General features: G+C 69.3%; 37 protein-coding genes. 6 read left to right on the top strand and 31 right to left on the bottom strand.

Annotation, left to right across the window (positions count from 1 at the left end; all coding sequences use genetic code 11):
• The 10 genes from WBL06_RS06430 to WBL06_RS06475 form a co-directional block, all read right to left on the bottom strand.
• A partial coding sequence (locus WBL06_RS06430; RefSeq protein ID WP_424455152.1) for an FtsK/SpoIIIE domain-containing protein occupies positions 1-2,091 on the bottom strand: 2,091 nt, incomplete at its 3' end.
• A 90-nt stretch (positions 2,092-2,181) separates the two neighbouring features.
• On the bottom strand, positions 2,182-2,991 hold the full coding sequence (locus WBL06_RS06435; protein WP_424455153.1) for a zinc-ribbon domain-containing protein: 810 nt from the start codon (positions 2,989-2,991) through the stop codon (positions 2,182-2,184).
• Positions 2,988-5,297 carry a transglutaminase-like domain-containing protein gene (locus WBL06_RS06440; RefSeq protein ID WP_424455154.1) on the bottom strand — a complete coding sequence of 770 codons (2,310 nt, stop codon included), beginning with the start codon at positions 5,295-5,297 and terminating at the stop codon, positions 2,988-2,990. Before WBL06_RS06440 ends, WBL06_RS06435 begins: the two co-directional genes overlap by 4 nt.
• Positions 5,294-6,655, bottom strand: a complete 1,362-nt coding sequence (locus WBL06_RS06445; RefSeq protein WP_424455155.1) for a DUF58 domain-containing protein — start codon at positions 6,653-6,655, stop codon at positions 5,294-5,296. The genes WBL06_RS06440 and WBL06_RS06445 overlap by 4 nt, the downstream gene beginning before the upstream one ends.
• A complete protein-coding gene (locus WBL06_RS06450) occupies positions 6,652-7,623 on the bottom strand; it encodes an AAA family ATPase (protein ID WP_424455156.1) in 972 nt (323 codons plus the stop codon). The genes WBL06_RS06445 and WBL06_RS06450 overlap by 4 nt, the downstream gene beginning before the upstream one ends.
• 36 nt (positions 7,624-7,659) lie before the next feature.
• Positions 7,660-13,572 carry an Ig-like domain-containing protein gene (locus WBL06_RS06455; protein ID WP_424455157.1) on the bottom strand — a complete coding sequence of 1,971 codons (5,913 nt, stop codon included), beginning with the start codon at positions 13,570-13,572 and terminating at the stop codon, positions 7,660-7,662.
• A 3-nt stretch (positions 13,573-13,575) separates the two neighbouring features.
• Positions 13,576-15,006, bottom strand: coding sequence for a serine/threonine-protein kinase (locus tag WBL06_RS06460; RefSeq protein WP_424455158.1), 1,431 nt, complete (start codon positions 15,004-15,006; stop codon positions 13,576-13,578).
• A 64-nt stretch (positions 15,007-15,070) separates the two neighbouring features.
• Positions 15,071-15,919 (bottom strand): PP2C family protein-serine/threonine phosphatase, encoded by an 849-nt coding sequence (locus WBL06_RS06465; RefSeq protein ID WP_424455159.1) that lies wholly within the window; start codon positions 15,917-15,919, stop codon positions 15,071-15,073.
• Positions 15,916-16,494: a hypothetical protein gene (locus tag WBL06_RS06470; protein WP_424455160.1), complete on the bottom strand. Its 579-nt coding sequence runs from the start codon at positions 16,492-16,494 to the stop codon at positions 15,916-15,918. The genes WBL06_RS06465 and WBL06_RS06470 overlap by 4 nt, the downstream gene beginning before the upstream one ends.
• A 161-nt stretch (positions 16,495-16,655) precedes the next feature.
• Entirely contained in the window at positions 16,656-18,092 is a 1,437-nt protein-coding gene (locus tag WBL06_RS06475; protein WP_424455161.1) for an aminobutyraldehyde dehydrogenase, read from the bottom strand.
• 114 nt (positions 18,093-18,206) lie between these two features.
• On the opposite strand from WBL06_RS06475, the gene WBL06_RS06480 reads away from it, so the two are divergent.
• The 3 genes from WBL06_RS06480 to WBL06_RS06490 are packed head-to-tail and all read left to right on the top strand — an operon-like array spanning position 18,207 to position 21,490.
• The gene (locus WBL06_RS06480; protein WP_424455162.1) at positions 18,207-18,671 is read left to right on the top strand and encodes an Lrp/AsnC family transcriptional regulator; all 465 of its coding nucleotides are present in this window, start codon (positions 18,207-18,209) and stop codon (positions 18,669-18,671) included.
• Positions 18,668-20,071, top strand: a complete 1,404-nt coding sequence (locus WBL06_RS06485; RefSeq protein WP_424455163.1) for an aspartate aminotransferase family protein — start codon at positions 18,668-18,670, stop codon at positions 20,069-20,071. The genes WBL06_RS06480 and WBL06_RS06485 overlap by 4 nt, the downstream gene beginning before the upstream one ends.
• A 54-nt stretch (positions 20,072-20,125) precedes the next feature.
• Complete coding sequence (locus tag WBL06_RS06490) at positions 20,126-21,490, top strand: NAD(P)/FAD-dependent oxidoreductase (protein ID WP_424455164.1); 1,365 nt, start codon at positions 20,126-20,128, stop codon at positions 21,488-21,490.
• A gap of 171 nt (positions 21,491-21,661) precedes the next feature.
• Here the strand turns inward: WBL06_RS06490 and WBL06_RS06495 are convergent, their stop codons facing one another.
• Entirely contained in the window at positions 21,662-22,618 is a 957-nt protein-coding gene (locus tag WBL06_RS06495) for an aldo/keto reductase (RefSeq protein WP_424455165.1), read from the bottom strand.
• Between the two features lie 105 nt (positions 22,619-22,723).
• Here WBL06_RS06495 and WBL06_RS06500 point away from each other — a divergent pair, with 105 nt between their 5' ends.
• Complete coding sequence (locus tag WBL06_RS06500; RefSeq protein WP_424455166.1) at positions 22,724-23,314, top strand: methylated-DNA--[protein]-cysteine S-methyltransferase; 591 nt, start codon at positions 22,724-22,726, stop codon at positions 23,312-23,314.
• Complete coding sequence (locus WBL06_RS06505) at positions 23,311-23,895, top strand: DNA-3-methyladenine glycosylase I (protein ID WP_424455167.1); 585 nt, start codon at positions 23,311-23,313, stop codon at positions 23,893-23,895. The genes WBL06_RS06500 and WBL06_RS06505 overlap by 4 nt, the downstream gene beginning before the upstream one ends.
• Here WBL06_RS06505 and WBL06_RS06510 read toward each other — a convergent pair.
• The 13 genes from WBL06_RS06510 to WBL06_RS06570 form a co-directional block, all read right to left on the bottom strand.
• Entirely contained in the window at positions 23,892-24,635 is a 744-nt protein-coding gene (locus WBL06_RS06510; protein ID WP_424455168.1) for a YaaA family protein, read from the bottom strand. The two genes, WBL06_RS06505 and WBL06_RS06510, sit on opposite strands and share 4 nt — an antisense overlap.
• A 12-nt stretch (positions 24,636-24,647) precedes the next feature.
• Positions 24,648-25,157 (bottom strand): AAA family ATPase, encoded by a 510-nt coding sequence (locus WBL06_RS06515; RefSeq protein WP_424455169.1) that lies wholly within the window; start codon positions 25,155-25,157, stop codon positions 24,648-24,650.
• 53 nt (positions 25,158-25,210) lie between these two features.
• A complete protein-coding gene (locus WBL06_RS06520; RefSeq protein WP_424455170.1) occupies positions 25,211-25,483 on the bottom strand; it encodes a F0F1 ATP synthase subunit epsilon in 273 nt (90 codons plus the stop codon).
• 2 nt (positions 25,484-25,485) lie between these two features.
• Entirely contained in the window at positions 25,486-26,988 is a 1,503-nt protein-coding gene (gene atpD / locus WBL06_RS06525; protein ID WP_424455171.1) for a F0F1 ATP synthase subunit beta, read from the bottom strand.
• A gap of 28 nt (positions 26,989-27,016) precedes the next feature.
• Positions 27,017-27,913, bottom strand: coding sequence for a F0F1 ATP synthase subunit gamma (locus WBL06_RS06530; protein ID WP_424455172.1), 897 nt, complete (start codon positions 27,911-27,913; stop codon positions 27,017-27,019).
• 18 nt (positions 27,914-27,931) lie between these two features.
• Positions 27,932-29,569 carry a F0F1 ATP synthase subunit alpha gene (atpA, locus tag WBL06_RS06535; protein ID WP_424455173.1) on the bottom strand — a complete coding sequence of 546 codons (1,638 nt, stop codon included), beginning with the start codon at positions 29,567-29,569 and terminating at the stop codon, positions 27,932-27,934.
• A gap of 34 nt (positions 29,570-29,603) precedes the next feature.
• Complete coding sequence (locus tag WBL06_RS06540; RefSeq protein WP_424455174.1) at positions 29,604-30,392, bottom strand: F0F1 ATP synthase subunit delta; 789 nt, start codon at positions 30,390-30,392, stop codon at positions 29,604-29,606.
• Positions 30,392-30,961, bottom strand: a complete 570-nt coding sequence (locus WBL06_RS06545) for a F0F1 ATP synthase subunit B (protein WP_424455175.1) — start codon at positions 30,959-30,961, stop codon at positions 30,392-30,394. Before WBL06_RS06545 ends, WBL06_RS06540 begins: the two co-directional genes overlap by 1 nt.
• A gap of 30 nt (positions 30,962-30,991) precedes the next feature.
• Complete coding sequence (gene atpE, locus WBL06_RS06550) at positions 30,992-31,222, bottom strand: F0F1 ATP synthase subunit C (RefSeq protein ID WP_424455176.1); 231 nt, start codon at positions 31,220-31,222, stop codon at positions 30,992-30,994.
• A gap of 42 nt (positions 31,223-31,264) precedes the next feature.
• A complete protein-coding gene (atpB, locus tag WBL06_RS06555; RefSeq protein WP_424455177.1) occupies positions 31,265-32,059 on the bottom strand; it encodes a F0F1 ATP synthase subunit A in 795 nt (264 codons plus the stop codon).
• A gap of 99 nt (positions 32,060-32,158) precedes the next feature.
• Positions 32,159-32,614, bottom strand: a complete 456-nt coding sequence (locus WBL06_RS06560) for a hypothetical protein (RefSeq protein ID WP_424455178.1) — start codon at positions 32,612-32,614, stop codon at positions 32,159-32,161.
• A complete protein-coding gene (locus WBL06_RS06565; RefSeq protein ID WP_424455179.1) occupies positions 32,611-33,897 on the bottom strand; it encodes an MraY family glycosyltransferase in 1,287 nt (428 codons plus the stop codon). Before WBL06_RS06565 ends, WBL06_RS06560 begins: the two co-directional genes overlap by 4 nt.
• Entirely contained in the window at positions 33,888-34,565 is a 678-nt protein-coding gene (locus WBL06_RS06570) for an L-threonylcarbamoyladenylate synthase (protein WP_424455180.1), read from the bottom strand. Before WBL06_RS06570 ends, WBL06_RS06565 begins: the two co-directional genes overlap by 10 nt.
• 71 nt (positions 34,566-34,636) lie before the next feature.
• On the opposite strand from WBL06_RS06570, the gene WBL06_RS06575 reads away from it, so the two are divergent.
• Positions 34,637-35,266 carry an HAD-IA family hydrolase gene (locus WBL06_RS06575; protein ID WP_424455181.1) on the top strand — a complete coding sequence of 210 codons (630 nt, stop codon included), beginning with the start codon at positions 34,637-34,639 and terminating at the stop codon, positions 35,264-35,266.
• A gap of 98 nt (positions 35,267-35,364) precedes the next feature.
• Here WBL06_RS06575 and prmC read toward each other — a convergent pair whose 3' ends face one another.
• From prmC to lysA, 7 genes are all read right to left on the bottom strand, one after another.
• Positions 35,365-36,204: a peptide chain release factor N(5)-glutamine methyltransferase gene (gene prmC, locus WBL06_RS06580; protein WP_424455188.1), complete on the bottom strand. Its 840-nt coding sequence runs from the start codon at positions 36,202-36,204 to the stop codon at positions 35,365-35,367.
• A gap of 25 nt (positions 36,205-36,229) precedes the next feature.
• Positions 36,230-37,312: a peptide chain release factor 1 gene (gene prfA, locus WBL06_RS06585; protein ID WP_424455182.1), complete on the bottom strand. Its 1,083-nt coding sequence runs from the start codon at positions 37,310-37,312 to the stop codon at positions 36,230-36,232.
• 20 nt (positions 37,313-37,332) lie between these two features.
• Positions 37,333-39,150: a transcription termination factor Rho gene (rho, locus tag WBL06_RS06590; RefSeq protein WP_424455183.1), complete on the bottom strand. Its 1,818-nt coding sequence runs from the start codon at positions 39,148-39,150 to the stop codon at positions 37,333-37,335.
• Positions 39,151-39,301: 151 nt separating this feature from the next.
• Positions 39,302-40,246: a homoserine kinase gene (gene thrB / locus WBL06_RS06595; protein WP_424455184.1), complete on the bottom strand. Its 945-nt coding sequence runs from the start codon at positions 40,244-40,246 to the stop codon at positions 39,302-39,304.
• An 11-nt stretch (positions 40,247-40,257) separates the two neighbouring features.
• Positions 40,258-41,337: a threonine synthase gene (gene thrC, locus WBL06_RS06600; RefSeq protein ID WP_424455185.1), complete on the bottom strand. Its 1,080-nt coding sequence runs from the start codon at positions 41,335-41,337 to the stop codon at positions 40,258-40,260.
• A gap of 4 nt (positions 41,338-41,341) precedes the next feature.
• A complete protein-coding gene (locus WBL06_RS06605) occupies positions 41,342-42,661 on the bottom strand; it encodes a homoserine dehydrogenase (RefSeq protein ID WP_424455186.1) in 1,320 nt (439 codons plus the stop codon).
• A partial coding sequence (gene lysA, locus WBL06_RS06610) for a diaminopimelate decarboxylase (RefSeq protein WP_424455187.1) occupies positions 42,658-43,972 on the bottom strand: 1,315 nt, incomplete at its 5' end. The genes lysA and WBL06_RS06605, both read right to left, overlap by 4 nt.

Consider the following 43,972-nt stretch of genomic DNA (forward strand, 5'->3'; position numbering starts at 1 on the left):
CACCGGGCCCGCGAGGCGGCGGGCCGCGGCGACGACGCGGGTGCCACGGGCCGCCCCGTCGCGCAGGAGGCGTGCGACGAGATCGGCGAGCTCGGGCGCATGCTCGGCCGGGCATCGGGCCAACACCAGATCGAGATCGTCGATGAGCAGCACCTCGCAGTCGTCGAGGGCGTTCGGGTCGGTGAGAACGCCCCACAACTGGACTGGATCACCCGGCGCCCAGCGCGCGCCAACGCCGGCGCCTGCCGCGATCGCCGCGAGGGCCGTCGTCGTGCCCGCACCCGACGCGCCGAGCACGAGCACGTGTCCGTGGCGGGCCTCGAGCGCGGCGACCGGTTGCCGCTGCTCGGCGGGCAGATCGCGGAGACCGAAGGGGATGCCGTCGGCGGCCGGGAGCGCGTCGTGTCGGATCAGGGCCGGCAGCGGGTCGCACCACGGTCGCACCGCGGAACCGCCGGGCGACTCTCGGGAGACCCGTTCCACGTCGGAACTGCTCGCCAGGGCCAGCTGCACGGTGCGACGGTGTCCGGCGCCGTCGACGACGACGGCGCGCCCGCGCGGGTGAGCCGGGAGTCGAGCTGCGGCGTCATCGCCGATCAGCCCCAGGCTGTCGGCGCGGTCCGCGACCCGCAAGGCGATGCGCAGCCCGACGTTGGCGAGCACCGCGTCACGCACCACCCCGGACGGTCGTTGCGTGCACAGCACGAGGTGCACGCCCAGCGAACGCCCGCGTGCCGCGAGGTCGGCGAAGAGCGTGTGCAACTCGGGGCTCTCGGTCACGAGCGCCGCGAACTCGTCGACGATCACCACGAGACGGGCGAGACCGCCGACGGGCAACTCGTCGATGGCCCTGGCCCCCGCCTGCGCGAGCACACGCTCCCGCCGACGTATCTCGGCCCTGATCGATTCGATCGCCCGCCGGGCGAGGGTCGCATCGAGATCGCTCACCGTTCCGAGAACGTGCGGAAGCCCGGCGAGGGGCCCGAACGCGGCCCCGCCTTTGAAATCGACCAGCACGAACGACACCTCACTCGGCGATCGGCCCGACGCCATCCCCAGCACCCAGGTCACCAGGAGTTCGCTCTTGCCCGATCCGGTCGTGCCCGCCACGACGGCGTGGGGCCCGTCGGCGACGAGGTCGATCGCGGCGACACCGTCGGACGTGACGCCGAGCGGCGCGGTGAGACCCGGCCGACCTCCGGCGAGCGCCAACAGGTCGCCGAGAGCGACGTGGTCGGGAATGCCGGCCGTCGCGGGGCGAATCCCCGCGGCTCGCGCCGCATCCGAGAGGCGGGCGGCGGCGAGTCGCGCCGCGGCGCGGGTGCTCGCGTCGCAGTCACGAGCGTCGACGCGCGTGACGCCCGAGACCGAGCCACCACCCACCGCGATCACGACGTGCCGGTCACCGCTCGTGAAGCGGTAGCGGTCGTCGGTCCCCTCGACGGCGTCGTGCGGCAGCTCCCTCGCCCACTCCTCCCCCCGGGGAAAGTCGCAGGTCGTCGACTCCGGCGTCAGGCGCGCGGCGACCCGCAGAGCCAGGTTTCGGGCGACGGCGGCGGCGAGAACCGGCGGACCGACGACCTCGAACCCCGCGGCGACGGCACGCACCAGCGGAGACCGGGGAAGCGTCGCGGCAGATGCGCGCAAGGACGCGAGCTCGGGGGGGTCCGCGACGGCCCCGCCGCCGGTGATCTCGACCCCGCTCGGCGCCGTGCCGCGTTCGACCGCGATGGCGACCTGTTGGTCGGTGGAGCCCCACGCCGGTTCGAGAGAGGCGAGGGCGTTCAGCCGGCGGCGCTCCGTCTCCTGCGCCACGGCCACGCGCTGTACCGCATCCGCCAGTTGGTCGGCGAAGCGGGTCGCCGCGGCGCGACTCGCCCGTCGGCGTTGCCGTCGCCCATCGACCAGGGATGCCAGGGCGAACACCGGTCCGAAGACGGCCATCAGCAGCATGAACGGCGAACCGGTGACCGCGAACAGCACGCCCGCGACGACAAGGGGCGCGGTCGCTGCCACGAGCGGAAATCCGGGCTTCGGCGGCGGCGTCTCGACGGCGGGACCCGGGATACGGACGATGGGGGGCTCGAGCACGCCCCCAGCCTCGGCCAGCTGTCGATGTCGCCGCGCGCTCACAGCGTGTTCCCCGAAAACGGCGGCGCCGCGCGAGCGGTGGAGGACCCGCTAACTCACGACGAAGAACTGCTCGCCGATGTCGACGCGGGTGCCGCGGGCGACGAAGTACCGTCGGCCCGGCTCACACCGCTTGGGTTCGGCGTCGGGTTGCCGCACCGTCGACCCATTGGTGGAATAGCGATCGCTCACCCAGAACCGGCCGGCCTCCTGGCCGAACTCGAGGTGGGTCTTCGACACCGACTTGCCGGCGTCGAAGATGCTCACGAGCTGGTCGACGAACTCGCCCGGCTGCGCGGCGGGGTTGCGCCCGACGAGGCCGGCGCCCGACACGGTGACGCTCTCTCCGGTGCTGAACTGCAGCACGAACCGTTCGTCGGCGCGCGCACCGGCGACGATGCGGGTGGCCTCGAGGTCGACGACGGGCAGCCGCGCATTCTGGCCCCACGGGAACGGATCGGGCACCTGCCGCAGGATCTTCGGGGATGCCGGCGCGGGCTCCGGCTCTGGCTCTGGCGCTGCGTCGAGGGGCAACGCGTCGAGGGGCTCGATCTCGGTTGTGTCGCGTGGGTCGCCCACGGCATCGGTCGGAGCGGAGAGATACGACGAGGTCAACACGAACCCGCACTCACCGCAGAACACGTCGTCGTCCTCGATCGGGGCGTCGCACTGCGGGCAGGTGTACTCGCTGTCGACCGGCGGGATCGGTCGAGCCGGAGGCTCGGGGTCCGGCTCGGACGAGAAGAGGATCTCCGACGGCGCGGGATGCGCTTTCGGGGGTGCGGCGTCGACCACGCGGCCGCACTCGCCGCAGAACGCGGCCCCCGGAGGGAGCGCCGTGCCGCAGAACCGACAGTTCACCGCTTCATCCCCTCCCGCCGGAACAGGCTCCGAACACTATAGGCACCGAGCGATCGGAGCGAGACGAGGGCCCGGATCCGCTGCCAGCGGGTCAACCCGAGCTCGAGCGATGCCCGAAGGTCCGAAACCGCATCCCACACCCGGTCGGCGTCGGCCGGATCGGCCCGTTCGGGCGCGAACACCGCCCGGTCGGCCACGGCCGCGAGCACCCGGGAGGGCAACCCCCCGGCCACCGCGGCCAGTTCCGATCGGGTCGCCGCGGGGGGTGCCGTGTAGCCGTGGTCGAGCACGGCATCCGTGAACTCGTCCCACCCGCCGCTGATGCGCTGCACGACGTCAGGGGTCGTGCGCCGCAACCGACGGCGACGCACCTTCGCGGCGACGATCAGCAGGAAAGGGGCGAGGAGCACGCCGACGACCAGGAGTGCGATTCCGAGCGCCTGGGCGAACGCGAGCAGGGCGGCGAGGAGCGGATCGAGCTGGTCGGGATCGTCCTGCGTACTGTCGGGGGCCGTCTGTTCCCCCTGCGGGTCGGGGCGGTCGGGCGGTGGCGGCACGATCGAGGGCGGTCGGGCGACCGGGTTCTCCTCCTCGGGCTCCTCCTCCGGGATCGGCCGCTCCTCGGGGACGGGATCGATCGTGACCCAGCCGCGCTCGGCAGTATCGATCTCGATCCAGGCCGTGACGTCGTCGCCTCGAATCACGCCGGCTTCGGGCACGAACCCGAATACGACGCGTGCCGGAAACCCGAGCTGCCGGGCCATGAGCGCTGCGGCGACCGCGTACTGCTCCGCATCCCCGATCATGCGCGACTCGGTCACCAGCTGCGCGATCCGGTCGGCGCCGTGGCCCGAGCGGCTCGGCGGTTCGTCGTCGGCGAGGCCGTGGCTGATGTAGCCGTCGGTCTGCACTGCGTCGAGCATCGCGACGAGACGCTCGCCGGGATCGGTGAGGGTGCGCACCCGTTCTTCGAGGTAGAGCGCGAGTTCTTCCGGAATCTCACCGATTCGGGGCACCCGGGCGTCGCCCGGTGAGAGGTCGCTCCACTCGTCGGCGGCCGGCTGATCGGGCAGGACGGCGTCGATCCGATAGCCGTCGCCGGTCTCCAGACCTCCCAGCACCGCAGCGGAACCGGTGGTCGCGTTGAAGTAGAAGGCGTCAGTCAGCGCGGCCGCTCGTGGTCCGGTGAAGTCGATCGATTCGAACGCCCCGGCCCCGGGCACCCACACCCCGCGGTAACCGGCGACCTCGACGACGAACGACACGCGTTCTCCCGTCACGTCGCCCTGGTCGACCGACTGGGGGATGCGCACGAAGGTTCCGGAGGCGGCATCCGCCGCCACGCTTCCCACCGCGTAGACCACCCCGTCGTAGCTGTCGAGGGTCGCCAGCCGCACCCGCGACCCGTCGGGAAGTCCCGAGACCCGCAGCAGGATCTCATCCGCCCGATCGTCGCGCAGGTAGCGACGGAAGCCGGCCAGCGGGCTGGGATAGTCGCGCGGGTCGAAGGGCTGCTCGACAGCCGTACGCAGCACGTCACGCGACCCCGTCACGGGCACGAGGTTCGTCGCGCCGACCGACGCCGCGGACGCCACCGCCAAGATGAGACCACCCGCGATGACCGTGCGCAGGCCGAGCGCCGCACCGCCGGCCGTCTCGAGCGGGCGCCCCTCGGCATCCGGTGTCGCGCGCGCCAGGGTGCGGATCGCCGCACGCCGTCGACGCCACCGGTGCCAGACCAGGAAGACCAGCGCGGTGACGAGCATTCCGATCGCGAGGGGCACCGGCCAGGGCACCTCGTCGGGGCCGAAGGCGATCGCGATCAGGAACGCGACGACGGGCGGAATCACGGCGAGCTCCGGATAGCGAGCACGCGCCGCGATCGTGACCGACGTGAGCGCCGCGGCGAACAGCAGGAGGTAGGCGGGAACCAGCAGCGCCTGGTAGTCCCCGACCGGCAGGGTGATGGTCAACAACTGCTTCCAGCCATACGCCACGCCGGAGAGCAGGTCGAGGATGCCGCCCCAGCTCGGCAGCACCCCGGCGATCGCGCGACCGGGCACGGCGAGCGGCACACCCGCGAGCAGGAACACCGCGAAGGCCACGAGGAGCACGGCGAACGACGGCCACCGGAAGCGGGCGCCGAGGAGCGCCACCGCGGTCGCCGCGACAACCGCACCGGCGGCGACGACGAGGTACCAGGGGTCGCGATAGACCGGCCAGAACGCCGCTGCGGCGACACCCGTCATCACCCACACGAGCGCGACGTCGACCGTGATCGACGCGGCGCTGCGAGCCGGCCTCATGCGACCGCCACCGATCGGGCGAGCGCGATCCGCAGATCTTCCAGATAGCCGATCGTCAAAACGCTGAGGTCGGCAACCCGCCGGAAGCCGGGAATCGCGTCCGGGTCGCAGACGATCGCGACGACGGCGACGTCGACCGGGAACGCCCGGGATGCCGCGCGCAGCTCACCGGCCGTGACGAGCGACCCGCAGACGAGGAACGCCACCGAGATGCCGATGTTTTTCTCGGCAGCGATGCGTCCGACATCCCGGATTCCCAGGGCGGCCGATTCCGCCTGGACGACCGCGAGGTCGTCGAGCAGCCGCGTCGGCACGTGGGTGGCGAGGGGACGCACCGCGTAGGTCTTCCGTTTGGCGAACTCCGGCGTCACGGTGCTCACCACGACCGACACCGTGCGCCCGTCGCGGATGGCCCGCACCCCGAGCGACCCCGCGACGCTCACCGCGAGCTCGAACTCGTCTTCGGTCGCATAGTCGGAGGTCGCGAGCGACAGGGCGACGACCAAGTGACTCCGTCGCGTCTGCTCGAACTGGCGCACCATGTAGGTGCCGGTCTTCGCCGACGACTTCCAGTGGATGTAGCGGCGTTCGTCGCCCGGCTGGTATTCCCGCAGGGCGTGGAAGGCCACGTCGCTCGAAGTGAGGTCGCGGGTGGGGGTGCCCTCGAGGTCACGGATGAGGCCGGTGCTCGTCGACGGGATGCCGATGGTGCGCGGATGCACGATGAGGTCGTCGGCCTGCGTCCAGATCAACTCGCGGCGCACCAGCCCGATCGGGTCGGCGCGCACCGTGCGAACCGGGCCGACCGGGATGACGCCACGTCGCAACGTCGGGATGGCGAACGCGTTGGTGAACGACGCCCCCGGTTTGAGGCTCGGCATGGCGAGTTCTGCCAGCCCGACGCCCACCGGGATCTCGACGGTCACCCCGAGCACGCGTCGCCCAGTCGGGTTGCGCAGAGTCACGGCGCCGCGGGCAGGTTCGCCGACGACCACTCGGCGATGCGGCAGGTCGAGCCCCACCTCGAAGGGCGAGCGGCCGATGAGGTAGAGCACGGCGATGACGGCGAGTACCGCTCCCGCCCACGCGACGACCACGAGTTCGACCCAGCCGAGACCGTACCCGGTTGCGAACGCCACTGGAACCAGCGCCAGCAGCACCCAGCCCAGCGGGGTGACGACGGTCGCGACCCGGGTACCGACCCGACCCATCGCCGATCCGGTGAGCGTGACGATGCGAACCGCCGCGACGACGAGATCGGCGAGGGCACCCGTGCGGGCACCGACGATCCGGGTGCGGGCGTTCGTCAGCCCGGCGGGACCGCCCGGAGGGTGCGACGCGGAGCGGGGACTGCTCACACGGCCTGCCGGTCGCTCGGCGGCGGGGTCTCGAGAAGCAACTGACCGATGATCCCCGAGGTCGTGACGCCGTCGAACTCCGCCTCGGGGTCGAGCAGAAGACGATGGGCCAGCACGGGCTCCGCCAGCGACTTCACGTCGTCGGGGATCACGTAGTGACGACCACTCGCGGCGGCGAGGGTCTTGGCGCTGCGGATGAGGGCGAGTGCGCCGCGCACGCTCGCCCCGAGGCGAACCTCCGTCGCCGACCGGGTCGCCTCGACCAGCCGTGACACGTAGTCGTTGACGCTCGGGTCGACGTGCACGTGACGCGCCTGTTGCGCCATCTCGAGCACGGCATCCGCCGTTACGATCGGCTGAAGCACGAGATCGTGAGCCTTGACGTCGGAGCCCTCGAGGATGCGCAGCGTGGAGGCGTGGTCGGGGTACCCGATGGACGCCTTCAGCAGGAAGCGGTCGAGCTGGGCCTCGGGCAACCGATAAGTGCCCGCCTGCTCGATCGGGTTCTGCGTCGCGATGACCATGAACGGACTCCCGGCCTCATGGGTCTCGCCGTCGACCGTGACGTGGCCTTCCTCCATGACTTCCAGCAGCGCGGCCTGGGTCTTCGGGGAAGCGCGGTTGATCTCATCCGCCAGAACGACGTTCGCGAACACCGGCCCACGGTGGAACTCGAAGGTCTGCGTCTTCTGGTCGTACACACTGACCCCGGTGATATCACCGGGCAGCAGGTCGGGCGTGAACTGGATGCGGCTGCTCGTCCCCGCCACGCTCTGCGCGATCGCTCGAGCCATCGACGTCTTGCCGGTGCCCGGGTAGTCCTCGAGCAGCAGGTGACCTTCACTGAACAGCGCGACGAGCCCGAGACGGATGACGAACGTCTTGCCCAGGAGCACCTGTTCGACGTTGGCCACGATGCGGCCGAAGGTCTCCTGGAACGCGGAGGCCTGCTCGGGGGTCATGCTCATGGTGGTCCTTCCGGGGCTGCGCTAGTCGTCGGGGGGTCAGTAGTCGAAGGATGAGTAGTTTCGAACATAGGTCGCGCCGCCGTTCGCGGTGATCTGCACACGCAGATCACGTTTGGGCATTCCGGTCTCGCAGGTGCCGACCTCCGGCATGGGGAGCCAGCCGGCCGCGTCATCCGTGTTGTCGCAGCGGTAGGCGACCGCCTCGTACCCGGGTCCGGGAATGGACGTCCAGGTCCAGGCCCCACCGAACAGGTCCGCATCGAACTCGAGGTCGCCGGGCGTCGCGTTGTGCACCGGCATCCCGAGCGCGAAGTCCGGCGACCAGGCCGTGCTGCACAGGGTGGCTTCGGGGTAGGCCCGGCACGCCTTGACCTGCACGGTCACCGAGTTGCCGTACTGGGTTCCGCCGGCGGTCAAGAAGGTGCCGACCGGCACGACGCCGCTCTCGCTCCCCTCGGCACCGGCGGTGAAGCGGTACATGAACAGGTCGGCGTCGGTGGAGCCGCTCGCGATCTCGTAGCCGGTCAGGCGAGCGTCGTAGAACTCGCCCCCGTCGCCGTTCTCGACGATCTGCGCCGTGATCGACGTCACCTGTCCGGGCGCGGAGCGCGGGGTCACCTGCACGGGAGGGGCCGCCGTGCACCCTTGCCCGTTGTACGCGAAAACCCAGATTGTGTAGGTCTGGTTGGCGGCGAGGCCGGAGAAACCGGTACTCGTCGTGCCGGCGACCAGATGCTGGCTACCGTCCGGCGGAGAGACGCTGGGCGAGCCGTTCTCGACGCCTGACACCGTACAGGTCGGCGCGGCATCGCCGGCCTTGATGAGCGCGTAGTACTTCACGATCGGCGCGCCGTTCGGGCCGAAGACTCCAGCCCACGAGGCGCTCGCCGTCGAGCCGTCGGTGAGCGACGCCGAGGCCGACACTCCCGGGCCGACCAGGGTCGGCGGGCCGGCCGGGACGCCGACGCCGGTCGCCTGGTTCCACGTCGCCAGCGAGTTCGGCGCGCTGTTTCGCGCGCTGACCGAGTAGCCGACGGCGGTGCCGTTGCCGATCGACCCCGACGTCACATTGGTGGAGTAGAACGTTCCGACCGGATCGCCCGGGTTGACGGCGACGACGCGGACGGCGTCTCCCACCGTCACGACGTACTCCTCGATCGCGCTTCCCCCGGCGTCGGCCGGCTTCTTCCAGATCACCCGCAGCCCCTGGTCGAGCGGGGTGTAGTCCAGCCCGTTCGGGGGCGGCGGGATGATGTCCGACCAGATCGTGCCGGCGAGTGAAGCGGGCGCCGACGGCCCGATCGCGTTGACCGCGACGACCGAGAGCCGAACCGCATGCGCGGGCCCGTTGCCCGGGGTGGTCAGCGCACAGTTGACGCTCGACGTGCACGTGGTCACCGACAAGACGTCGCCGCTCGCAACCGAGGTCATCGTCACCTCGTAGCTCTCGATCGGCGAGTTGTTGAACGGGCCGGGCGACCATGCCGCCTTGAGCAACCGGTCGCCGAACTCGGTGACGGTGACGCCGGTGACCGGATCGGGAACGTCTTGCACCGAGATCGTGACGGTGCCCCACACGTAACGGTCGGGATCCTCGGTGGCATCCGCCACCTGGTACTGCAGGCTCGTATCTGCCGGCACCGCGGCGGCGCTCACCGTGACGGTCAGTCGGGAACGGTCGGCGCTCGGCACGATGCTCACCCCCTCCGGGAGCGAGGCGCCGTCGAGGCCGCGGATGTCGACGACCTCCAGCGGCACGGCCGGGAACGGGTTGTTGGCTTCGTCATTGGTGAGCACGTCGATCGTCGTCGAGCTGCCGCGGGGCGTCACCGCGGTGTCGGCGACCGGCTTCGCCAGAGGAAGGGTCGACGGCACGACGTTGAGCACGATCCGGCCCGCGCGCCCCTCGTTGAGATCGTCGCGCACCGTCAGCGTCACACTCGTCGTCGTGCCCTTGGCCACGTTCGGCGCCGCGCGCAGCAGCAGACGCTGATCGTTGAGCTCGACACTGAAGCCCTCAGGGAGCGGCCCGACCACCGAATAGGCCAGCTCGTCGATGTCGTCGTACGGGTAGTTGGTCAGCCGCACGAGGTCAAGCTCCTTCTCCTGCCCGGGCTCGAAATCGATGACTCCCCCGATGAAGACGGGTGGCTGATTGTCCCGAGACTCGACCTCGATCGGCAGCGTCAGGATCGCGCGCCGGCCGTCGGGGTCGTCGGCGCTCGCACCGTCGGTGACTTCGAAGGTGATCGACGCCGGACCGAAGTAGAGATCGGCCGAGGTGTAGACGAGGGTGTCGTCATCCACGACCAGATCGTCGCCGTTCGAGTGGGTCGCCCGCACCGTGCTCGAGTCGGTGAGCCGCACTCCCTGCCCGCCCAACGTGATCACGTAGTCGTTGAGATCGATCGTCAGGGTGTCTTCGCTCGCCACCGAGAGCAGGGGCGCGGTGCGGTCGAGCTGCGGCAGCGCGTCGGAGTAGCCGGGCACCCAGACGAAGGCGAACGAGCGGATCGAGTCGTCGTCGGGATGCGAGATCGAGAACGGGATGATCTGGCTGGCGTCGCCGATCCGCACCCGGATGCGCTTGTCGGAGAGCAGTTCGGCGGTCGTCGCGAATCCGGGTAGCAGCGCCAGGCCGAGGTCTGCGACGTCGCCGTCGGCGAAGAACACATTGTCGAGCACGTCGACATCGACGATCGTGCGATCCACGACGTCGCTTGCGGTGAGAACAGTGTCTTGCGCGATCGGGTACGACAGCGGCGCATCGGGGTCGACGGTGACGGTGACGAAGGTCTCGGACGTGCCACCGTACTCGTTCTGGATCGTGTATCGAACGGCGTACCGCCCGGGCTCGCTCGGCGGCGTGATGTCGACGATCGTGTCGTCGACGATCGTGGCCGTCGTGCCATCGTCGGTGTTCGGCGTCACGGCGACGACCCGCAACGGGCTGCCGTCGGGATCCGAGTCATTCGCGAGCACCTGCACACTCACCGTGCGGTCGGGTCGCACCGCGACGATGTCTTCGTTCGCAACGGGGTTGCGTGCCCCGTCGAGGCGGGGGCTGATCCCCACCCGCACTGTTCCCTCGGCGCGCGCGCCGAGCCCGTCCACGAGTGCATAGGTGAACTCGTCGGTGCCCGAGGAGTACTCCCCCGCCTCGAACTCGATGTACGTCGGCCCCGTGCTCAGTACGGCACCTTTCTCAGGGTTGCTGGTGATGCCGATGAGCTGCACCGAGTCGCCGTCGGGATCGACCCCGGTGAGCGGGATCTGGATGCGGACGGTCTCGCCCGCGAGCACGCGGGCCGTCACGCGGGCCGGCACGGGCGGACTGTTCGTCGCCTCATTCTCTTCGCGGACGGAGATCGTCACCCGGGCCTCTGCGCGTTGACCCTCGGATTCGACGCTGTACACCGCGACGTAGTCGCCCGCGGTCTGCGGCGCGAGGTAGCGCAGCCGATCGCCCGACGCGAACAGCAGACCCGCGCCGTCGGGCACGTCCTCGGCCAGTTCCGGCACCAGGGTCAGCGGCTTGCCCTCCGGCTGCTCGTCGTTGTCGAGCACCCGGATATCGACGACGTCACCGACCCGCACGGTCGCCGTGTCGTCGACCGCGATGGGCGGCTGCACCTGCGCCGGTTCCGGGATCTCGACGACGTTGATCGTTCCTTCGGCGTCGGCGAGGCCGTTGCTGATGCGGTAGTTGACGGTGACGCTGCGGCCCTCGAGCGGCGCGGTGAGCGTGATGCGCACCTGGCGCTGGTCGAGCACCTCGGCGCGCACGCCCTGGGCCGCGGCCGGGTTGGTGACGCCCGTGACGACGAGCACGCCGCCCGCCGGATCGATGTCGGTGGTCGTCGGGTCGACGATGTCGCTGGACAGGGTGGTGATGAAGACGGTGCGCGGCACCGTGATCGGGCGCGTGTTGGCATCCGGCGGCGCCGCCACGTCGATGCGTACCAAGCCGGTTTCCGTCTGGTCGCCGTCGGTGACCGTGAACTCGACGTAGTGGGTGCGCACCTCGTCGCTGACGAACGTGAAGGTGCCGGCTTCGAAACTGGGTTCGATGCGCGACCCGGCGCGCTCCGGAACCGCGTTGAGGCGCACCGGGCCGTTGCCGCCGCGCACGTGGGGCATCGGGCGGATGGTGATCTCCTGCCCAGCGGTCGCCAGCGCGACCCACGGCTCCACGACGATCGGCAGCTGCCCGACGGGGCTCACATGCACCGTGACGTTTCCCGTGGACTGCGCGACTCCGTCGGTGACGACAAGAGTGACCGACTTGAGGTCTCCCCCTTCGCCGGAGTCGGAGAAGACCACGACGCCGCCGGGCGTGTGGCTCACCTGGTCGGGGGCGGGGGTCGTCGCCGACACCAGATAGAACGGATCCCCGTCAGGGTCGACCCAGTCGCCCAGCACGTTCGTGCTGACCCGGCCGCCGGCGGCGACATCGGCACGCGTCGACCGCATCTGCTGCGGCGGGGAGTTCTCGTCGTCGGACCGGATGGCGACCGTGACCATCGCCGTCGCGGTGCCACCGCGGCCGTCGGTGATCGCATAGCGGAACGACACGGTGCCCGAGGCACCCGGCTCGAGCGTGAGCTGGAGCTGCTGATTGCGCGTCACCAGGTCGACGCGGCCCACCGTCTCGGGGATCGGGTCGACGTGCGCGATCACGAGCACGTCGCCGTTCGGGTCGTAGTCGTTGAGCAGCACCGGCAGCACGGTCGCCCGTCCCGGGCGCGCCCCGAACTCGTCGTCGACCGCGACGGGAGGCTGCTGCTCCTCGTCGACGGTCGGCGGGATGTTCTCGTCGTTCTCCTCCGGCTGCACCTCGGGGTCTTCGACGAGAAGGTCGTCCCAGTTGTCGATCAACTGGGCTTCGTCCTGGATCGCCCACGTCGCCCCGCGTCGGCGGTCGTTGAGCACGACGGAGTCGATGTTCGCGGCGAAGTCGAGCTCGCCCGTCGCCACTCCGGCGAGTTCGAACCGCGTCCCGTCGCCGGAGTCGCCGCAGTAGCGCCAGGCGGCCCCCGCCGCCCACGCGGCATACTCGCAGCCGGCGCGGGTGAAGGGCGCGGCCGGCGCGCCCGACTCGCCGGTGACGAGGGGAACGGGGTCAGCGCCGCTGAGGGGCACACCCAGCACGCCGGTCTCGGTGCCGACGAGCACCCGGGCTCCGGCGTCGGCCGGCTCCTGGGCCGCGAGTTCCTCGCCCGGCTCGACCACACCGGCGAGGTCGACGATTCCGCTCTCGAGGGCGAGACGCCGGCCGTCGACATCCAGCACCGCCCAGTCGCCGCCGACGGAGGTGAGTTGCACGTCGTCGATGTCGCCGAGACCGGTCGACCAGCGCTCCTCGACGACGTCGGTGCGAGTCGCGTCGACCCGGAACACCTCGGCGACCTCGGCCGAGTAGGCGAACAGCGTTCCGTTGGGCGCCACGCTCACCACAGAGTCGAGTCCGAGGATCAGCGACGAGGGCTGCGCAGCATCGAACTCGCCGAGTTCACCGAAGGGCACGATCCAGAGTTCGCCCGTGCCTGCCGCGTGGATGACGACCCGGTCGCCGGCGAGGAAGACCCGCGGGTCGTCGGGCGGCAGCGCGATCGCCTCGCCGAGGGTGGATTCCGCCGGGTCGACGACTTGCACGGTGGCGTTGGCATGATCGACGACGAGCACGACCGTGCCTTGCTGCACGACTTCGAGATCGACGCTGCCCGCCCTTAGCACGGTGTTGAGCTCGAGCACCTCGGGATTGGCCCGACCGACCGTCTGCAGCGTGCCGTTCGCAACCCAGACGGCCCCGTCGCCGAGGTCGAGCTTCTGTGCGGTGTACCCGGTCGACGTGATCGCCAGCCCTGCGACGAGCGCGGCGACGACGGTGCCCGACGTCGCGGTGGCGACGAGCGAACGGTGGCCGGCCACCCAGGTGCGGATGCTCATGCGTCACTCATCCGGAACGTCGACGCACTTCGCCGCACTCTGCGCGCCGGTCTTGCCTTGGCGGTTGACGGTGACGGCGAGGCACACGGTCTCGCCGGGCGCGGTGTCGACCACGAAGCGCGGCTGCGACTGCGTGGCGGTGCGGATCCCCCTCACCTCGATCTCGTAGAGGTCGCCCTCTGCGATGCCCGGGTCGGGCCAGGCGAACTCGACGCTGCCGTCGCTCCGCGCGGCCGTGATGTCGCTGACGACCGGGATGCCCTCGTCGGCGGAGGCGCGCAACAGGACGACGAGTGCGGTGGCCCCGAGCCCGATCACGAGCACCGCGGAGGCGATGAGCAGCCAGGTGATGGCCTGAAGTCCGCGTGGCGGCGCGGAGGGCCGACTGTGTGAGAACCGTCGCGGCAGCGGCGTCGCCTCGCGCACGGTGCCGACCGGCTGGTAATCATCGAGTCCGGAAGGGCGACGTCGCCGACGTCGCGACGTCGGCGAGTTGCGGGCCCCGGCAACGGGTCGCAACAGCGTGCGGTCTTTCAAGTCGGCGACCGTGCCGAGGGCCCACTCGTCCATCGCGATCTCGAGCGCGGTCTGCGGCACCCCGAGTTCGGCCTCGATGGCTTGCAGTTCTCGCACGAACTCGATGACGCTCGCCGGTCGCGCCTCGGGACGTCGCGACATCGCCCGCTTCAGGAGGGCTTCGAGGCTGGCCGGCACGTCGCTGCGTCCGATCGGTTGCGGCTTGGCGCGGGCGATGCGTGACATGAGGTCACTGCTGCTGTTGGACCCTTCCGGATCCTCGAACGGCGACCGCCCGGCCAGCAGCGAGTAGACGGTCGCGGCGAGCGCCCATACCTCGCTGGCGACGGTGCCGGCGGTCTCGTCGAGCAGCACCTCGGGTGCCGACCAGGGGATGGAGAGCCCGACGGAGTCTTCTTCGCGCTGGGTGGTGAGGGTCGAGGCGATGCCGAAGTCGGAGAGCACCGGGTGCCCGTACGCGGTCGTCAAGATGTTGGACGGCTTGATGTCACGGTGCAGCACGCCCGCGCGGTGCGCCGTTTCGATCGCGCTGCCGATCTTGACCGCCGTGCGCAGCACCTCGGGAACGGGAAGGCGTTCGCGCCGGTATCGCTCGGAGAGACTCGAGGAGCAGAGCTCCATCACCAGGTAGGGGCGGCCGTCGCTCGACACGCTGGCCTCGTAGACGGTGAGGATCGACGGATGCGCCGAGAGCTGTGCCATGAGGTTCGCTTCGGCCTGGAACATCTGGCGCACCTGATCGTTGACCACTTCGCTCAACATGACCTTGACGGCGACCTGCCGACGCGGCATGTTCTGTTCGTAGAGGAAGACGTCGGCGAATCCGCCCGATCCGAGGATGTGCACGTAGGAGAATCCGGGCAGCACGGGAGGCTGGGACGGCAGACGCCTGGCCATGAAGACCCCCCTCCATGCCTCGGGTTGCCCCATTCTAGGCAGACCGCGCCTGAGGATCCGTCGATCAGGACGCGGTTCCCCCGGAATGGGGGAGGGTGCCCGCGGACTCACGACCGGGCCGTGGGACCGGAGCCGCGACGTCGATCACGACGACCGTGACGTTGTCGCGCCCTCCCGCGGCGAGGGCGGCATCCATGAGATCGTCGGCCGTCTCCGCCGCCGAGCCGCCATCGGTGAGGTATCGGCGGATCCGCCGGTCGTCGACTTCTTTCGTGAGTCCGTCGGAACACAGCAGCAGACGCATCCCCGGTCGCATCGGCAGCATCCACAGATCAGGTCGCGGGCTTTCGCGGAATCCGACGGCGCGCGTGATGACATTGCTCTCGGGATGGTCTTCGGCTTGGAGTTCGTCGATCAGTCCGGCATCCACCATCTCCTGCACCACCGAGTGGTCACGGGTGATCCGCGCGAACTCGTCGTCGACGAGCAGGTAGACCCGGCTGTCGCCGATGTTGAAGACGGCGAAGTGCGGCTCGCCGTCGACCATCGCCAGAATCACGCCGGTGACCGTCGTGCCGGCGCCGATCGGAATGTGAGCTGCGATCTCGTCGATGTCGTCGGCGGCGGCGGTCAGGGCGCCGTCGAGACGCGCGATGTCGAGGTAGCCGTGATCGGCGTTCGCGGCGAGCGCGGCGAGCCGTTCGATGACGGCGGCGCTCGCGCGGTCGCCGGCGGCGTGACCACCCATGCCGTCGGCGACGGCGAAGACGGGAGGTCCGACGAGCACGCTGTCTTCGTTCACCTGGCGCTTGCGACCGACGTCGCTGCGGCCGGCCCAGTCGAGCACGAACCCGCGGCGCTTTCCGGGCACGGTGAGCCGGTATCCGGAACGGTCCCGGCCGACACTGCTCACGGCTTGCCCGTCTTTCGTGGCGGCAGGATGTCGAGCACCGCACCGTCGCCCAGGTCGATGCGGGTGCCCGGCACGACGACCGCCGATTCCCCGCGGATGAGCGTTCGGGGCGCGGCGCCCGGGAGCTGCACGACGGTGCCGTTGGTGGAGCGCATGTCGCTGGCGACCACCGCTCCCCCGACCACTTTCAGCTCCAGATGGGTGGCTGACAATTCCCTGCCGGGCGACGGCAGCGTCACCAGCCGCGGCTGAGGTCCGGCATGGATGCGTGGGGCGCTCGGCGCGCGTCCCACATATAGGGTCACGTCGAGCGCCACTTCTGTGCCATCGGCGAAGACCACCCGATGCGGCGGGGGCGGTTCCGGGGCCGACGCCGGGGGCACGACGGTGGAGACGGGCGATTCGACGATGACGGGAAGCGGTCGCGAGACAGGAACCGGCGGCTCGACCAGAGCGGGTGGCCCCTCCGGCACCGCCACCGAGCCTCGCGCGACGGTGTCGTCGAGATCTACCCCGGGCGGCACCACCGGGGGTCGCGGCACCGCGCGAACGGTGTCGTCGAGATCGGGCTCCACTCCCCTATCCTCCACCCCGACACCGACGCATCGAGCCCCGCATCGCCGCACATGAGCAGTCACCCCGCGCGTGGCGGGCGATCGTGTCGTCGAGTCGATCGGGGTAGGGGTCCCCGCTCTCTCGGCTCGACGGCACGATCGCCCGTCGCGCGCGCCCCGAGTTACGAGCCGATGTACGACATGACGTGCTTGATGCGCGTGTAGTCCTCGAACCCGTACATCGACAGATCCTTGCCGTAGCCGGAGTGCTTGAAGCCGCCGTGCGGCATCTCGGCGACAAGGGGAATGTGGGTGTTGATCCACACGCAGCCGAAGTCGAGATGCTTGGCAAACCGCATGGCGCGGCCGTGGTCGGCGGTCCAGACACTCGACGAGAGCCCGTACTGCACACCGTTGGCCCAAGTGATCGCTTCGGCTTCGTCGCTGAAGGTCTGCATCGTGATGACGGGGCCGAAGAACTCGGTCTGGATGGCGTCGTCACTCTGCGTGAGGTGGTCGACGATGGTGGGCTCGATGAAGTAGCCCTTGCCCTCCTTGCGGGTGCCGCCGGTGACGATGGAGGCGTGCTTCGGCAGCTCGCCGATCATGCCCATCACCCGGTCGAGCTGATTCTGGTTGTTGACGGGCCCGTAGAAGGTGTCGGGGTCTTTCGGGTCGCCGGTGGTGACGTTGTCTGCGACGTAGTCGGTCAGCGCCGCGAGGAAGGTGTCGTGAGCGTGTGTGTGCACGAGCACCCGGGTCGCGGCGGTGCAGTCCTGGCCGGCGTTGAAGTAGCCGGCGATCGCGATGCCTTCGGCCGCCTTGGCCATATCGGCATCCGGGAAGACGACGACGGGTGCTTTGCCGCCGAGTTCGAGGTGCACCCGCTTGAGGTCGGCGGAGGCCGCTTGGGCGACCTCCATGCCGGCGCGCACCGAGCCGGTGATCGACACCATCTGCGGGGTCTTGTGATCGACCATCAGACCGCCGGTGGTGCGGTCGCCGGTGATGACGTTGAACACTCCTTTCGGCAGGAATTCGGCGGCGATCTCGGCGAGCAGCAGCGTCGACTGCGGGGTGGTGTCGGAGGGTTTGAGCACGCTCGTGTTTCCGGCGGCGATCGCGGGCGCGAACTTCCAGACGGCCATGTTGAGCGGGTAATTCCACGGCGTGACCTGGCCGATGACGCCGATCGGCTCCCGCCGGATCGAAGACGTGTGGTCTTTCATGTACTCGGCGGTCGCGCGGCCCTCGAGGTTGCGGGCGGCGCCGGCGAAGAAGCGGATCTGGTCGACGGAGAGCATGATCTCGTCGTCGACGAGGGCCGTGCGTGGCTTGCCGGTGTCTTGGGATTCGAGGTCGGCGAAGTCGTCGGCTCGCTGCTCCATCGCGTCGGCGATGCGGAAGAGGGCGATCTGCCGTTCGGCCGGAGTTGACTCCCCCCACACTTCGAATGCGGCGGCCGCGGCCGCGTAGGCGGCATCCACATCGGCCTTTCCTGATACCGGAGAGGTTGCGTATGAGTCTTCGGTCGCCGGGTCGACGACGGCGAATGAGTCGTCGCCTTTCGCGTCGACGTACTCACCGTTGATGAAGTTGCGCAGGGTGCGATCAGCCATGCGCCCACCCTACTTCGCGTCCGATTCTGTCAAAACTGGCGATTTCGTCACTCCAGAGCCCGCCAGGTTGCGGATTCGCTTGCGGGGGCATCCCGCGGCTGTCAAGATCGACCCATGGCGCGCTCGAAGGCGGTAGCGCTCGATGAGGTGTCGAAGGGCATCATCGAGCAGCTCCAGGAGGACGGCCGACGCTCCTATGCCGAGATCGGCAAGGCCGTCGGGCTGTCGGAGGCGGCCGTGCGTCAGCGGGTGCAGAAGCTGACGGATGCAGGCGTCATGCAAGTCGTCGCGGTGACCGACCCGATGCAGCTCGGCTTCTACCGCCAGGCGATGATCGGCATCCGGGTGACCGGCGACACGACCCGGGTCGCCGAGGCGCTCGGCGCCATCCCCGCCGTCGACTACGTCGTGCTCACGGCAGGAAGTTTCGACATTCTCGCCGAGGTGGTCTGCGAGAGCGATGAGGACCTCATCGAACTGCTCAACCACCGCATCCGAGCCATCCAGGGCGTCGCCTCGACCGAGACGTTCGTCTATCTGAAACTGCAGAAGCAGTTCTATAACTGGGGTACCCGATGACCACACCGACGACCGTTCCCGCCGCCCTCGACGAGGCGGATCTTCAGCAGAAAGCGAAGGACCACCTGTGGATGCACTTCAGCCGGCAGTCGGCGGCTGAGGCGAATGGGGTGCCGATCATCGTCAAGGGTGATGGGCATCACATCTGGGACTCCACGGGCAAGAAGTACTTCGACGGGCTCTCCGGGTTGTTCGTGGTGAATGCGGGGCATGGCCGGAAGCGGTTGGCTGCGGCTGCCGCGAAGCAGGCGGAGGAGCTGGCGTTCTTCCCGATCTGGTCGTACGCGCACCCGAACGCGATCGAACTCGCCGACCGGCTGGCCGACTATGCGCCGGGCGATCTGAATCGGGTGTTCTTCTCCACCGGCGGCGGCGAGGCGGTCGAGACCGCGTTCAAGCTGGCGAAGTACTACTGGAAGTTGCAGGGTCGCCCGACGAAGCACAAGGTCATCTCGCGGGCGATCGCCTATCACGGCACCCCGCAGGGGGCTCTGGCGATCACCGGCATCCCGGCGATGAAGGAGATGTTCGAGCCCGTCACCCCCGGCGGGTTCCGCGTGCCGAACACGAACTTCTACCGCGCCGACGAGATGGGCTTCACCGGTGCGACCGAGCAGGAGTTCGGGATGTGGGCGGCGAACCGCATCGAGGAGATGATCCTGTTCGAAGGGCCCGAGACGGTCGCCGCCGTGTTCCTGGAACCGGTGCAGAACTCGGGAGGCTGCTTCCCGCCTCCGCCCGGGTATTTCCAGCGGGTGCGCGAGATCTGCGACCAATACGACGTGCTGCTCGTCTCCGACGAGGTCATCTGCGCATTCGGCCGCATCGGGCACATGTTCGCCTGCGATGCCTACGGCTACGTGCCCGACATGATCACCTGTGCCAAAGGCCTCACCTCGGGCTACTCGCCGCTGGGTGCGACCATCGTGTCCGACAAAGTGTACGAGCCCTTCCGGCACGGCACGACCGCGTTCTACCACGGCTACACCTTCGGCGGTCACCCGGTCTCGGCCGCGGTCGCGCTGGAGAACCTCGACATCTTCGAAGAAGAAGGCCTCAACGAACGGGTCCGCACCCTCTCTCCGGTGTTCCGCTCGACGCTCGAGCGGCTCAAGGATCTGCCGATCGTGGGCGACGTCCGCGGTGACGGGTACTTCTTCGGCATCGAACTCGTGAAGGACAAGACCACGAAAGAGACTTTCGACGACGCCGAGTCGGAGCGGCTGCTGCGCGGCTTCCTGTCGAAGGCCCTCTTCGACGCCGGCCTCTACTGTCGCGCCGACGACCGCGGCGACCCCGTCATCCAACTCGCCCCGCCGCTGACGATCGGCGAACCGGAGTTCGACGAGATCGAATCCATCCTCCGCAGCGTGCTCACCGAAGCGTGGACGCGACTCTGAATTCTCGCCATAGAGCCCTCTATGACGCAAATGACCCCCGCGCGCGGGGTTCCCGTGGGCGATAGAACCCTCTATGCCGGGTTGAGCTTCTGGCACGGGACGGCGGGCGATCTGACGCCGCGGGCCGGGCTCGACGCCGACACCGAAGCGGATGTGGCGATCATCGGCGGCGGACTCACCGGGTTGTGGACCGCGTGGTACCTGCACGAGCGCGATCCCGCGTTGCGGATCGTGGTGCTCGAGAAGGAGATCGCCGGGTTCGGAGCGTCCGGGCGCAACGGCGGGTGGTGCAGCGCCCTGTTCCCGCGATCGACCGGGTCGCTCGAACGCGCCCACGGCCGGGCCGCGGCCCTCGACATGCGCCGGGCGATGATCGGCACCGTCGCCGAAGTGGGCCGGGTCACTGCCGCACTCGGCATCGACTGCGACTTCGCGTCCGGGGGAACGATCGCCTACGCCCGATCCGAGGTGCAGAAGCGGGCTGCGCTCGCCGAGATCGCCGAGGCCGAGCGGTACGGCGTCGACGAGATCGAATGGCTGGATGCCGGCGAGGTACACGCGGCCGGCGCGCTCGGGGCGAGCCTCGACCGCCACTGCGCCCGCCTGCACCCCGCGAAGCTCGTTCGAGGTCTCGCCGCGGCGCTCGAGGCGCGGGGCGTGCGCATCCTCGAGCAGACCGAGGTGACCGCGGTGTCGACCGGGCGGGTGCAGGCGACACGGGGGGTGGTGTCGGCCGAGAGGATCGTCGTGGCGACCGAGGGGTACACCGCCACGTTCCCCGCGACGCGCCGCCGCATCCTGCCCCTGTACTCGCTGATGATCGCCACCGAACCGCTGCCGCCCGAGTTCTGGGACGAGGTCGGGATCGCCCACGGGCAGACCTTCACCGACTACCGGCACCTGCTCGTCTACGGCCAGCGCACCGCCGACAACCGGTTCGCGTTCGGCGGACGTGGCGCGCGGTACCACTGGGGCAGCGCGATCCGGCCCGCCTATGACCGGGTGCCGCGCGTGTTCGAGCACCTGAGGCGCACCCTCGTCGACCTGTTCCCGTCGACTGCCGACGCCGCCGTGACCCACCGCTGGGGCGGGCCACTCGGCGTACCGCGCGACTGGCACGCCGCGGTGACCTACGACCCCGCCACCCGGATCGGACGGGCCGGCGGGTACGTGGGCGACGGCGTGTCGACGACCAACCTCGCCGGTCGCACCCTCGCCGATCTGATCACCGGCACCGACACCGACCTCGCGCGCCTGGCCTGGGTGAACCACCGGTCGCCCGACTGGGAGCCCGAACCGCTGCGCTTCCTCGGCGCGAACGCCGGGATGCTGGCGATGTCGGCCGCCGACGTCGAGGAGCGCATCACGGGGCGGCGCTCGGTGATCGCCCGCGTCATGGGCCCACTCGTCGGACACTGAGCGTGTCAACCCCGCACCCCCGAGAACCTGCGCCACGTAACGTCGACGCCGACACGGTGGCCCGGACTCCCCCGAACGTCGTGTTCGGGCCGTTCTGGACGGCGCTCCACGCCGGTGTTCTTCGGCTTCTCCCCGGTGATCGGTGCCGCCGTGCTCAACCCCTGACCGGGGCTATCCGGCGAAGAACGCGTCGATCTCCGCGAGGTCGGTGGATGTCGGCCGCCAGCCGTTGCCCGCGGCGGCGTTCGCGCGGATCTGCTCCGGCTTCGTCGCGCCCGCGATGACGCTCGCCAGCGCCGGTCGGGCGAGGAACCACCCGAAGGCCGCCTCGAGGATGCCGATCCCCCGTTTCGCCGCGAAGGCCTGGAACGCTTCGATGGCATCCCAGGGCGCGTTCTCGTGCACCTCGGGACGTTGGCGGCCGATTCGGGTGTCGGCGGGCAGCTCCGAGCGGGAGAACTTGCCGGTGAATAGGCCGTTGGCGAGCGGGAAGAACGGCAGGAATCCGAGCCCGAGTCGCTCGACCGTCGGCAGCACGTCGTTCTCGGCGTCGCGGGCGAGCAAGTTGTAGTGGTTCTGCGCGGAGATGAACCGCGCGGTGCCGAGGCGGGTCGCTTCGGCATCCGCCTCATCGAGCTGGGCGGCGTCGAAGTTCGAGTTGCCGATCGCGCGCACCTTGCCCTCGCGCACGAGTTCGTCGAGCGCGCCGAGGGTCTCGGCGATCGGCACGCTCGGGTCAGGGGTGTGCTGTTGGTAGAGGTCGATCGCCTGAATGCCGAGGCGTTGCAGCGACCCCTCGACCGCGGCGCGGATGTAGGCGCGACCGCCGGGTGGGCCGACCTCGGCGAGGGGACTCTTCATTCCGGTGTGGCCGAACTTCGTCGCGATGACCGCCTCGTCCCGCCGCCCGGCCAGGGCCGCCCCCAGTCGCGATTCGCTCAACCCGTACTCGGCGCCGTAGACGTCGGCGGTGTCGAAGAAGGTGACTCCGGCGTCGAGGGCCGCCTGGATGACGGCGTCGGTGCCGGCCTGATCGAAGGTGAGGGTGCCGGGGCGACCGAGGTTGTTGCAGCCGAGTCCGACGACCGAGACCTCGAGCGTCGATGTACCGAGAGTGCGCGTTTCCATCCGACCAGCCTAGGGATCGTCCTCCTCAGGTTGCTGGCGACTCCTGTTGTTCACGATGTCCGATTCCCGCGACTGGCGGTCGGGGGCGGCGTCTACGCTCGACGCATGACCACCACGCCTGCGGCCCTGCGCCGCATCGACAGTCCGATCGGGCGCATCGAGATCGTCGGCGACGGCACCGCGGTGACCGCTCTCTCGATCGAACGCGACGGATCGCTGCCCCATGACGACCTCCCGGAGCTCTCCGACGAGGTTCTCGACCGCGCGGCGCTGCAGCTCGAGCAGTACTTCGCCGGACGACGTCACGACTTCGACGTGCCGGTGAAGCTCGCCGGCACCGCCTTCCAACGCTCCGTCTGGCAGCAGCTCGTCGACCTCGAGTGGGGCGAGGTCGTGTCGTACGGCGACCTCGGCCGTGGCACCGGGCGGGCGACCGCGGGGCGAGCGGTCGGCGGCGCGGTCGGGGCGAATCCCGTCCCGATCATCGTGCCCTGCCACCGGGTGCTCGGCAGCGATGGAACGATCACGGGCTACAGCGGCGGTGAGGGCATCCCGACGAAGTCGTGGTTGCTCGCTCACGAAGGCATCGAGCATCGGGTTCCCCGGGGCTACGAGGCGGTGCCGCTGTTCGATGTCGAGGCCGGGCTCGCCGAGGCGGGCGCCGGGAGTTCCGCCTCGCGTGCGGGCGCCGCGTGACCCGACCCGAGATCCTCGTCGGAGACGACGGCAAGCCGCGGTGCGGCTGGATCGGAGTCGATCCCGCCTACCGCCGGTATCACGACGACGAATGGGGAACCCCGCTGCACGGCGATCGGCCGCTGTTCGAGAAGATCTGTCTGGAGGGTTTCCAGGCGGGGCTGTCGTGGATCACGATCCTGCGCCGGCGACCGGGCTTCCGGGAGGCGTTCCACGGATTCGAGTTCGATCGCATCGCGGCCTACGACGATGACGACGTCGCGCGCCTGATGGCCGACGAGCGCATCATCCGCAATCGCGCGAAGGTGCTCGCCACGATCGGCAACGCGCGGGTGACCGCAGAGCTGGTGCGAAACTCCCCGGGCGCCCTCGACGAGGTCATCTGGGGCTTCGCGCCCGAGCAGCGTCCCCGTCCGCAGACCTGGGCCGACATCCCCGCAGTTACGCCCGAGTCCGAGGCGCTCAGTGCCGCGCTGCGCAGGCTCGGCTTCCGGTTCGTCGGGCCGACGACGATGTACGCCCTCATGCAGTCGGCGGGACTCGTCGATGATCACCTCGCCGAGTGCTGGCGCGCGAGTTAGACGACGAGGTCGAGCTCCCCGGGTGCGCCGGGCTCGAGACGAATGCCTTCGGCCGCGGCCCAGCCGAGCAGTGACGCGACATCGGGATGATCGATCTCGGCGAGCAACAGCCGGCGGGCGAAGGCGCCCTTCCCCTTCTTGTTGAAGTGGGTGAGCGCTCGTTTGCGGCCGTCTCCCCCTTCACTCACCACCCGGACGTACACCGAGTCGCGCCGATCGGGGGCGGGGCCGAGTGCGGCGTAGCCTTCGGAGCGCAGATCGAGGATGAGGCCCTCCCGCTCGGCGAACAACGCCGTGAGCGGGGGGCGCCAGATCTTGCCGAGGCTGATACCGGGTACGCGGGAGTCGTGCGACAAGCGGTACCCCGGGATCGGGTCGAGCGCGCCGCTCAGCCCGAATAAGGCGGAGCCGATCGCGACGTGCTCGGCGGCGAAACGGCGCGCACTCGCGGGAAGCGACGCGGCATCCAACTCGTCGAAGAGCACCCCGTCGTACCTGTCGATCGCCGCCATCGTCGGCGACGTGTTGACGACCCGATTGCGCGCCGCCTCCGTCGCACTCGACGGGCCGAGCCGCAACATGCCCGCCGCGGCCGCCAGGTTGCGCGACAGCGCCTTCAGCCCCGCGAGCGCCTGACGACGAGCCGTCGTCAGCTCGGGAAACGAGAGCGTGGCGAGGTCGAGCGGCGGACCGTCACCGCCGTGGCGCTTCGTCTCGGACGGCGGAAGGAGGATGAGCACCAGGCCCGCGCACTAAGCCCGCACGAAGGCGACGAGCTGCTCGACGAGCACCGGCACCGGGTGCACTGAGTCGACAGTGATGCGCGGCACCGCCCCCGAGTCGCCGCCCCACGGCTCCCACTCGTCGAGGCTCTGCTCGACCGCATGCCAGGTGGGTTCGGCGATGTGGGCGAGCTGGCGCCCCCGGGCTTCGAGGCGGGCACGGTGCACGCCCTCGTCGGAGCAGACGACCTCGACGAAGCGGATCGGGATGCCGCGACGAGCGGCGAGCTTCAGCCACTGCTCACGCGCCGGCTCCACCGCGTTGACGGCGTCGACGATCACCCCGCCGACGCTCGCGATGACCGCCTCGGCGATCGTCTCGGCGACCAGATAGGCGGCGAGCCCAGTCGGCTGGTCGGCGTGGATCCCCGCGGAGAGGATCGCCGACTCGATCGGATCGACCGACACCACGGGCAGACCGAGCGCCGCCGCCGAGGCTTCCGCGACGGCGCTCTTGCCGGTGCCGGGCAAGCCGGCCATCACGATGAGCATGCGCCCTCCCCCGGGCAGAACGACTGGAGACGAGTCGGGTGTCAGGAAACGAGACTGGCGGTGCCGGCGACGATCGTCACCTTGTCATTCTGCACCGACAGGAACCCGTCTTCGGCACTCGCGGTCACGACCGAGCCGTCGAGCAGTGTCACCCGCACCTCGCCCGAGGCGAGAATGCCCAACACCGGCTCGTGACCGGCGAGAATGCCGATCTCACCGATCGTCGTGCGCGCCACGACCTGCCGCGCCTCGCCCGACCACACCTCGTGGTCGGCCGCGACGACGCTGACAGCCAGTGACTTGGGCTCCGCCATGATCAGCCGTTCTGCTTCTGGATCTTCGCCCACTGCTCTTCGACCATGTCGATGCCGCCGACGTTGAAGAACGCCTGCTCCGCGACGTGGTCGAACTCGCCCTTGACGATCGCGTCGAAGGACTCGACCGTCTCCTTGAGCGGAACGGTGGAACCTTCGACGCCGGTGAACTTGGTCGCCATGTAGGTGTTCTGCGAGAGGAACTGCTGGATGCGGCGCGCGCGCGACACCGTGATCTTGTCTTCCTCGGAGAGCTCGTCGACACCGAGGATGGCGATGATCTCCTGGAGCTCCTTATTCTTCTGCAGGATCGCCTTGACGGCGGTCGCGACGCGGTAGTGGTCTTCACCCAAGTAGCGCGGGTCGAGGATGCGGGAGGTCGACGACAGCGGGTCGACGGCCGGGTAGAGGCCGCGGCTTGCGATCTCACGCGAGAGTTCCGTCGTCGCGTCGAGGTGCGCGAACGTGGTGGCCGGTGCCGGGTCGGTGTAGTCGTCGGCGGGCACGTAGATCGCCTGCAGCGAGGTGATCGAGTGACCACGCGTCGAGGTGATGCGCTCCTGCAGGATGCCCATCTCGTCGGCGAGGTTCGGCTGGTAGCCCACCGCGGACGGCATGCGGCCGAGCAGGGTCGAGACCTCGGAGCCGGCCTGCGTGAAGCGGAAGATGTTGTCGATGAACAACAGAACGTCTTGCTTCTGAACGTCGCGGAAGTACTCCGCCATCGTCAACGCCGACAGCGCAACACGCAGACGTGTTCCCGGCGGCTCGTCCATCTGGCCGAAGACGAGGGCCGTCTTGTCGAAGACGCCCGCCTCCTCCATCTCGTGGATGAGGTCGTTGCCCTCACGGGTGCGCTCACCGACACCGGCGAACACCGACACACCACCGTGGTTGGCAGCGACGCGGTAGATCATCTCCTGGATGAGAACGGTCTTGCCGACACCGGCACCACCGAAGAGGCCGATCTTTCCACCCTGCACGTACGGCGTGAGGAGGTCGATGACCTTGATGCCGGTCTCGAACAGCTGGGTCTTGCTCTCGAGCTGGTCGAAGGCCGGGGGCCGACGGTGGATCGGCCAGCGCTCGGTGATCTCGATCTTCTCTCCGGGGGCTGCGTTGAGCACCTCGCCGATGACGTTGAACACCTTGCCCTTGGTGACGTCGCCGACGGGCACCGAGATCGGGTTGCCCGAGTCGCGCACCTCCTGGCCGCGCACCAGACCATCGGTCGGCTTGAGGGCGATCGCCCGCACGAGGTCGTCGCCGAGATGCTGCGCGACCTCGAGGGTCAGCGTCACCGTCTCGCCGGCGAGGGTGATCTCGGTCTGCAGCGCGTTGTAGATCTCGGGGATCGCGTCGTGCGGGAACTCGATGTCGACGACCGGCCCGGTGACCCGCGCGATGCGTCCGACGCCGCCGGCAGCCTGCGTCGCGCGACCGCCGCTGGCGTGCTGCACGGGCGCATCCTTCTTCGTGTCGGCCTTCTTGGTGGCTGTAGCCATCTCTCGTCCTCTTCCTGGAGCTTCTTCGTTACTTCACGAGGGCGTCGGCGCCGCCGACGATCTCGGAAATCTGTTGGGTGATCTCGGACTGGCGCGCGTTGTTCGCCAGTCGGGTGTAGTCCTTGATGAGCTTGTCGGCGTTGTCGCTCGCCGACTTCATCGCCTTCTGGGTGGCGGCGTGCTTCGCAGCGGCCGACTGCAGCATGGCGTTGAAGATGCGGCTCTCGATGTAGACCGGAAGCAGCGCATCGAGCACGTCGTTCGCGTCGGGCTCGAACTCGTAGAGCGGCAACGCGACGTGCTCGGCCTCGGGCTCCTCGACGCCTTCGACGACCTCGAGCGGCAACAGGCGCACCGTCTCGGGATCCTGGACGAGCATCGAGACGAACCGGTTGTAGACGATGTGGATCTCGTCGACGCCGCCCTCGGCCGTCGGCTGCTCGAACTTCTCGACGATCGCCGCGGCGATCTCCTTGGCGGTGTCGAACTCCGGGCTGTCGGTGCCGCCGGTCCAGATCTGCTCGGATGCGCGGCGGCGGAACGCGAAGTACGCGACCGCCTTGCGGCCGACCAGGTAGTGCACGACCTCTTTGCCCTCGGCCTCGAGGCGCGTGCGCAGCTCGCTCGCCTCGCGGATGGCCTGCGAGTTGAACGCACCCGCGAGACCGCGGTCGGAGGTGAACAGCACGATCGCGGCCCGCGTCGGGTTCTCGGGCTCGGTCGTGAGCACGTGCTTGACGTTGGAGTAGGTCGCGACCGCCGAGACGGCGCGCGTCACGGCGCGCGCGTACGGCGCCGAGGCCTGAACGCGCTGCTGCGCCTTCTGGATGCGCGACGCCGAGATCAGCTCCATGGCGCGAGTGATCTTCTTGGTGGTCTGGGCCGTCCGGATCTTCTGCCGGTAGACCCTCAGCTGGGCTCCCATATCGCTTCTATCTAGCTCTTACCGGCGACTCTTGACGATCTTTTCCTGGTTGATGTCATCCAGGGGGATCTCGTCGAACTGCTCGGAACCGGGGTCGTGCAGCGTGCGGCCGTCGCCGGTCTGGAACTCGCCCTTGAACTTCTCGACAGCCTTCTCCAGCTCGACGACCGTGTCGTCGTCGAGCACGTTGGTGTCGCGAAGCTTGTCGAGGATCTTCGTGTTGCGACCGAGCGAGTCGAGCAGCTCGCGCTCGAACCGCAGCACGTCGGGCACCGGCACCTCGTCGAGGTGGCCGTTGGTTCCGGCCCAGATCGAGACGACCTGCTCCTCGACCGGGTACGGCGAGTACTGCGGCTGACGCAGCAGCTCCGTCAGGCGCGCGCCGCGGGCGAGCTGACGCCGTGAGGTGGCGTCGAGGTCGGAGGCGAACATCGCGAACGCCTCGAGCGAGCGGTATTGGGCCAGCTCGAGCTTCAGCGTTCCCGACACCTTCTTGATGCTCTTCACCTGGGCATCCCCTCCGACGCGCGACACCGAGATGCCGACGTCGACCGCGGGGCGCTGGTTGGAGTTGAAGAGGTCGGACTGCAGGAAGATCTGGCCGTCGGTGATCGAGATCACGTTGGTCGGGATGTAGGCCGAGACGTCGTTGGCCTTGGTCTCGATGATCGGCAGGCCGGTCATCGAGCCGGCGCCCAGCTCGTCGGAGAGCTTGGCGCAACGCTCGAGCAGACGGGAGTGCAGGTAGAAGACGTCACCCGGGTAGGCCTCGCGTCCCGGCGGGCGGCGCAGCAGCAGCGACACGGCGCGGTAGGCCTCGGCCTGCTTCGTCAGGTCGTCGAAGATGATCAGCACGTGCTTGCCGGCGTACATCCAGTGCTGGCCGATGGCCGAGCCGGTGTACGGGGCGAGGTACTTGAAGCCCGCGGGGTCGGATGCCGGAGCCGCGACGATCGTCGTGTACTCCATCGCGCCGGCGTCTTCCAGCGCGCCCTTCACGGCCGCGATCGTCGAGCCCTTCTGGCCGATGGCGACGTAGATGCAGCGCACCTGCTTGGCGGTGTCACCGGAGTCCCAGTTGGCCTTCTGGTTGATGATCGTGTCGATCGCGATAGCGGTCTTGCCGGTCTGACGGTCGCCGATGATGAGCTGGCGCTGGCCCCGGCCGATCGGGATCATCGCGTCGATCGCCTTGATGCCGGTCTGCATCGGTTCGTGCACGCTCTTGCGGGACATGACGCCCGGCGCCTGCAGCTCGAGGGCGCGACGGGTCTCGCTCGTGATCTCGCCCAGACCGTCGATCGGGGTGCCGAGCGGGTCGACCACGCGGCCGAGGTAGGCGTCGCCGACGGGAACCGAGAGCACCTCGCCCGTGCGGGTGACCTCCATGCCTTCTTCGATGCCGGTGAACTCACCGAGCACGATCACGCCGATCTCGTTCTCATCGAGGTTCAGCGCGAGGCCGAGGGTGCCGTCGGCGAAGCGCAGCAGCTCGTTCGCCATCGCGCCAGGGAGACCCTCGACGTGGGCGATGCCGTCTGCGGCGTCGACGACCGTGCCGACCTCGGTCTTCTGCGCGCCCGACGGCTGGTAGCCGGCGACGAAGTCTTTGAGGGCGCTGCGGATCTCGTCGGGAGAGATGGTGATGTCTGCCATGGGGTTTCCTTTGGAAGGGGTCGTGTGTGCCGGGTCAGCCGGCGAGTTGGAGTCGGAGGTCGGCGAGGCGGGAGGCGACGGTGCCGTCGATGACGTCTTCGCCGATCTGCACCCGCAGGCCGCCGATGACGGTCGGGTCGATGCGCAGGGCGATGCGCGGCTCGCGCCCATACTGCGTCGTCAGAGTGGAGGTCAGCTTCTCGAGCTGCGCGGCGGAGAGCGGCGCTGCGGCCGTGACCGTCGCGACGATGCCGCCGGAGGCATCCGCCACCGTTTCGGCCGCCGACTGCAACAGCTCGCCGATACGGCGGCCCCGCGGGCTCTGCACGAGGTGGCGCGCGATCGACACCGTCGCCGGATTCGCCTTGCCGCCGAGCAGTCGCTCGACGAGTGCCGCCTTCTGAAGCGGGTCGCTCAGGGTGCTGCCGACCGCGAGCTCCAGCTCGTTGTCGCTCGTCACCGCCCGCGCGAACGCGAACAGCTCCGACTCGATCGCGGCGTCCGGCGACGCCGCGGCGATCGCCCGGATGCCGATCTGCTCGATGCCGTCGATCAGCTCGTCGGAATCCGACCAGCGAGCCGTGGTGAGACCCACCAGCAGTCGCGCGGTTGCCGCGTCGAGACTGCTGAAGATCTTTCCGATGAGCCTCGACTTCTCGGCCGGTTCGATCGACGGGTCCACGAGCAGCGATCGCAGCTGCGGTGAGCCCGCGATGTCACGCCCGGCCGACAACAGCTGTTCGCCGGTGGCGAGCGTGACGCCCTTCTCTCCGGCGAGAGCGGTGACGGCCGCAGCGAGCGCGGCGCGGGAAGCGGAACCCATCAGCGACCAGCCTGCGCCTTCTCGGACGCGGCGAGGTCGACCAAGAAGCGGTCGACGATGCCGGCGGCCTTCTTGTCGTCGGTCAACGACTCACCGATGACGCCCGACGCGAGGTCGAGCGCGAGCGAGCCGACCTCGGTGCGCAACGACGCGAGAGCGGCTGCCCGCTCGGCTTCGATCTGCACCTGGGCGTTCGCGACGATGCGGGCGGCGTCGGCCTGCGCCTGCTCGACGAGCCCGGCACGGATCTGCTTGGCGTCTTCGCGAGCCTCCTCGCGGATGCGACCGGCTTCGGTACGCACCTCGGCGAGCTGCGCCAGGTACTTGTCCCGCGCTGCCTTGGCCTCGGCCTGCGCCTCGTCGGCGCGCTTGATGCCGCCCTCGATGGCGTCGACGCGAGCGTCGAGTGCAGTGTTGATGCGCGGCACGAACCTCCAGAGCATGAGGCCGACGATCAGCGCGAAGGCGAGCGACCCCCAAATCAGGTCGGGAAGCGCGGGGAGAAGCAGAGACTGCGTCGCCTCCTCCCCCTCCGGGTCGACTGCGAGGACGGCGAATGCGATCAGCATCCGGACTCCTTCGGTTCTAGGTGACGCAACTTACGGTGCGACGGGCGCGGGGAACGGGATGAAGGCGACACCGATGGCGATGAAGGCGAGAGCTTCGGTGAGGGCGATACCGATCCACATGAGGGTCTGGAGGCGACCGGCCATCTCAGGCTGGCGGGCGACCGACTCGATCGTCTTGCCGACGATGATGCCGACGCCGACACCGGAGCCGATAGCGGCGAGACCGAAAGCAAGCGGGGCGAGCTGTCCGACGATGTTCACAGGGATTTCCTTTCGAGGTGGGGCAGAAACGTTCGACGAGCTCTAGTGCTCGTCGGCCAACGCCAACTGGATGTAGATGGCGGTGAGGATCGTGAAGACGAAGGCCTGAAGCGCGGCGACGAAGATCTCGAGCGCGGTGAAGGCGATGCCGAAGGCGAAGGTGCCGATGCCGAGGAGCCCGAGCGGGTTGCCCTGCTCGACGAGCACCGTCACGAAGAAGAAGTTCGTCGCGAGAAAGCACAGCACGAGCAGCATGTGCCCCGCCACCATGTTCATGGTGAGTCGCAGGGTCAGCGTGATCGGCCGGATGATGAAGGTCGACAGGGTCTCGAGGATCGCGATGACCGGCACGATGAGGATCGGAACGCCCGGAAGCACGGTCGCGTTCTTGAAGAACCTGAACCCGTGGCGCCGCATGCCGGCATAGATGAACGTGAAGTAGGCGACGAGGGCCATGATGAGGGCCTGCCCGATGAGACCGGTGCTGGCGATCTGAAGCCCGGGAATCGTGCCGGTGATGTTCAAGCCGAGTGTCAAGAAGAAGATCGTGAACAGCAGCGGCATGAACCGCCGGCCGTCCTTCTCGCCGAGGGTCTCGATGATGATGTTGTTGCGCACGAAGCCGGTGATGGTCTCGAAGACCACCTGGCCCTTGGTCGGAACGACCTTGAGGTTGCGCGTCGCCACCCAGAAGATGACCGCGAGCACGACGACCACGAGCATGCGGATGAGCAGGATGCGGTTCATCTCGAACGGGGTGCCGATGAACAGAATCGGCTCGGGGAAGAACTCTTCCACCGACGGCCCACAGAACTCGCCCGGGGGGCACTCCGCCATCGGAAGGATCGGAGCGAGGATTGCAGCTAACAGGGGCTTTCTCCTGAATCGGGCGCGACAACGCGGGCGATTTGTGGGGGGAAGGTCGCCACTACCCTATCAAGGAATTGAGTGGCCTCTGGCGGGGTCGCCGGGCAGCTGGACGTCGCTGACGTACGGGACGCGGGTGCGGGCCATGGCGACGACGTCACCGCCGAGAGTGCCGACCACCGCCGCGATGACCGCCCAGAAGAAGACGACCGGATCGACGGCATCCCAGGCGCGTATGAGGATCGCCGCGACGACGAAAACGACGAACTTCAGCACCCAGACGCCGAGCACGATGGCGAAGAACACCGGGTTGGTGGCATCGCCTCGCGTCACCCGCCCGGCGACGAGGATGCTGACTGCGGTCAACCCGAGAAAAACCGCCGAGAGCGCCGCGCCGAACAGCCCGCCGAGCAGGCCGGGAAGCCCAGAGGTGAACCAGCCGATCGTGCCGGCGACGACCGCCACGGCGACCGCCACGATGGCGCCGTAGCGCAGCGCTCGGGTCATGAGGTGGGCAACGGTCACGAAGATGCCTCTTTCTCGTGCAGCCGCTCGATCGCCTCCGCGGCCTCCGCCGAAGTGTGCTCCGTGCCGGCCTCGCTCGCCTCCGACGCGGCGTCGAGCGGGTCGAACCCGGCGACCCCGGCATCCTCTGCCAGTTCGGCCGGTGCGCTCTGCACCGCCGCCTCTGCCGCCTTGCGCCGACTGAGCGGCGCCAGCGTGACGATGGTGCAGACGACGAACCCGACGAGCATCACCATGCCGCCGATCAGCAGGCCGCGCCCGGGGATCAGGAAGAGCAGCATGCCGACCGACGCGACGGCGGTCCAGGCGTAGAAGATGATCACCGCGTGCACGTGCGAGTGCCCCATGTCGAGCAGCCGGTGGTGCAGGTGGTTGCGGTCGGCGCTGAACGGCGACTTGCCGGCGCGCATGCGACGCAGGATCGCAAGCGTGAAGTCGGCGAGCGGCACGATCAGCACCGCGAGGGGCAGGATGACCGGGAGGAGCGCCACCAGTCCCTGGCTGGTGCTCGCGGGAACGCTTCGACCGGCGAGCGCGACTGTCGACGTCGCCATCAACAGACCGACGAGCAATGCCCCGCCGTCGCCCATGAACAGGCGTGCGGGTCGGGCGTCGCCGCGCCGCCAGTTCCAGGGCAGGAAGCCGGCGCATCCGCCGATGAGGGCGGCGGTGATGAACTGCGCCAGGTTGAAGTAGTTGCTCTGCTCCGTCGGACCATACGAGACGATGTAGCCGTAGACGAAGAACGCGGCGCTGGCGATCACCGCGACACCCGCCACGAGTCCGTCGAGGCCGTCGATGAAGTTCACCGCGTTCATCACCAGCACGATGAGAAAGACCGTGACGAGCAGCGACATGTACGGCGACAGCGGAGCGACAGTGCCGGGGAGGGGAATCCAGGCGATCTGCACGCCCTGCCAGGCCAATAGCCCGGCCACCATGACCTGGCCCGCCAGCTTGGTGAACCAGTCGAGATCCCAGATGTCGTCAGCGACCCCGATCAGCACGATGAGCAGGGCGGCTGCGAGAACCGCGAGCACCTGCTGCGGCTGCGCATAAATGAGCGCGAGTGCCGGTAGCTGAGATCCCACCGCGAACGCGATGACGATGCCCAGGAAGAGTGCGATGCCGCCGAGTCTCGGTGTCGGGCGGGTGTGCACGTCGCGCGCCCGGATCTGCGGGTAGAGCCGGTACTTGTGGCTGAGCTTCCAGATCGCCCAGGACGCTCCGAAGGTGACCACGCCCGACACGCCCGCGACGAGGACGTAGAAGACTATGCGCACCGGTCGGCCCCCACGACCTCGACGATCGCCTCGTCGGGGATGACCCCGTGGCGCAGGATGCGCAGCTTGCCGTCCGGATGCTCGAGGGCCGTCGCGTCGACGATCGTCGATCCGGTGCCGACGAGCGCCTCGGGGTACGCGGTGCCGGCCGGGCCGGCTTCGAGGTAGACCGCGACGCTGTCGCCGAGCGCCGCTTCGGCTTCGGCGGCGGTCATCGCGGCGGGCTCACCGGTGCGATTGGCGCTCGACACCGCGAGCGGCCCCGTCTCGGCGAGCAGTTCGAGCGCGATGCGCTGATCCGGCATCCGCACGGCGACCGTGCCGCGGGTCTCCCCCAAGTCCCAGTCGAGCATCGGGCGGGCGCGGAGCACGACAGTCAGGCCGCCGGGCCAGAACTTCGCGACGAGCGCCCGCACCTCGTCGGGGACGAACTCGGTGAGCGCGTCGAGGGTCGGGATGCCGGGCACGAGCACGGGTGGCGGTGCCGTGCGATCGCGGCCCTTCGCCTCGAGCAGCCGCCGCACCGCGGCGGGAGAGAACGCGTCCGCCGCGACGCCGTAGACCGTGTCGGTCGGGATGACCACCAGCTCCCCGCGCCCGATCGCGACGCGGGCGGATCGCATCCCGGTCAGCAGGTCGTCGGGGACGCTCGTGTCGTACAGAGCCATGGCCGTTCCACCCTAGGCGTTCCGGCCGGGTGTCAGCGTTGTCCCCAACCGTCGACCAGACTGGAAGCACCATGGGCCTGCTCTTCGTCTTCGATATGGACGACGTTCTCTACGACTACGACTGGCGTCACCGGATGTCGGGGCTCGCCGCTCTGACCGGGCACGACTTCGCCGAACTGCGTCGACGCTGGTGGCACGACGAGGGCGAATGGGCCGCCGAGGCGGGACACTGGCCCGACGGCGCCTCGTACCTCGCCGACTGGGTGGCCGCGGTCGGCACCACCCTCACCTCCGACGAGTGGCTCGCCAACCGCGGCTCGGCGATGACCCCGCGGCCCGAGGCGCTCGCGGCCGTGAAGCGCGCCTCCGACTTCGGCCGGGTGACGCTGCTCACCAACAACGGACCGCTCGTCGGCGAGAACCTACCGACGCTCGCCCCCGAACTCGTGCCGCTGTTCGGCATCGAGCATCTCAAGGCGTCGAGCCACTACGGCGCCCGCAAACCCGACCCCGCGGTCTTCGAGGCCGTACTGCGGGCCTACGACGAGCCGGCCGAGCACACCTTCTTCGCCGATGACATGGCGGTCAACGTCGAGGGCGCCCGTTCGGTCGGCATCACCGCCCACCTCTACCGCGACCCCGCCGCACTGCTGCAGGCGATCGAAGACTTCGCCGCGGCCCGCATCTCGGTGGTCGAGTAGCCGACGTAGTCGGCGTGTCGAGACCGGGCGCGATGGGTCTCGACACGCCCGCTTCGCGGGCTACTCGACCACCGAGGAAGACGCGGCCGCCGAGGGGGTCAGCGCAGGACGGTGGTCGCGCGGTCGCGGCCGAGGAGGTCGCGGGTTGTGGCGGGAGCGCTCCAGCCGTCGGCGGTGAGAAGGGCGCGGATGTCGGCGCCCTGGAGTTCGCCGTGCTCGAGCACCAGGATGCCGCCCGGGCGCAGCAGTCGGCGGGCGGACGTCGACACGGCGCGCACGACATCCAGACCGTCGGGTCCGCCATAGAGTGCGATCTCCGGATCGTGGAGCCGCACCTCCGGGTCGCGCGGGATCGCGCCGAGCGGGATGTACGGCGGGTTGGAGACGACGACATCCACCGTGCCGTCCAGTTCGGGCAACGCGGCGCCCAAGTCGGCGAATACCAGGCGCAGATTGCTGGCACCAACACGTTCGAGGTTCTCGCGGGCCCAGATGAACGCGCGCGGCGACACCTCGACCGCGAACACCTCGGCGTGGGCCACCTCGGTGGCCAGGGCGAGGGCGATCGCCCCGCTGCCGGTGCCGAGATCCACGGCGCGCGGCGATCCACCCGGAACCGCCAGCAGGGCGTCGATCGCCACCTGGGCGACCAGCTCGGTCTCGGGACGCGGCACGAACACTCCCGGGCCCACGCGCAACTCGAGCGAGCGGAAAGCCGCCACCCCGGTCAGGTGCTGCAGCGGCTCTCGGGCGGCACGGCGTTCGACGAGTTCGAGCACCGCGTGCCGCTGCTCGGCGTCGACCTGGGTTCCGGTCACCGCGCGGGCCTGCACCTGACCGCGCGACAGGCCGAGCACGTGCGCGACGAGCAGTTCGGAATCCGCCTCAGGCGACGGCACGCGAGCCGTGGTGAGCACGGCGACGGCGTGGTCGAGCAGGGCGCGGAGGTTCACGGTGCCGGCGTCAGGATGTCGTGTCGGCGAGATCGGCGAGGCGGGATTCCTCGTCGGCCTGGATGCACGAGTCGATGACAGGCTGCAGGGCGCCGTTCATCACCTGGTCGAGGTTGTACGACTTGTAGCCGGTGCGGTGGTCGGCGATGCGGTTCTCAGGGAAGTTGTAGGTGCGGATGCGTTCCGAACGGTCCATCGTGCGGATCTGCGTCTTGCGCTGGTCGGAGGCCGCCGCGGCGATCTCCTCCTGCTGACGAGCGAGCAGCCGGGCGCGCAACACGCGCATGCCGGCCTCGCGGTTCTGGATCTGCGACTTCTCGTTCTGCATCGACACGACGATCCCCGTAGGCAGGTGGGTGATGCGCACGGCCGAGTCGGTCGTGTTGACGCTCTGCCCGCCCGGCCCCGACGAACGGAACACGTCGATGCGCAGATCGTTGGGGCTGACGTCAATCTCTTCGGGCTCGTCGACCTCGGGGAAGACGAGCACGCCCGTCGTCGAGGTGTGGATGCGGCCCTGCGACTCGGTCGCAGGCACCCGCTGCACGCGGTGCACTCCGCCCTCGTACTTCAGCGACGCCCAGACGCCGAGTGCCGGGTCGGTGGCATTCGACTTGATGGCGACCTGCACGTCTTTGTAGCCGCCGAGGTCGGACTCGTTGCGCTCGAGTAGCTCGGTCTTCCAGCCGCGGGACTCGGCGTAGTGCAGGTACATGCGCAGCAGGTCGGCCGCGAACAGCGCCGACTCCTCGCCGCCCTCGCCGCCCTTGATCTCCATGATCACGTCGCGCCCGTCGTCGGGGTCGCGCGGGATGAGCAGGCGCCGCAGCTTCTCGGCGGCGGCGAGCAACTGCTCTTCGAGCGCGGGTAGCTCGGCGGCGAACGCCGCGTCTTCCTTCGCCAGCTCACGGGCGGCGGCGGCATCCTCTTCGGCCGCCTGCCAGGCGGCATGGGCGGCGACGATCTGGTTCAACTCGGCATAGCGCCGGTTGACCTTCTTGGCGCGCCCGGCATCCGCATGGATCGCCGGATCCGAGAGCTGCTGCTGCAACTGCTCGTGCTCGGCCAGCAGCGAGGCGACCGATTCGAACACCCCAAAACTCCTTAGAAAACCTACTCCTTGTGGCCGTTCCCGTTCGGGATGACCTTCTGGATCTGCACCAAGAACTCGACGTTCGACGCGGTGTCCTTGAGCTTGCTGAGCACGACCTCGAGCTGTTGCTGCGGGTCGAGACCCGCGAGCGACCGCCGCAGACGCGAGGTGATCTGCACTTCTTCCGGGGTGAGCAGCTCGTCTTCGCGACGCGTGCTCGAGGCGACGATGTCGACAGCCGGGAAGATGCGCTTGTCGGCGAGCTGGCGCGAGAGGCGCAGCTCGGAGTTGCCGGTGCCCTTGAACTCTTCGAAGATCACCTCGTCCATCTTCGAACCGGTCTCGACGAGCGCGGTCGCCAGGATGGTGAGCGAGCCGCCGCCTTCGAGGTTGCGAGCGGCGCCGAAGAAGCGCTTCGGCGGGTACAGCGCCGACGCGTCGACACCGCCGGAGAGGATGCGACCGGATGCCGGACTGGCGAGGTTGTACGCGCGGCCCAGACGGGTGATCGAGTCGAGCAACACGACGACGTCGTTGCCCAGCTCGACGAGACGCTTGGCCCGCTCGATCGCCAGCTCGGCGACCGTGGTGTGGTCTTCGGCCGGGCGGTCGAAGGTCGAGGCGATGACCTCGCCCTTCACCGCACGCTGCATGTCGGTGACCTCTTCGGGGCGCTCGTCGACGAGCACCACCATGATGTGCACCTCGGGGTTGTTGACCGCGATCGCCTTGGCGATCGCCTGCAGGATGATCGTCTTGCCGGCCTTCGGGGGCGCGACGATGAGGCCGCGCTGGCCTTTGCCGATCGGAGCGATCAGGTCGATGATGCGCGTCGAGAGCTTCTCAGGGCTGGTCTCGAGCCGCAGGCGCTCCTGGGGGTAGATCGGGGTGAGCTTGCCGAACTCGATGCGCTCGGCCGCGTCCTCGACGCTTTGCCCGTTGATCGAGTCGATCTTGACGATCGCGTTGTACTTCTGGCGGCTCTGCTCGTTCTCGCGCGGCTGGCGGATGGCGCCGACGACGGCGTCGCCCTTGCGCAGGTTGTACTTCTTCACCTGGCCGAGCGAGACGTAGACGTCGTTGGCGCCCGGGAGATAGCCCGAGGTGCGCACGAAGGCGTAGTTGTCGAGAACGTCGAGGATGCCGGCGACCGGGATCAGCACATCGTCGTCGCTGATCTCGGGCTCGAACTCGTCGTTCTGGGCCGGGCCACGACCGCGCTTGCGGTCACGGTAGCGGCCTCGGCCGCGGCCCTCTCCATCGTCGGCGGCGGGGCCGTTCTGACCGTTCTGTGCGGCTCCGCCCTGAGCGTTGCCGTTCTGCGTGGTGCCACCCTGGCGACCGGTGCCGCCTTGTTCGGCGCGGCCGCCGCGATTGCGGTTGCGGCCGCGACCACGACCGGTGGTCTCGTCGCCCTCGGGCTCGGCCCCCGACGTCACGTCGGGCAGCAGGCTGTCGAGCTCGGCGGCGATCTCTTCGCGCGAGCGCTGCGACTCGGCGGGAGCCTCGACGACGGGGATCTCGACGGCGAGCGCCGCGACCTCTTCGGTCGACGCGGTCGCCCGACGTGAGCGGCGAGCGGGGATGGTGTCGCCGTCGGCGACGACGGGCGGCTCATCGGCGACCGGCGCGTCGGATACGGGCGCCTCGGCGGCAGGGGCCGCGTCGGTCACGGACGCTTCGGCCTCGGGGGTGTCTGAGAGAGAGTCCACGAGTTCTCCTTTTCGAAGTTTGGCGGCACCGGCGATGCCACGCTCCGCGGCCAGGGCCTGCAGCTCGGGAAGCTTCAGGCGGCTCAATGCGGCGCGGTCGGTCGCGGCGGTGTCGACGTCAGTCAAGGGGGTGTGTTCCTTTCGACCCGGGCACAGAACGTTCCGGGGTTCGGTTCTTTCGAACCACTCGAATGACCTCGAGATGAGGCGCACGAGAGGAGGATTCAGAACCTGATGGGAGTGCACTTCGTTCGAAGGGGGCGAGCTCTTTCTTGGGCTAGGCCACGGCCTCAGTGGAGTGCGGTACCACTGTAGCACCCTTGAAATCGACGGCGAGCAGCAGACAATCCCACACGGTCGTCGCCGATTTCTGCACCAGATCGGTCGCCACGAGACGCTGTGCCGGGTCGCTGCCGAGCACGAGGATCGACGGCCCCGCCCCCGAGACGACGGCGGCGAGACCGTGCGCGCGCAGAACCTGGATGAGGGCATCCGTCTCGGGCATCGCGCTCGCCCGGTAGCTCTGGTGCAGCTTGTCTTCCGTCGCCGCGAGCAGCAGTTCGGGGCTCTGAATGAGAGCCGCGATGAGCAGGGCCGAGCGGCTCACATTGAAGATGGCGTCTTCGTGCGGCACCGACTCCGGCTGGAGGCTGCGGGCCAGCGCCGTCGACATCACCGACTCGCGGGGCACGGCGACGAACGGCGAGACCCCCCGGTGCACGATGAGCTTCTTGTGCTTCGGGCCCTCGGGGGTCACCCAGGCGATCGTGAGACCGCCGAACAGGGCGGGGGCGACGTTGTCGGGGTGGCCCTCGAGTTCGGTCGCCCGGGCGAGCAGCCCTTCGGCGTCGATCTCGACGATCCCTTCGAGCAACCCCTTCGCCGCCATGATGCCGGCGACGATCGCGGCGCCCGACGAGCCCAGGCCGCGGCCGTGCGGGATGCCGTTGTGCGCGACGACGTCGAGGCCGGGCATCTGAACCCCATAGTGGGCGAAGGTGTGCGCGGCGGCGCGGATGACGAGACTCGACTCGTCGGTCGGCACCTCCCCGACGCCGACACCGCGCACGTCGATCGTCGCGCCCGGCTCCGCCCGGGTCGTGAACTCGAGCTCGTCGTAGAGCGCCAGCGCGAGGCCGAGCGTGTCGAACCCGGGGCCGAGGTTGGCGGTCGTCGCGGGGACCTTCACCGCGACACTGCGCCCGACCGGCACCGACTTCATGGCCACCACGCTCATGAGCTCTTCGAGAGGCCGAGCACGCCGGCGACCTCGGCCACGTCGACGCCCACCTTGGTCGGCGCGACATCGCCGCCGTCGGCGGTCTTGAGGGCCCACTGCGGATCTTTCAGGCCGTGGCCGGTGACGGTCAGCACGACCGTCGAGCCCTTCGGGATCTGCCCCGCCTCCGCGCGTTCGAGCAGCCCGGCGACGCTGATCGCGGACGCGGGCTCGACGAAGACGCCGACGTCCCGCGACAGGATGCGGTGCGCGTCGAGGATGACGTCGTCATCGATCGCGCCGAAGTAGCCGTCGGTGAGTTCCCGCGCGGCGAGCGCGAGTTCCCACGACGCCGGGTTGCCGATGCGGATCGCGCTCGCGATGGTCTCCGGATTCTTGACGACCTCGCCGGTGACCATCGGCGCCGACCCCGAGGCTTGGAAACCGAACATCCGCGGCAGCTTGGTGACGCGCCCGGCGGCGAGGTCTTCGGAGTAGCCGCGGGTGTAGGCCGTGTAGTTGCCGGCGTTGCCGACCGGGATGAAGTGGAAGTCGGGGGCATCCCCCAGCACCTCGACGACCTCGAAGGCCGCCGTCTTCTGGCCCTCGATGCGGTCGTTGTTGACGGAGTTGACCAGGTGTACCGGGTAGTGGGCGGCGAGTTCGCGCGCGATGTCGAGGCAGTCGTCGAAGTTGCCGCGCACCTGCAGCAGTTCGGCGCCGTGGGCGATCGCCTGCGCGAGCTTGCCCATCGCGATCTTGCCGTCGGGCACGAGCACCGCGGCGGTCAGGCCGCCGTAGGTCGCGTACGCCGCCGCCGAGGCCGAGGTGTTGCCCGTGGAGGCGCAGATGACCGCTTGGGCGCCGTGCTCCTTCGCCTTTGTGACGGCCATCGTCATCCCGCGGTCTTTGAACGACCCGGTCGGGTTCATGCCCTCGTACTTGACCCACACCTTCGCGCCGGTGCGGTCGGAGAGCGCCGGTGCGGCGATGAGCGGCGTGCCGCCCTCGCCGAGGGTGACGATCGGCGTCGCGTCGGTCACGTCGAGACGGTCGCGGTATTCGTGGAGCACTCCACGCCACTGATGGGCCATGACTTTAAAGTCCTTCTACTCTCAACACGCTGGACACCGCGGTCACGACGTCGGTGGATTCCAGGGCGGAGACGGTCGCGGCGAGCGCAGCCTCGGTCGCCTGGTGGGTGCCGATCACCAGGGTAGCGGTGGGGTTCTGCTCGGCCGAATCCGGCCGGGCGTCTTGCTGCACGGCTTCGACCGACACCCCGTGTTCGGCGAACAGGGTCGCGATCGCGGCGAGCACGCCGGGCTTGTCGGCGACCTCGAGGGTGATGCGGTAGCGGGTGCGCACGCTCGAGATCGGCAACACCGGCAGGTTGGCGTGCGTCGACTCGGCGACCCCCGGACCGCCGATCACGTGGCGGCGGGCGGCCGAGACGACGTCGCCGAGCACGGCGGAGGCGGTCTGGACTCCCCCGGCGCCGGCGCCGTAGAACATCAGGCTGCCGGCCGCTTCGGCTTCGAGGAACACCGCGTTGTTGGCCCCGTGCACCGCGGCGAGTGGGTGGTCGAGCGGCACGAGGGCCGGATGCACGCGGGCGCTGACGCCTTCCACCCCGGTTTCGGGGTCGACGACGCGTTCGCACACCGCGAGCAACTTCACGACGAACCCGGCCTTGCGAGCCGCGGTGACTTGCTGGGTGGTGATCGAGCCGATGCCCTCGCGGTACACCGCCGCGAGCGGCACCGTGGTGTGGAAGGCGAGGCTGGCGAGGATCGCCGCCTTCTGCGCCGCGTCGTAGCCCTCGACATCCGCCGTCGGGTCGGCCTCGGCGTACCCGAGCCGCTGCGCGTCGGCGAGCACCTCGTCGAAGGGGTCGCCGCCGGTGTCCATGCGATCGAGGATGTAGTTGGTCGTGCCGTTGACGATGCCGAGGATGCGCTGCACCCGGTCGCCCGCGAGGCTGTCGCGCAGCGGCCGGATGATCGGGATCGCCCCGCCCACTGCGGCCTCGTAGTAGAGCTGCGCGCCGACCTGCTCGGCGATGTCGAACAGCTCGGGGCCGTGGGTGGCCAACAGCGCCTTATTGGCGGTGATGACGTCGGCACCCGAGTTGAGGGCGAGCACGAGGTACTCGCGGGCGGGTTCGAGACCACCCATGAGTTCGACGACGATGTCGGCGCCGAGGATGAGCGACCGGGCATCGGTGGTGAGCAGGTGCGCGGGGATCTCGGCCGACCGGGCGGCGTCGAGGTCGCGCACGGCGACCCCCACGAGTTCCAGCCCAGCCCCGACGCGCTCGCTGAGTTCGTTGCCGTGTTCGAGCAACAGCGAGGCCACCTGGGCGCCGACGGATCCCGCACCGAGCAGGGCGATGCGGATGTTGCGGTACTCGATCATGGGGTCACTCCGGCGTCTCGGGAGAGCAGGTCGGCTTCGGTTTCGCGCCGCACGATGACGCGGGCCGCGCCGTCACATACGGCGACGACCGCGGGGCGGCCGAGATAGTTGTAGTTGCTCGCGAGCGACCAGCAGTAGGCGCCCGTCGCGGGAACGGCCACGAGGTCTCCGGGGGTCACGTCGCCCGGCAGGTAGTCGGCGTGCACGACGATGTCGCCCGACTCGCAGTGCTTGCCGGCGATGCGCACGAGACTCGCGTCGGCATCCGATGAGCGGTTGGCGATGCGCACGGTGTAGTCGGCGCCGTAGAGGGCGGGGCGGACGTTGTCGCTCATGCCGCCGTCGACGCTCACGTACTTGCGCACGTCCGCGCCATCGACGACGACATCCTTCGTCGTGCCGACCTCGTAGACCGTGACGGTCGACGGCCCGATGATCACGCGGCCGGGCTCGATCGCGACGATCGGCACCGGGATGCCCAGGGCGGCGCACTCGGTCGATACGACGCGGGCGAAGTCGGCGGCGATCTGCCCGATCGGGGTGACGACATCGGCGCTCGTGTAGGCGATGCCGAACCCGCCGCCGAGGTTGAGTTCGGGCACCTCGCCGCCGGCGAGCAGTTCGGCATGCACGGCGAGCAACCGCCGCGCGGCCTCCGCGAAGCCGGCCGACTCGAAGATCTGCGACCCGATGTGCGAGTGCAGCCCGAGGAATCGCAACTCGGGGTGCGCGCGGATGGCGGCCACGGCATCCGCTGCTTCCGCGAGAGGGATGCCGAACTTCTGGTCTTCGCGGGCCGTCGCGAGGTACTCGTGAGTCGAGGCGTGCACGCCGCTGTTGATCCGCAGCAGCACCGTCTGGACTCGACCGTGACGTTCGGCGGCGACGGCAACGCGATCGATCTCGACGACGCTGTCGAGAACGATCGCGCCCACGCCGAGTGCGACCGCTCGGTCGATCTCGGCGAGGCTCTTGTTGTTTCCGTGGAATCCGAGCAGGGCGGGGTCGACTCCGGCAGCCAGGGCGACGGCGAGCTCTCCGCCACTCGCGACATCGATGCGCAGCCCCTCGTCGACCATCCAGCGGGCGACCGTCGTGCAGAGGAAGGCCTTACCCGCGTAATAGACGTGGACGCTCGAACCGACGGCGGCGAACGCGGCGTCGAAGGCCTCGCGCACCGCAACCGCCCGGGAGCGCGCTTCGGCCTCGTCGACGACGAACAGCGGGGTGCCGAACTCGGCGGCGAGATCGGTCAGCGAGGCGCCGGCGACGCGGATCGCGCCGTCGTCGCCGCGGGCGGCCGAGGCCGGC

It is taken from the genome of Pseudolysinimonas sp. (assembly GCF_049651805.1).
Taxonomy (GTDB): Bacteria; Actinomycetota; Actinomycetes; order Actinomycetales; family Microbacteriaceae; genus Pseudolysinimonas_A.

What these genes read in the sequence shown, in the direction of transcription:
- WBL06_RS06450 (WP_424455156.1), bottom strand. Translation starts at nt 7,623, where the DNA reads ATGAGCATGACCCCCGAGCAGGCCTCCGCGTTCCAGGAGACCTTCGGC.
- WBL06_RS06605 (WP_424455186.1), bottom strand. Translation starts at nt 42,661, where the DNA reads ATGATCGAGTACCGCAACATCCGCATCGCCCTGCTCGGTGCGGGATCC.
- thrC (WP_424455185.1), bottom strand. Translation starts at nt 41,337, where the DNA reads ATGGCCCATCAGTGGCGTGGAGTGCTCCACGAATACCGCGACCGTCTC.
- WBL06_RS06440 (WP_424455154.1), bottom strand. Translation starts at nt 5,297, where the DNA reads ATGAGGCCGGCTCGCAGCGCCGCGTCGATCACGGTCGACGTCGCGCTC.
- WBL06_RS06495 (WP_424455165.1), bottom strand. Translation starts at nt 22,618, where the DNA reads ATGGAAACGCGCACTCTCGGTACATCGACGCTCGAGGTCTCGGTCGTC.
- WBL06_RS06540 (WP_424455174.1), bottom strand. Translation starts at nt 30,392, where the DNA reads ATGGGTTCCGCTTCCCGCGCCGCGCTCGCTGCGGCCGTCACCGCTCTC.
- WBL06_RS06485 (WP_424455163.1), top strand. Translation starts at nt 18,668, where the DNA reads ATGACCACACCGACGACCGTTCCCGCCGCCCTCGACGAGGCGGATCTT.
- WBL06_RS06455 (WP_424455157.1), bottom strand. Translation starts at nt 13,572, where the DNA reads ATGAGCATCCGCACCTGGGTGGCCGGCCACCGTTCGCTCGTCGCCACC.
- WBL06_RS06475 (WP_424455161.1), bottom strand. Translation starts at nt 18,092, where the DNA reads ATGGCTGATCGCACCCTGCGCAACTTCATCAACGGTGAGTACGTCGAC.
- WBL06_RS06530 (WP_424455172.1), bottom strand. Translation starts at nt 27,913, where the DNA reads ATGGGAGCCCAGCTGAGGGTCTACCGGCAGAAGATCCGGACGGCCCAG.
- atpD (WP_424455171.1), bottom strand. Translation starts at nt 26,988, where the DNA reads ATGGCTACAGCCACCAAGAAGGCCGACACGAAGAAGGATGCGCCCGTG.
- thrB (WP_424455184.1), bottom strand. Translation starts at nt 40,246, where the DNA reads ATGAAGTCGGTGCCGGTCGGGCGCAGTGTCGCGGTGAAGGTCCCCGCG.
- WBL06_RS06515 (WP_424455169.1), bottom strand. Translation starts at nt 25,157, where the DNA reads ATGGCCGGCTTGCCCGGCACCGGCAAGAGCGCCGTCGCGGAAGCCTCG.
- WBL06_RS06575 (WP_424455181.1), top strand. Translation starts at nt 34,637, where the DNA reads ATGGGCCTGCTCTTCGTCTTCGATATGGACGACGTTCTCTACGACTAC.
- WBL06_RS06500 (WP_424455166.1), top strand. Translation starts at nt 22,724, where the DNA reads ATGACCACCACGCCTGCGGCCCTGCGCCGCATCGACAGTCCGATCGGG.
- WBL06_RS06545 (WP_424455175.1), bottom strand. Translation starts at nt 30,961, where the DNA reads ATGCTGATCGCATTCGCCGTCCTCGCAGTCGACCCGGAGGGGGAGGAG.
- WBL06_RS06570 (WP_424455180.1), bottom strand. Translation starts at nt 34,565, where the DNA reads ATGGCTCTGTACGACACGAGCGTCCCCGACGACCTGCTGACCGGGATG.
- WBL06_RS06460 (WP_424455158.1), bottom strand. Translation starts at nt 15,006, where the DNA reads ATGGCCAGGCGTCTGCCGTCCCAGCCTCCCGTGCTGCCCGGATTCTCC.
- atpB (WP_424455177.1), bottom strand. Translation starts at nt 32,059, where the DNA reads ATGGCGGAGTGCCCCCCGGGCGAGTTCTGTGGGCCGTCGGTGGAAGAG.
- WBL06_RS06520 (WP_424455170.1), bottom strand. Translation starts at nt 25,483, where the DNA reads ATGGCGGAGCCCAAGTCACTGGCTGTCAGCGTCGTCGCGGCCGACCAC.
- WBL06_RS06480 (WP_424455162.1), top strand. Translation starts at nt 18,207, where the DNA reads ATGGCGCGCTCGAAGGCGGTAGCGCTCGATGAGGTGTCGAAGGGCATC.
- atpA (WP_424455173.1), bottom strand. Translation starts at nt 29,569, where the DNA reads ATGGCAGACATCACCATCTCTCCCGACGAGATCCGCAGCGCCCTCAAA.